This window comes from Cupriavidus sp. SK-4 (assembly GCF_000611125.1).
Lineage (GTDB): Bacteria > Pseudomonadota > Gammaproteobacteria > Burkholderiales > Burkholderiaceae > Cupriavidus > Cupriavidus necator.
In genome coordinates this window covers 1-50,147 of sequence record NZ_JFJW01000152.1, presented here as the reverse complement: position 1 = coordinate 50,147, position 50,147 = coordinate 1, and the positions used below count along the sequence as shown (strand labels likewise).

General features: G+C 65.6%; 56 protein-coding genes and 1 pseudogene. 39 read left to right on the top strand and 18 right to left on the bottom strand.

Annotation, left to right across the window (positions count from 1 at the left end; all coding sequences use genetic code 11):
• Positions 1–29 precede the first annotated feature (29 nt).
• The gene (locus CF68_RS30325) at positions 30–512 is read right to left on the bottom strand and encodes a DUF1579 domain-containing protein (protein ID WP_035826279.1); all 483 of its coding nucleotides are present in this window, start codon (positions 510–512) and stop codon (positions 30–32) included.
• A gap of 225 nt (positions 513–737) precedes the next feature.
• Here CF68_RS30325 and CF68_RS30320 point away from each other — a divergent pair, with 225 nt between their 5' ends.
• From CF68_RS30320 to CF68_RS30310, 3 genes are read left to right on the top strand one after another with little or no spacing between them, the layout of a single operon-like run.
• Complete coding sequence (locus CF68_RS30320) at positions 738–1,058, top strand: helix-turn-helix transcriptional regulator (protein WP_035826278.1); 321 nt, start codon at positions 738–740, stop codon at positions 1,056–1,058.
• Positions 1,055–1,519 (top strand): SRPBCC family protein, encoded by a 465-nt coding sequence (locus CF68_RS30315; RefSeq protein ID WP_035826277.1) that lies wholly within the window; start codon positions 1,055–1,057, stop codon positions 1,517–1,519. Before CF68_RS30320 ends, CF68_RS30315 begins: the two co-directional genes overlap by 4 nt.
• 14 nt (positions 1,520–1,533) lie before the next feature.
• Positions 1,534–1,950: a GFA family protein gene (locus CF68_RS30310; RefSeq protein ID WP_035826274.1), complete on the top strand. Its 417-nt coding sequence runs from the start codon at positions 1,534–1,536 to the stop codon at positions 1,948–1,950.
• Between the two features lie 12 nt (positions 1,951–1,962).
• Here the strand turns inward: CF68_RS30310 and CF68_RS30305 are convergent, their stop codons facing one another.
• Together CF68_RS30305 and CF68_RS30300 are read right to left on the bottom strand one after the other, a co-directional pair.
• Positions 1,963–2,325 carry a DUF2880 domain-containing protein gene (locus CF68_RS30305; protein WP_035826272.1) on the bottom strand — a complete coding sequence of 121 codons (363 nt, stop codon included), beginning with the start codon at positions 2,323–2,325 and terminating at the stop codon, positions 1,963–1,965.
• Positions 2,326–2,438: 113 nt separating this feature from the next.
• Positions 2,439–3,176, bottom strand: coding sequence for a GntR family transcriptional regulator (locus CF68_RS30300; protein ID WP_035826269.1), 738 nt, complete (start codon positions 3,174–3,176; stop codon positions 2,439–2,441).
• A 140-nt stretch (positions 3,177–3,316) separates the two neighbouring features.
• On the opposite strand from CF68_RS30300, the gene CF68_RS30295 reads away from it, so the two are divergent.
• The 6 genes from CF68_RS30295 (at position 3,317) to CF68_RS30270 (ending at position 10,763) form a co-directional block, all read left to right on the top strand.
• Positions 3,317–5,467 carry an acetate--CoA ligase family protein gene (locus tag CF68_RS30295; RefSeq protein ID WP_035826267.1) on the top strand — a complete coding sequence of 717 codons (2,151 nt, stop codon included), beginning with the start codon at positions 3,317–3,319 and terminating at the stop codon, positions 5,465–5,467.
• Positions 5,468–5,492: 25 nt separating this feature from the next.
• On the top strand, positions 5,493–6,806 hold the full coding sequence (locus tag CF68_RS30290) for a DUF1254 domain-containing protein (RefSeq protein WP_035826265.1): 1,314 nt from the start codon (positions 5,493–5,495) through the stop codon (positions 6,804–6,806).
• 11 nt (positions 6,807–6,817) lie between these two features.
• Entirely contained in the window at positions 6,818–8,134 is a 1,317-nt protein-coding gene (locus CF68_RS30285) for a DUF1254 domain-containing protein (RefSeq protein ID WP_035826323.1), read from the top strand.
• The gene (locus CF68_RS30280) at positions 8,131–9,111 is read left to right on the top strand and encodes a tripartite tricarboxylate transporter substrate binding protein (RefSeq protein WP_035826264.1); all 981 of its coding nucleotides are present in this window, start codon (positions 8,131–8,133) and stop codon (positions 9,109–9,111) included. The genes CF68_RS30285 and CF68_RS30280 overlap by 4 nt, the downstream gene beginning before the upstream one ends.
• Positions 9,112–9,170: 59 nt before the next feature.
• Positions 9,171–10,193, top strand: a complete 1,023-nt coding sequence (locus tag CF68_RS30275; RefSeq protein WP_035826262.1) for a tripartite tricarboxylate transporter substrate binding protein — start codon at positions 9,171–9,173, stop codon at positions 10,191–10,193.
• A gap of 78 nt (positions 10,194–10,271) precedes the next feature.
• Positions 10,272–10,763, top strand: a complete 492-nt coding sequence (locus CF68_RS30270; protein ID WP_035826261.1) for a flavodoxin family protein — start codon at positions 10,272–10,274, stop codon at positions 10,761–10,763.
• 45 nt (positions 10,764–10,808) lie between these two features.
• Here the strand turns inward: CF68_RS30270 and CF68_RS30265 are convergent, their stop codons facing one another.
• Positions 10,809–11,018: a hypothetical protein gene (locus tag CF68_RS30265; RefSeq protein WP_035826259.1), complete on the bottom strand. Its 210-nt coding sequence runs from the start codon at positions 11,016–11,018 to the stop codon at positions 10,809–10,811.
• Between the two features lie 362 nt (positions 11,019–11,380).
• Between CF68_RS30265 and flhC the strand changes: the two genes are divergently transcribed.
• The 3 genes from flhC to CF68_RS30250 all read left to right on the top strand — a co-directional run bounded on the left by flhC (position 11,381) and on the right by CF68_RS30250 (position 13,751).
• Positions 11,381–11,992 carry a flagellar transcriptional regulator FlhC gene (gene flhC, locus CF68_RS30260; RefSeq protein WP_035826257.1) on the top strand — a complete coding sequence of 204 codons (612 nt, stop codon included), beginning with the start codon at positions 11,381–11,383 and terminating at the stop codon, positions 11,990–11,992.
• A 181-nt stretch (positions 11,993–12,173) separates the two neighbouring features.
• A complete protein-coding gene (locus tag CF68_RS30255; RefSeq protein WP_235205939.1) occupies positions 12,174–12,503 on the top strand; it encodes a hypothetical protein in 330 nt (109 codons plus the stop codon).
• A 369-nt stretch (positions 12,504–12,872) separates the two neighbouring features.
• Positions 12,873–13,751 (top strand): lipid A biosynthesis lauroyl acyltransferase, encoded by an 879-nt coding sequence (locus tag CF68_RS30250; protein WP_035826253.1) that lies wholly within the window; start codon positions 12,873–12,875, stop codon positions 13,749–13,751.
• A 7-nt stretch (positions 13,752–13,758) separates the two neighbouring features.
• On the opposite strand, the gene CF68_RS30245 is transcribed toward CF68_RS30250, so the two are convergent.
• Positions 13,759–14,583: an IclR family transcriptional regulator gene (locus tag CF68_RS30245; protein WP_235205944.1), complete on the bottom strand. Its 825-nt coding sequence runs from the start codon at positions 14,581–14,583 to the stop codon at positions 13,759–13,761.
• A 121-nt stretch (positions 14,584–14,704) separates the two neighbouring features.
• On the opposite strand from CF68_RS30245, the gene CF68_RS30240 reads away from it, so the two are divergent.
• The 4 genes from CF68_RS30240 to CF68_RS30225 all read left to right on the top strand — a co-directional run bounded on the left by CF68_RS30240 (position 14,705) and on the right by CF68_RS30225 (position 18,933).
• Positions 14,705–15,475, top strand: a complete 771-nt coding sequence (locus tag CF68_RS30240; RefSeq protein WP_035826248.1) for an enoyl-CoA hydratase/isomerase family protein — start codon at positions 14,705–14,707, stop codon at positions 15,473–15,475.
• Between the two features lie 13 nt (positions 15,476–15,488).
• The gene (locus CF68_RS30235) at positions 15,489–16,679 is read left to right on the top strand and encodes a CaiB/BaiF CoA-transferase family protein (RefSeq protein ID WP_035826247.1); all 1,191 of its coding nucleotides are present in this window, start codon (positions 15,489–15,491) and stop codon (positions 16,677–16,679) included.
• Between the two features lie 20 nt (positions 16,680–16,699).
• On the top strand, positions 16,700–17,866 hold the full coding sequence (locus CF68_RS30230) for an acyl-CoA dehydrogenase family protein (RefSeq protein ID WP_035826245.1): 1,167 nt from the start codon (positions 16,700–16,702) through the stop codon (positions 17,864–17,866).
• Between the two features lie 62 nt (positions 17,867–17,928).
• Entirely contained in the window at positions 17,929–18,933 is a 1,005-nt protein-coding gene (locus CF68_RS30225; protein WP_051591754.1) for a tripartite tricarboxylate transporter substrate binding protein, read from the top strand.
• A 23-nt stretch (positions 18,934–18,956) separates the two neighbouring features.
• Here CF68_RS30225 and CF68_RS30220 read toward each other — a convergent pair whose 3' ends face one another.
• Positions 18,957–19,850, bottom strand: coding sequence for a LysR family transcriptional regulator (locus tag CF68_RS30220; protein ID WP_035826243.1), 894 nt, complete (start codon positions 19,848–19,850; stop codon positions 18,957–18,959).
• A 133-nt stretch (positions 19,851–19,983) separates the two neighbouring features.
• Here CF68_RS30220 and CF68_RS30215 point away from each other — a divergent pair, with 133 nt between their 5' ends.
• From CF68_RS30215 to CF68_RS30200, 4 genes are all read left to right on the top strand, one after another.
• The gene (locus tag CF68_RS30215) at positions 19,984–21,537 is read left to right on the top strand and encodes a long-chain fatty acid--CoA ligase (RefSeq protein WP_035826241.1); all 1,554 of its coding nucleotides are present in this window, start codon (positions 19,984–19,986) and stop codon (positions 21,535–21,537) included.
• A gap of 11 nt (positions 21,538–21,548) precedes the next feature.
• On the top strand, positions 21,549–22,733 hold the full coding sequence (locus tag CF68_RS30210) for an acyl-CoA dehydrogenase family protein (protein ID WP_035826239.1): 1,185 nt from the start codon (positions 21,549–21,551) through the stop codon (positions 22,731–22,733).
• Between the two features lie 63 nt (positions 22,734–22,796).
• Positions 22,797–23,789, top strand: coding sequence for a tripartite tricarboxylate transporter substrate binding protein (locus CF68_RS30205; RefSeq protein WP_035826236.1), 993 nt, complete (start codon positions 22,797–22,799; stop codon positions 23,787–23,789).
• Between the two features lie 79 nt (positions 23,790–23,868).
• The gene (locus CF68_RS30200; RefSeq protein ID WP_035826234.1) at positions 23,869–24,990 is read left to right on the top strand and encodes a CaiB/BaiF CoA-transferase family protein; all 1,122 of its coding nucleotides are present in this window, start codon (positions 23,869–23,871) and stop codon (positions 24,988–24,990) included.
• 25 nt (positions 24,991–25,015) lie between these two features.
• Here the strand turns inward: CF68_RS30200 and CF68_RS30195 are convergent.
• A pseudogene (locus CF68_RS30195) lies at positions 25,016–25,920 on the bottom strand (LysR family transcriptional regulator).
• A gap of 123 nt (positions 25,921–26,043) precedes the next feature.
• On the opposite strand from CF68_RS30195, the gene CF68_RS30190 reads away from it, so the two are divergent.
• The 6 genes from CF68_RS30190 (at position 26,044) to CF68_RS37820 (ending at position 29,946) form a co-directional block, all read left to right on the top strand.
• Entirely contained in the window at positions 26,044–26,472 is a 429-nt protein-coding gene (locus CF68_RS30190; RefSeq protein ID WP_035826231.1) for a DoxX family protein, read from the top strand.
• Positions 26,473–26,529: 57 nt separating this feature from the next.
• Entirely contained in the window at positions 26,530–26,958 is a 429-nt protein-coding gene (locus CF68_RS30185; RefSeq protein ID WP_035826228.1) for a nuclear transport factor 2 family protein, read from the top strand.
• A complete protein-coding gene (locus tag CF68_RS30180; protein ID WP_035826225.1) occupies positions 26,958–27,890 on the top strand; it encodes an NADP-dependent oxidoreductase in 933 nt (310 codons plus the stop codon). The genes CF68_RS30185 and CF68_RS30180 overlap by 1 nt, the downstream gene beginning before the upstream one ends.
• A gap of 563 nt (positions 27,891–28,453) precedes the next feature.
• Entirely contained in the window at positions 28,454–28,729 is a 276-nt protein-coding gene (locus CF68_RS30175; protein WP_035826223.1) for a hypothetical protein, read from the top strand.
• A gap of 145 nt (positions 28,730–28,874) precedes the next feature.
• Complete coding sequence (locus tag CF68_RS30170; RefSeq protein WP_035826222.1) at positions 28,875–29,582, top strand: aspartate/glutamate racemase family protein; 708 nt, start codon at positions 28,875–28,877, stop codon at positions 29,580–29,582.
• 190 nt (positions 29,583–29,772) lie between these two features.
• Entirely contained in the window at positions 29,773–29,946 is a 174-nt protein-coding gene (locus CF68_RS37820; protein WP_200872612.1) for a hypothetical protein, read from the top strand.
• 210 nt (positions 29,947–30,156) lie between these two features.
• Here the strand turns inward: CF68_RS37820 and CF68_RS36705 are convergent, their stop codons facing one another.
• On the bottom strand, positions 30,157–30,381 hold the full coding sequence (locus tag CF68_RS36705) for a DUF2188 domain-containing protein (protein WP_084187541.1): 225 nt from the start codon (positions 30,379–30,381) through the stop codon (positions 30,157–30,159).
• A gap of 152 nt (positions 30,382–30,533) precedes the next feature.
• The gene (locus CF68_RS38800; protein ID WP_084187539.1) at positions 30,534–30,749 is read right to left on the bottom strand and encodes a GDCCVxC domain-containing (seleno)protein; all 216 of its coding nucleotides are present in this window, start codon (positions 30,747–30,749) and stop codon (positions 30,534–30,536) included.
• A gap of 151 nt (positions 30,750–30,900) precedes the next feature.
• Here CF68_RS38800 and CF68_RS36695 point away from each other — a divergent pair, with 151 nt between their 5' ends.
• Positions 30,901–31,338 (top strand): MerR family DNA-binding protein, encoded by a 438-nt coding sequence (locus tag CF68_RS36695; protein WP_084187537.1) that lies wholly within the window; start codon positions 30,901–30,903, stop codon positions 31,336–31,338.
• Positions 31,339–31,384: 46 nt separating this feature from the next.
• Here CF68_RS36695 and CF68_RS30160 read toward each other — a convergent pair whose 3' ends face one another.
• From CF68_RS30160 to CF68_RS30130, 7 genes are all read right to left on the bottom strand, one after another.
• A complete protein-coding gene (locus CF68_RS30160) occupies positions 31,385–32,701 on the bottom strand; it encodes an epoxide hydrolase family protein (RefSeq protein WP_035826220.1) in 1,317 nt (438 codons plus the stop codon).
• Positions 32,702–32,713: 12 nt separating this feature from the next.
• Positions 32,714–33,139, bottom strand: a complete 426-nt coding sequence (locus CF68_RS30155) for a cupin domain-containing protein (RefSeq protein ID WP_035826218.1) — start codon at positions 33,137–33,139, stop codon at positions 32,714–32,716.
• Positions 33,140–33,271: 132 nt separating this feature from the next.
• Positions 33,272–33,691 carry an organic hydroperoxide resistance protein gene (locus tag CF68_RS30150; protein WP_035826215.1) on the bottom strand — a complete coding sequence of 140 codons (420 nt, stop codon included), beginning with the start codon at positions 33,689–33,691 and terminating at the stop codon, positions 33,272–33,274.
• 123 nt (positions 33,692–33,814) lie between these two features.
• Complete coding sequence (locus CF68_RS30145) at positions 33,815–34,771, bottom strand: alpha/beta fold hydrolase (protein WP_035826213.1); 957 nt, start codon at positions 34,769–34,771, stop codon at positions 33,815–33,817.
• A gap of 12 nt (positions 34,772–34,783) precedes the next feature.
• Complete coding sequence (locus CF68_RS30140; protein WP_035826210.1) at positions 34,784–35,005, bottom strand: DUF2798 domain-containing protein; 222 nt, start codon at positions 35,003–35,005, stop codon at positions 34,784–34,786.
• 55 nt (positions 35,006–35,060) lie between these two features.
• Positions 35,061–35,726: a TetR/AcrR family transcriptional regulator gene (locus tag CF68_RS30135; RefSeq protein WP_235205938.1), complete on the bottom strand. Its 666-nt coding sequence runs from the start codon at positions 35,724–35,726 to the stop codon at positions 35,061–35,063.
• Between the two features lie 17 nt (positions 35,727–35,743).
• Positions 35,744–37,156, bottom strand: coding sequence for a PLP-dependent aminotransferase family protein (locus tag CF68_RS30130; RefSeq protein ID WP_035826208.1), 1,413 nt, complete (start codon positions 37,154–37,156; stop codon positions 35,744–35,746).
• A gap of 99 nt (positions 37,157–37,255) precedes the next feature.
• Here CF68_RS30130 and CF68_RS30125 point away from each other — a divergent pair, with 99 nt between their 5' ends.
• The 4 genes from CF68_RS30125 to CF68_RS30115 all read left to right on the top strand — a co-directional run bounded on the left by CF68_RS30125 (position 37,256) and on the right by CF68_RS30115 (position 39,862).
• Positions 37,256–37,672, top strand: a complete 417-nt coding sequence (locus CF68_RS30125; protein ID WP_035826205.1) for a cupin domain-containing protein — start codon at positions 37,256–37,258, stop codon at positions 37,670–37,672.
• Positions 37,673–37,681: 9 nt separating this feature from the next.
• On the top strand, positions 37,682–38,137 hold the full coding sequence (locus tag CF68_RS30120; protein WP_035826203.1) for a carboxymuconolactone decarboxylase family protein: 456 nt from the start codon (positions 37,682–37,684) through the stop codon (positions 38,135–38,137).
• Entirely contained in the window at positions 38,138–38,266 is a 129-nt protein-coding gene (locus tag CF68_RS39030; RefSeq protein WP_255351159.1) for a hypothetical protein, read from the top strand.
• A gap of 339 nt (positions 38,267–38,605) precedes the next feature.
• Positions 38,606–39,862 carry an MFS transporter gene (locus CF68_RS30115; RefSeq protein ID WP_035826200.1) on the top strand — a complete coding sequence of 419 codons (1,257 nt, stop codon included), beginning with the start codon at positions 38,606–38,608 and terminating at the stop codon, positions 39,860–39,862.
• 34 nt (positions 39,863–39,896) lie between these two features.
• On the opposite strand, the gene CF68_RS30110 is transcribed toward CF68_RS30115, so the two are convergent.
• On the bottom strand, positions 39,897–40,118 hold the full coding sequence (locus tag CF68_RS30110; RefSeq protein ID WP_035826198.1) for a DUF2188 domain-containing protein: 222 nt from the start codon (positions 40,116–40,118) through the stop codon (positions 39,897–39,899).
• Between the two features lie 51 nt (positions 40,119–40,169).
• A complete protein-coding gene (locus CF68_RS30105; RefSeq protein WP_035826196.1) occupies positions 40,170–40,718 on the bottom strand; it encodes a universal stress protein in 549 nt (182 codons plus the stop codon).
• A 347-nt stretch (positions 40,719–41,065) separates the two neighbouring features.
• On the opposite strand from CF68_RS30105, the gene CF68_RS37570 reads away from it, so the two are divergent.
• The 8 genes from CF68_RS37570 to CF68_RS30070 form a co-directional block, all read left to right on the top strand.
• Positions 41,066–41,230, top strand: coding sequence for a hypothetical protein (locus CF68_RS37570; protein WP_161786883.1), 165 nt, complete (start codon positions 41,066–41,068; stop codon positions 41,228–41,230).
• Positions 41,230–41,319 carry a K(+)-transporting ATPase subunit F gene (gene kdpF / locus CF68_RS30100; RefSeq protein WP_035826193.1) on the top strand — a complete coding sequence of 30 codons (90 nt, stop codon included), beginning with the start codon at positions 41,230–41,232 and terminating at the stop codon, positions 41,317–41,319. The genes CF68_RS37570 and kdpF overlap by 1 nt, the downstream gene beginning before the upstream one ends.
• Positions 41,319–43,139 (top strand): potassium-transporting ATPase subunit KdpA, encoded by a 1,821-nt coding sequence (gene kdpA / locus CF68_RS30095; RefSeq protein ID WP_035826191.1) that lies wholly within the window; start codon positions 41,319–41,321, stop codon positions 43,137–43,139. The genes kdpF and kdpA overlap by 1 nt, the downstream gene beginning before the upstream one ends.
• A gap of 103 nt (positions 43,140–43,242) precedes the next feature.
• The gene (kdpB, locus tag CF68_RS30090; protein WP_035826188.1) at positions 43,243–45,468 is read left to right on the top strand and encodes a potassium-transporting ATPase subunit KdpB; all 2,226 of its coding nucleotides are present in this window, start codon (positions 43,243–43,245) and stop codon (positions 45,466–45,468) included.
• Positions 45,469–45,493: 25 nt separating this feature from the next.
• Complete coding sequence (gene kdpC / locus CF68_RS30085) at positions 45,494–46,117, top strand: potassium-transporting ATPase subunit KdpC (RefSeq protein WP_051591753.1); 624 nt, start codon at positions 45,494–45,496, stop codon at positions 46,115–46,117.
• Between the two features lie 63 nt (positions 46,118–46,180).
• A complete protein-coding gene (locus tag CF68_RS30080; RefSeq protein ID WP_035826185.1) occupies positions 46,181–49,027 on the top strand; it encodes a DUF4118 domain-containing protein in 2,847 nt (948 codons plus the stop codon).
• A 23-nt stretch (positions 49,028–49,050) separates the two neighbouring features.
• Positions 49,051–49,746, top strand: a complete 696-nt coding sequence (kdpE, locus tag CF68_RS30075) for a two-component system response regulator KdpE (RefSeq protein WP_035826184.1) — start codon at positions 49,051–49,053, stop codon at positions 49,744–49,746.
• Between the two features lie 133 nt (positions 49,747–49,879).
• The coding region (locus tag CF68_RS30070; protein WP_035826181.1) for a TorF family putative porin at positions 49,880–50,147 on the top strand (268 nt) is incomplete at its 3' end.

The following is a 50,147-nucleotide window of genomic DNA, read 5'->3' as shown; positions in this document are numbered from 1 at the left end:
GCACGGCTGGCGGCACTGCGCCGCCAGGCCTAGCGCTGGCGGCGATAGCCGGCGTTCATGAACTGGGTCCACTCGCCGTTCTCGCCCAGCATGTAGGACGTCAGCGTGCGGTGGTCGTCGTCGGTGAAGGTGATCACGTCGCGGTACTGGGCCATGCGGCCATTGCCGGAGCAATCCGGCCCCTCGGCACGCAGCGTCAGCTGCTGGCCGCCGGCATCGAGCTCGCCTTCATAGATCCACAGGTGGGTCATCATCGAGCCGATGAAGGTCCCCACGAAATGCTTGCGGGCGGGATCGTAGCCCAGCGTCATGACCGTGGTGGACGGGCCGCAGCCGGGCATGTCGCCCTGCGTCACGCACTGGACCCAGACGTCGCCGACGCTGCTCACGCGCTCGGGGATCTCCCACTTCTGCACCGGCTGGTCCGGCCCCATCGATGCCTCGCCTTCGGCGATCCAGTTGCCCACCAGCCGTTGCAGCCAGCGGTGCTCCTTCTGCGCTTCGGTCTTCATTTTCGGTCTCCTTGGGTTGCATCCACGGACGTTTGTGGATGCCGTACACATAGACTAGCAAATGAAATGGACAGCGTCCACTTTTGCCTGCGATTTGCTGTGCTGCGCTGGCCTGTCCGGTATAGCTTCAAGCGAGCAATCGCGCGGCATGCAGGGCGATGCGCTGATTGACATGCAGGTATTTACCTGCATATACTCCCCTCACGCACAAACACAACGGACCGGATGGACGCTGACAAGGTTTTCAAGGCGCTGGGCGACCCGACACGCAGAAAGCTGCTCGACCTGCTGTACGAGAGGAACGGGCAGACGCTGGGCGAGCTCTGCGAGCACCTGAACATGGCGCGGCAATCGGCCACCCAGCACATCGGGATCCTCGAGGCGGCCAATCTGGTGAGCACGGTCCGGCGTGGCCGGGAGAAGCTGCATTTCATCAACCCGGTGCCGCTGCACGAGGTCTACGAGCGCTGGGTGCGGAAATTCGAACGTCAGCGGCTCAGCCTGCTGCACGACCTGAAGAACGAACTCGAAGGAGATCAGCAATGACCCAGGAGAAGACCAGCTTCGTTTATGTGACCTACATCCGCTCGACGCCGGAAAAGGTGTTCGAGGCCATCACGAAACCGGAGATTGCGCAGCGCTACTGGGGCCACGAGAACATCTCCGACTGGAAGCCCGGATCGACCTGGGAGCACGTGCGCGCCAACGAGCAGCGCATGGTCCAGGTGGTCGGCAAGGTCGTCGAGGCCGCGCCGCCGACGCGCCTGGTCATCACGTGGGCGAGCCCCTCGCAGGCGGCCGATCCTGCCAGCTACAGCCGCGTGAGCTTCGACATCGAGGCGTACGAGGAGATGGTGCGGCTGACCGTCACCCACGACGAACTCGAGGCCGGCAGCGGGATGGCCAAGGGCGTCAAGCAGGGCTGGCCAATCGTTCTTTCCAGCCTGAAGTCCCTGCTGGAAACAGGGCAGGCCATCGATGTCTTCGCCAAGCCGAAGGCGGCCTGAACCGGGAGTTGCTCATGACCCAGCCCTACACCGGCGGATGCGCGTGCGGCGCGATCCGCTACGCAACCAGGCACGCGCCCGTCTTCCAGAACCACTGCCAGTGCCGCGACTGCCAGCGGCGCAGCGGCACCGGGCACGGCTCCTACCTGACCTTTCCCGCGCGCGCCGAGATGACCATCACCGGCGAGGCGACGCACTGGGAGGTCGCGGGCGACAGCGGCAACGTGAAGGTCCACGCCTTCTGCCCGGTCTGCGGAACGCCGGTCTTCCTGCGCTTTGCCGCGATGCCGGAACTGATCGCGGTCCACGCGGGCAGCCTGGACGACCCGGACCGCTTCGTGCCGCAGGTCCTCACCTACAGCGTCCGCGCACCGGCGTGGGACGCCATCGATCCTTCGCTGCAGGCATTCGAACGGATGCCGGCTGGCTAGGACCGTCAGGCCCTAGTGCGGCAGCCTGACCTTGGGCACCACGAACTGGTTGCCCGGGGCGCGCAGCACGTCGCACTGGACCTTGGCCTTGCGCACGGCGCCGTCCTGCGCCAGGTATTCGACGTCGGCCACCACGCTGTAGGCGTCTTCGGCCACCTTGCGGGTCTTGCCGCCGACCCACTTGAAGCTGGCGGGATTGGGCAGCGCTGCCTTGACCGCCTTCATGCAGGCGACCGGGGCCTCCGGGGCCTCGTCCTTGCCGCGCGGCTTTGGCGCTTCATCCTGCCCGGCGGCCAGTGCCGCCGACGAGCACGTGACCGACAACGCCATCACCAGCGCGGTGGACAGGGAACGCGGGAAAAGCGGCGAAAGCATCTTGGACTCCTGGGCTGGGGCAGAACTGGGCGCCACATTCTAACGCCAGCGCCGATGCCGTTCAGGCCACGGCACCGGCACAAAAGTTCCCCCGGCGCCACTGCCTGGCGGCGCTAGCGCCGCACGCAGGCCTTGTAGGTGAACTTGTCGCCACGAAACATGAATTCGGAGAAAGCCAGCGGCTTGTCATCAATGTCGTGCGGCGTGAATCGGATGCGCAGCAGTGGCTCGCCCGGCGCCACCTTGAGCCGGCGCGCGGTTTCGGCATTGGCAGGGATTGCTGCGCTCTCCGTATGCAGGTACTTGAGGCGATAACCCAGGCGGGCTTCCACGATCATCAGTGCATCGTGGCTTTCAAGATCGTGCTCCAGGATCGCACGCATCAGGGGTTCGGGCGCCATCGTCATGCCGACCGCCACCGGGGTGTCGGCCACTGACTTGAGCATGGTCACGCACAGCAGCCTGGTTCCCGGCGGCAGGCGCAGCGCTTCGGTGGCGATGGCCGGCGCCGCAATCAGCCGCGTCGACAGCAGCTTGCCGTGCGCTTCGTGCCCGCGCGCGCGCATGTAGTCGAAAAAACCAGTCAACGGCCCCAGGTCCGCCTGCCCCGCCGGACGGCTGACAAAGCTGCCCTTGCCGTGCACCGTCTCGATCAGCCCTTCGGCAAGCAGCGATGCCAGCGACTGGCGCACGGTGATGCGGCTGACGCCGAATTCAGCCATCAGCTCAGACTCGGACGGCAGCTTGATGCCCGGGGTCCATTCGTTGTTGACGATGCGCTGGCGCAGCGCGCCTTCGATCTGCTTGAAGCGAGGCAGGGAGCTTGTTGTCACGAGATTGATGGTGTTCACGTCATGTCCGATGCGGGCATCTACTTATCATAACAACATTGACTCATCATAACATGTCATGACAAGATGCTCCGATACACCAATGACAAGATTCGCGGCGCCGCTCAAGAAGTCATGGCGCACGCATACGGAGACAAGCGATGCCAGACCTCTGCGCCCTGTTGCAGCCGCGCACCATCGCCGTGATCGGCGCCTCCACCCAGCCCGACAAGGTGGGCGGCATGCCGGTGCGGCTGCTGAGCGAACTGGGCTACGTCGGCCGCATCATTCCCGTGCATGCCACGGCGCGCGAAGTACAGGGGCTGGCTGCGGTGCCCTCGCTGGATGCGCTGGACACACCGGCCGACCTCGCCATCGTGGCGCTGCCGGTCAGTGCCAGCCTGGACGCCATGCGCCAGCTGGCGCGCAACGGCACGCGCGCCGCGGTGTTCTTCACTTCGGGCTTTGCTGAAACCGGCGGCGACGGCATCGCCATGCAGGCGGAGCTGACGGCCCTGGCGCAAGCGCACGGCATCACGCTGCTGGGGCCCAACTGCCTGGGCGCGATGAACCTGCGCGAGCGCGTCTTTGCCACCTTCTCGCCGATGCCGCTGAGCGGGCTGCCGCCGCTGGGCGATGTCGGGTTGGTCAGCCAGAGCGGCGCCTTCGGCGCCTATGCCTTTGGGCTGGCGCGCGAGGCATCGCTGGGGCTGAGCCACTGGGTCACCACCGGCAACGAAGCCGGCCTGCACGTGGCCGACGTGATCGAATGGCTGGCGCACGACGACGCCACCCGCGTGATCCTGGCCTACCTGGAAGGCTGCCGCGACGGCACCCGCCTGCGCCGCGCGCTGGCGGCGGCGCGTGCCGCGGGCAAGCCGGTGGTGGTGACCAAGGTCGGCACCACCGAGGCCGGGGCCCGCTCCGCGCAATCGCACACGGCCAGCCTGGCCGGCGAGGACGCCGTCTACCAGGCGGTCTTCGACGAGTACGGCGTATTCCGCGCCCATACGCTGGATGACTTCTTCCGGCTGGGCTACGTGCTGTCGCGCGGGCGCCGGCCGACGCGCTGGCAGCCCTCGGCGAAAGAGCCGGAAAGCGCCGTCACGCCGGTCGCATTGGTCACGGTTTCGGGCGGCGTCGGCATCATGATGGCCGACCAGGCCGAGGCGCTGGACCTGCCCATGCCGCCCATGCCGGAAGCCGCGGCCACTGCGCTGCGCAGCGCCATTCCCTTTGCCAGCACGGCCAATCCCATCGACGTCACCGGGCAGATCGTGGCGCAGCCGGAAGTGCTGCTGGACGCGATTGCCGCCGCTGCGCAAAGCCCCGACTACGGCAGTGTGGTCGCCTTCCTGGCGGGCGGCGTTGGCGCGCCGCGCATCTGGCCCGGGCTGCAGGAAGCTGTCGAGACCCTGCACCGCAGCGGCACCGCGGCGCCGCTGCTGTTCAGCGGGCTGGTCGATGACGAAAAGCGCCGCTGGCTCGAAGCGCGCGGCGCGCTGGTCTTCCGCGAACCCGCCCACGCGGTGCAGGCCGTGGCCGTGCTGGCCCGCGCCGCCGCGCAGGCAGCGGCAGCACAAGCGAAGCCCGCCGTATCTGCCGCGGCCCTGGCTGCGCCGGACCTCCCGCGCGACACCACGTCGCTGTCCGAGTTCGATGCCATGCAGTGGCTCACCGCCTGCGGCATCCCCACCGCACCCCACGGACTGGCGCGCGATGCCGACGAGGCCGTGCGCATCGCTGAAGGCATCGGCTACCCGGTCGCCGTCAAGCTGTGTTCGCCCGACATCCTGCACAAGAGCGACGTGGGCGGAGTGGTGCTGAACGTGGCCGATGCGCAGGCGGTGCGTGCGGCGTTTGCGCAGGTGCGGGCCGCCGCAACCAACCGCGGCAGCCCGGCGCGCTTCGACGGCGCGCTGGTCGCCGGCATGGTGCGCGGCTGGGGCGAGCTGATGGTGGGCGTGCGGCGCGACCCGGTATTCGGGCTGGTGGCGCTGGCCGGCATCGGCGGCACGGCGGTGGAGATCTTCCGGCAGACCACGTTCGGCCTGGCCCCGCTGACCCATGCCCGCGCCTGCACCATGCTGCGCGCAAGCCGTGCCGAAGCGCTGCTATGCGGCCATCGCGGCCATCCCGCGGTCGATGCCGATGCCGTGGCCGAAGTGCTGGTGCGCGTGTCGCAGGCCGCCGCCGCACTCGGGCCGCGGCTGGACACGCTGGAGATCAATCCGCTGATCGTCACCGCCCAGGGCGTGGTCGCGGCCGATGCCGTGGTCACGCTGCATGCCGGGAACGGCATCAACGACTAAAGCAAAACCCGACGGAGACAACGCCATGAACCAACCCGCTGCGCCCTTCCTTGCCGGCGCGCCCATCGACACACCCCAGGAAGCCCTCACCGCCGCGGCGGCGCTGCCGCTGGTGCTTGCCACCTATCCGCTGTTTGAAAGCCTGCGCACCTGCCGGCTGCAGACCTCAGTAGCCCAGGCCACGGGCTACGGCCGTGCCCCCGTCAACGTGCTGTCGGCCAGCACGCACCAGTGGACGCACAAGGACCGCGACGTCGTCACCCCGGCCAACGACCTGCTCTACTTCTGCGCCTGGGTCAACCTGGCCGACGGCCCGGTCACGCTGCACGTGCCGGCACTGCCGGACGCCAGCCGCTATTACGTGGTGGAGCTGCTGGACGCCTGGACCAACAACTTCGAGAACCTGGGCCCGCGCAACGTGCGCGCGGCCGGCGCCGACATCGTGCTGGCCGGCCCCGGTCAGCACGCCGCAGGCGACCACGTGGTGCGCTGCCCCACCTCACTGGTCTGGCTGCTGGGCCGCGTGCTGGTGACTGGTGCCGACGACCTGCCGGCGGCGAGCGCCTTCGAGAACGGCTTCCGCCTGTCCGGCGGCACCAGGATGCAGCCCGCCTGCGTGCGCGACTGGCAGGAAGGCGGCGAGCCCGCGCTGGACTTCTTCGCCAACATCTTCAACGCCCTGCGCGAGTATCCTGCCGAGCCTTCTGCAGCGGGCCTGCTGTCGCTGCTGCGCAAATGCGGCATCCGCGCCGGCGACGCCGTCGATGTGGGCGCGCTGCGGCCTGCGGTGCAACAGGGCCTGGTCCGCGCCTGGCACGAAGGCATGGCCCTGATCGAGGCCAACACACGCAGCCATGCGCGCAAGAGCTGGACCTACAGCCTGCTGCTGGGCCGCTATGGCGACGACTGGATGCAGCGCGCGGTCACCGCGATGAAGGGCCTGGGCGCACTGCGCGCCGACGAGGCCGTCTATGCCGCTGCCGACTACGACGCCGACGGCGAACTGCTGCACGGCCGCCACGCCTACGCCCTGCACTTCCCGGCGGGACACCTGCCGCCGGCGCAGGCGTTCTGGTCAGTCTCGCTCTACGGCGCCGACCGCTTCTTCACCGACAATGCCATCGGGCGCTATGCGCTCGGCGACCACAGCCCCGGTCTGCAATATGATGCCGACGGTGGCCTCACGCTGACCATCTCGCACCAGCGCCCCACGCAGGCGCAGGACAACTGGCTGCCGGCACCGGACGGCCCGTTCTACCTGATCCTGCGGCTCTACCACCCGACCGATGGCTTCATGGCCGGCGGCTACGTGATCCCGCCCTTGCGGCGCATTGCCTGATGGAGCGCGCCATGGAGGCTCACGACAAACAGTTCGGCAGGCTGGCGTGCGACGCGGTGCGCTACACACTGCCGCTGTACGAGATGGCGCGCATGCGCGCCGCCACCTGCCCGCGGCGCGATGGCGCCGGGGTCTTTGCCGGCGACGGGCCCGATTCCACGCTGCGCTGGATCAACACCGTCACGCATGTGCGCGCACTGCTCGGCCCGCAGCACCGGCAGGTCGTCACGCCGAACAACGACACGCTCTACACCAATTCGTGGCTCGACCTGTCCAACGGCCCGCTGCTGCTCGACGTGCCCGACTGCCACGGCCGCTACTACGTGCTCGGCCTGCTCGACGCCTATACCAACCCGTTCGGCTATATCGGCACCCGCACCACCGGCACGCAAGGCGGCACCTGGCTGCTGCATGGGCCAGCCTGGCGGGGCGAGGTGCCGGCCGGTGCAACGCCGCTGCCCTGCCCCACCGACGCGGCCTGGATCATCGGCCGCATCCTGGCCGATGGCGAAGCCGATTTGCCGGGTGCACATGCCCTGCAGGACGGCATCCGCCTGCGCCGGCCAGACGGCACCAGCGCAGCAACCGTATTCGATGCCGGCATGCAAGCCGGCGAGCGGCCAGCCGATCCCGACCGCTACGCCGCCGTCGTCACCCGCATGCTGCGCGAGAACCCGCCACCCGCCGCCGAAGCGGAACTGGTCCGCAGCTTTGCCCCGGCCGGCATCGGCAGCAATGCGCCGCTGACCGGGGCACAGCGCGCGGCGCTGGCCACCGCGCTGACGCAGGTCGACGCGGAACTGGCCGCGCCCAGGGCCTCCGCGCTGGGCGGCGGCTGGTTCCTGCCGGTGGAAATCCGCACCTCGTTCGGCACGCACTACGCTCTGCGCGCCGAGGTGGCGCGCAACTACATCGGTGCGCTAGGCGTTGAGGAAGCCATGTACCTGATGGCCGATTGCGATGGCGACGGCTTGCCGCTGGACGGCACGCACCAGTATGAACTGGTGTTTCCCCCGCAAGGACTACCCCAGGTGGGCGCATTCTGGTCGCTGACCATGTACCGTAAATCGGACTGCATGCTGGTCGAGAACCCCCTGCAGCGCTACTCGCTGGGCGACCGCTCGCCGGCCCTGCGCCCGGCACCCGATGGCAGCCTGCGCATCGTGCTGGGCGCGCAGCCCCCTTCGGAAAACGCCCTGGCCGGTAACTGGCTGCCGGCACCCGCGGAGCCGTTCTATGTTGCGTTGCGCCTCTACGTGCCCGGCACCACGCACCTGGAACGCAGCTTCCGTTATCCACCCATCCGCCGCATGAAGGAACCATCATGAATCGGACCTCAATCTTCGCCCGGGCCGTGCTGACGGCCGGCCTGGCGATGCTGTGCCTGGCCAGCCCCGCGCAGGCGCAAACGTATCCGTCGCGGCCGGTCAAGCTGGTGTCGCCATATGGCGCTGGCGGCTCCAATGACATTTCTGCCCGCATCCTTGCCGAGGCACTTGGCCACAAGCTTGGCCAACAGGTGGTGGTGGAGAACAAGCCTGGCGCCGGCACGCGCCTGGCCACCGAGCAGGTGGCCCATGCCGCGCCGGACGGCTACACGCTGCTGTGGGCCGCCGCGCCCTTCGCCATCAATACCGCGGCAGGCATCGCCCAGCGCTACGACGTCCACAAGGACTTCGTGCCAGTGGGCCCGCGCGTGCTGGGTCCGGTCTTCCTGATCGTCAATGCCAGCTCGCCGGCTCGCACCGTGGCCGACTTCGTGCGCATGGCCCGGGACAAGCCGGATGGCGTGACGCTGGCGTCCCCGGGCGCAGGCTCCGGCCCGCACCTGACCGCCGAACTGTTCGGGCAGGTCGGCAAGTTCAAGCTGCTGAATGTCCACTACCGCGGCGACGCCACCGCCTATACCGAACTACTGGCCGGCCGCGCGGACGCCACCCTGACCGCCATCACCTCGGCGCTGCCCTTTATCAAGGCCGGCAAGCTGCGCGTGCTGGCAGTGGCCTCGGAACAGCGTTCGCCGGTCTATCCGGATGCGCCCACCTTTGCCGAGCAGGGTTACCCGGGCATGGTCGGCTACGGCTGGTTCGGCCTGGTCGCGCCGGCCGGCACGCCGCCCGCCATCTCAGAGCGCTTGAACCGCGAGGCATCGGCCGTGCTGGCCGATGCCGAGATCCGCAAGAAGCTGCTGGGGCTGGGGCTTGAGCCGCAGCCAGAGCCGGGCAGCGCGTTTTCCGCCTTCATCGACCAGGAGATCGGCAAATGGGGCAAGCTGATCAAGGCGCGCGGCATCAGGCTGGAGTGAGACCTCCCCTTCGACGTAGGGCAACACGTGACCATCCATCCCAAGGAGACACCGCCATCATGATGACCGCTGCCCCCCTTCTGCACCGGCTGCGCGGCCCGCTGCTGCAAGCCGCCCTGCCCCTGCTCACCGTGCTGGCCCTGGCCGCCGCGCCCGCCCCGGCCGGCGCACAGGGCGCCTACCCGGCCAAGCCCATCCACCTGATCGTCGCCTACCCGCCGGGCGGGCTGACCGACACGCTGGCGCGCGCCATCGGCGATGGCCTGTCGCGCCAGCTCGGCAAGACGGTGGTGGTGGAGAACAAGGGCGGCGCCGGCGGCATCATCGGCACCGACTACGTCGCCAAGTCGGCGCCTGACGGCTATACGCTGCTGATGACCATTCCCGGCCCGATCACGTCCAACCTGGCGCTGTACAAGAAGCTGCCCTACGATCCGCGCACTGAACTGCGCCCGATCTCCGACATCGCCACCGCACGCACCGTGCTGGCGGTCAACAGCAGCGTGCCAGCCAAGACCGTTGCCGAACTGCTGGCCTATGCCAAGGCATCGCCGGGCAAGCTGCGCATGGGGTCATGGGGCGCGGGCACGCAGCCGCATACGATCCAGACCTACATCGCCAGGCAATACCAGGCTGACATGCTGCATGTGCCCTACCGCGGCGAAGGGCCGATGGTGACCGACCTTCTCGCCGGCCAGGTCAACGTGACGGTGGGCTCCGTGACCGCGCTCAAGCAACACTTCGCCACCGGCAAGCTGCGGCCCCTAGCGGTCACCGGCACGCGCCGCGCACAGGGCCTGCCAGACGTGCCGACCTTCACCGAGGCAGGCTACGCCGACGAACCGTTCCGGCTGACCGGCCCGATCACGCTGATGGCGCCCGCGAAGACGCCGCAGGACATCATCGACCGCCTGGGCCGCGAGACCGCCAGCCTGGTCGCCAGCGCCGACACGCAGCGGCGCATCGTGGACATGGGCGCGGAACCGCTCGGCAATACACCGGCACAGGCGGAGGCGGCGTACAAGGCCTACTTGCCGGTGGTGCTGAAGCTGACGGCGGATACGGGGGTGACGCTGGATTGACAGCCGCAGCGTGAATCGGTCGTGCCGGCGACTGCATGCTACAGTCGTCGGCAACAGGCATACCGTGAACACGCAAGCATGAAAACGCTGCTGATCGTCTATCACACCATGACCGGGGGCACCCGGCAGATGGCCGAGGCCGCCGCTGACGCGGCCCGCCAGCAGCCCGGCGTCACGGTCGTGCTCAAGACGGCTGCCGAGGCCGGCCCGGACGATGTCCTTGCCGCCGACGGCTACCTCTTCGCCACGCCGGAGAACCTGGCCGCCATGGCAGGGATGATGAAGGACTTCTTCGACCGCAGCTATTACGCCGCGCTGGACCGCATCAACGGCCGCCCCTACGCCACCATGATCTGCGCCGGCAGCGATGGCGAGAATGCGCTGCGCCAGATTGACCGCATCGCCACCGGCTGGCGGCTCAACGGCGTGGCGCCGGGGCTGATCGTCTGTACGCATGCGCAGACGCCTGAGCGCATCCTTGCGCCCAAGCAGATCGAAGCCGGGGACCTGGCGCGTTGCGCGGAGTTGGGTGAGGGGCTGGCAGCGGGATTGGGGCTTGGGGTGTTCTGATGGCACGCTAGGGCCATACCGCGCTATGGGGCGGGGCGGGCCCGTTCAGGCAGCCAGTGGTGCGATGCCGCGCGAGGTGTCGTTGCCGCCCCCTTCCTCCTGCATGATCAGTGCGACGCCACGCCGCCTGGCCGCAGCCATGCCGATATTGACGGCGATTTCGCGATCCTCGCAGTGCACCAGGCCCTTGCGGGCACTTTCGACCGTCAGTTCCCAGCCTTGCGCCGTCTGCCTGATCAGGAAGTTCGCAGCCATGGGTCGCTCCGTCGTTGGTGTTCTTGCAGCGTAGTGCATGGGCCTGCCAATGAAATCGGCGTCAGTCCGATAGCGTGCGGGCACTTCTCCTACACCAGGATAGGGACGGTCAAATCCAGGCGACGTGCATGACACACAATAATCGCGGAAATATGATTGTTGATGCATGTCATGGTTATAACTCCCCGATCGATCCAAAAATCCTCCTCGACTACGAGAAACCTGAGCCCCGGACCCGCGAGAAACCGTGCCGCGCACGGTGACACGCCGGGTCATGATTATCGGTGACAGGCCCGCGCAAGCCGGATCAGCCACCGGCCCTTTGCCCGCGCCCATTTCCGATATATCTCCAGGAGGAGACCATGGATGTACACGATATCGCCGGCACGGCTGTGGCCGGCTCACCGGCTCCGGTTCCGCGCGCCAGGCCCCCGCTTCCCGGCAAGAGCATGCTGCAGGATATGGAGCAGATCCGCCTGGCGATCGAGATGATCGGCCTGGGCGCCCGCCTGCAGGTGCTGGAGTCCGAAGTGTCGCTGCCACGCCTGCGCCTGATCCGGCTGTACAAGGAGCTGTGCGGGGTGTCGCCGCCCAAGGGCATGCTGCCGTTCTCCACGGACTGGTTTGTCTCCTGGCGCCCGAATGCCCATGCCTCGATGCTGCTTGGCGCCTACCGCTTCATGACCAGCCGCGGCAGCCTGGACGGGATCCGCGCGGTCTTGTCCAGCTACCGCATGTACCGCGAACAGCTGTGCGCCACCGGCGAGGCCTCGCAGCTGAGCTTTACCCGCGCCTGGACGCTGGTGCGCTTCTATGAGCGCGGCATGCTGCGGCTGGCGCGCTGCAGGGACTGCCGGGGTGAGTATGTCGTGCAGGCCGACGATGCGCGCCACCGCTACGTTTGCGGGCTATGCCTGCCGCCGGCGCGCGCGGGCAAGGGCCGCAAACCCGCGCCGGCTGCGTTGGCCGACTGACGCCGCGCAAGGCGTCCCAGTGTCTGCCGCCGCACAGTCCGGTGCACGGCAGGCTTCCATGATGAGTGCTACTGCCATCCAGGCCGCCGGCGTTTCAGGCCGGCCCCGCTTGTACCAGGGAGCCTCGCCCATGTTCAGGATCACTATGCTTGGAAAAAAGACCGGCGCGGCCGCGCCCGACATGAATGACCAACACAACGCAGCCGAAGCTCCCGCGCCGGCTGCGCCTGGCGAGCCGGGCAAGACGATGCCGGAACAGTTGGCGCAAAACCTCAAGACACAGGGCGATGCCATGATCCAGTACGGCGCGCGCCTGCTGGTGATGCGCGAGCTGCTGTGCTCGCTGACCACGTGCCTGCCGCCAGCGGCGCGCGCCAGCGCCGAGCAGCGCTTCCGCCAGCGCATCAACCAGTTGATGTCGCTGACCGACGACCATGTCCTGCCGGCGGAATTCCACCGCGCACTGCTTGCCGAGGTCAATTACTACCTGGGCGAATTGAAAAAACCCTGAGCAATGCCTGCCCGATAATCCCGCCGGTCATTATTGCAGGCGTGGCGGCACCGCCTGCGCGTATTATTGAGCGCGATTTTCCTTTCTCCGGATCGCACCCGGCACAGCCGGAAATGCCCTGCCCCGGTCAGGGCATTTCCGCGGAATCCCCAGGCGCTGCAATAATCTCCCCCTGTTTGCTACTGGTAGTAACCGTCATCGCCGGGCAGCGGCCGTCGTGCTACAGTGCGCCCTTCAGAGAAAGCTTGCGCAGCGACGCACAGCGCACTAACGCCGCCCCCTCAGCCGGCACATCGCCCGAATTATTGCCGCGCAGCCGCCTGCCCGGGGCCATTGCCCCAGCCGCCGCTGCCGCTCCCTAGGATCTTCATGAAACACCGGCTCCAGGCTGCGCTCACCATCGCAGTCTTCAAGCTCGTCGCCGCCCTGCCGTACAGTGTCACAGCACGCCTGGGAGATGCGATCGGCAAGCTGCTGTATCGCATCCCCAGCCGCCGCCGGCGCATCGTCCATACCAACCTGTCCCTGTGCTTCCCCGACATGGATGCAGACACGCGCGACCAGCTGGCACGGAACCACTTCGGCCACGTCCTGCGCAGCTACCTGGAACGCGGCGTGCAGTGGTTCGGCAGCGCCGAGCGCCTGGGCAAGCTGGTGGAACTGGACACCCGCATCGACCTGGCCTCGTGCGCGGAGCATCCGACCATCTTCATGGGCTTCCATTTCGTCGGCATCGAGGCCGGCTGCATGTTCTATTCGATGCGCCACCCGGTGGCCTCGCTGTACACCAAGATGTCCAGCGCGATGCTGGAAGAAATCTCGCGCACGCAGCGCGGGCGCTTTGGCGCCGAGATGATCCCGCGCAGCGGCAGCGGCAAGCAGGTGGTGCGCACGCTGCGCGCCGGCTGCCCGGTGATGCTGGCGTCGGACATGGATTTCGGCATCAACGATTCGGTGTTTGTGCCGTTCTTTGGCGTGCCGGCCTGCACGCTGACCTCGGCCTCGCGCCTGGCCAGCATGACCGGCGCGCGCGTGGTGCCCTTCACCACCGAAGTGCTGCCCGACTACCGCGGCTACCGGCTGCGCATATTCGACCCGCTGGAAGGCTTCCCCTCGGGCAGCGTCGAGGAAGATTCGCGCCGCATGAACGCCTTCCTCGAAACCCAGATCGCCACCATGCCGGAGCAGTATTACTGGATCCACCGGCGCTTCAAGAACCGGCCCGCAGGCATGCCGTCGGTCTACTGAGCCCGGATTATCCGGCGGCGCGGCGCCAGGCCTCCTGGATGTCCGCCACCAGCCGCGCCAGCTGGGCCGCATAGCGGGCATTGTCGCGGCTGCGCTCGCTCTCGTTGAACGGGAAGCTGATATTGAGCCCGTACAGCTGCTGGTCCGGCCCGGAGAATGCGGCCCCCACCGCCAGCAGGTGGCCGGGCTGGTAGGCCGCGGTGCAATAGCCGTGCCGCTGCGCCTGCGCAATGCTGCGCAGCACCTGCGCCCGCATGCCGGTCCAGGCCTCGCCCTGGCGCGCGGCGATGCCGGCCAGCAGATCCTCCCTCACCCCCTCAGGCTGCGCCGCCAGCCATGACAGCCCGATCGCCGTCATCTCCATCGGCACGCGTGTTCCCGGCACCACGCGCCGCGTGCGCGACACGCTGTCGCGGCTGTGCCGGATCGACGCCAGGTACACCATCTCCAGCTGGTCGCCCACGGCCAGCCCCACGTTGACCTTGCCGGCCTCGGCCACCTTGCGCATCAGCGGCAATGCAATGTCTGGCGCGCGGCTGGACTGGTGGAAGGCATCGGCCAGGCTCAGCACCACCGGCGCCAGCCGGTAGGCGCGTTCGTTCACGTCATAGCGCAGGAAGCCGGCATCCACCAGCGAGCGCGTCAGCCGGCTGACGGTGGGGCGCGGCAGGCCGGTGCGCACCGCCAGCTCGGCATTGGTCAGGCTGGTAGTGCCAACACGGAAGGCCCGCAGCAGCACCAGCCCGCGCTCCAGCGACTGGCTTCCCGCGGTGTCGCGGGTAAAGCGGCCGGTCTGGTGCGTGACGCGGCGGGTGGAGGGCTCTGGCAACACGGCGTCCGGCATCGCCAATAATTTCAGTTAGTGAAATTAGAGTATAGCGGTACGGCCGCGCGGCGCGAATACTGTGTCCATCCCGGCCCCCGAGCCGATCCACCACAGAGGAACGCCCCGCATGTCAGCCGACGCCAATATCCAAGTCACCCATGAAGGCCACGTCGCCCGCATCGTCCTGTCCCGCCCGCCGCACAATTTTGTCGATGCCGACATCATGCGGCGCCTGGCCGACACCCTGCAGGCGCTGGACGACGACGAGAACTGCCGCGCCATCGTGCTGGCGTCCGGCGTCAGCGCCTTCTGCGCCGGGGCCGACTTCAGCGGCGCCGACCAGGGCGCGGTAGCCAACGACCCGGGCGGCTTCTACGCGCATGCGATGAGGCTTTACCGCAACCGCAAGCCGATCGTGGCCGCGGTGGAAGGCGCCGCCATCGGCGCCGGCATGGGGCTGGCGCTGGTGGCGGACTTCCGCGTGACCTGCGCCGAGGCGCGCTTCAGCGCCAACTTCAACCGGCTGGGCTTCCACCCCGGTTTCGGCATGAGCCTGACGCTGCCGCGGCTGGTGGGCGAGCAGCAGGCCGCGCTGCTGTTCTATACCGGCCGGCGCATCACCGGCACCGACGCGGTCGAGATCGGCCTGGCCGACGAACTGGTGGAAAAGGCGCAGGTCAATGCCCGCGCCATGGCCCTGGCGCAAGAGATCGCCGCCTCTGCCCCGCTGGCAGTGGAAACCACGCGCGCCACGCTGCGCGAAGGGCTGGCCGACCGCATCGCCGAGATCAACCAGCGCGAACTGGCGATCCAGCACGGACAGTTCCGCAGCGAAGACTTCCGCGAGGGCGTCGCCGCCATGGCCGCGCGCCGCGCCCCTGTTTTCAAGCGCCGTTGAAGGAGTGGCCCCGATGAGCGAACAAGACACCCGCGCCACGCCGGCCGGCCCGCTGGACGGCATCCGCGTGCTGGACCTCACCGCGGTCGTGCTCGGGCCGCTGGCCACGCAGGTGCTGGCCGACTTTGGCGCCGACGTGATCAAGATCGAAGGACCCGAGGGCGACCTGATGCGCGCCAACGGCGTCTCGCAGCACGCCGGCATGAGCTCGATCTACCTGGCGCTGAACCGTAACAAGCGCTCGGTCGTGCTCGACCTGAAGACCCCCGAGGGCGCCGAGGCGCTGCGCGGGCTGATCGCCAGCGCCGACGTGCTGGTGCACAACATGCGCGTGGCCGCGATCGAGCGGCTGGGCTTCGGCTATGCCGAGGTGGCGCGCATCAACCCGCGCATCGTCTACTGCGTGGCCACCGGCTTCGGCCAGGATGGCCCGCACCGCGACAAGCCGGCTTTCGACGACATCATCCAGGCCGGCTGCGGGCTGGTCGCGCTGGGTTCCACCACCGGCGACCGCCCGGAGTACGTGCCCAGCCTGATCGCCGACAAGACCACCGGGCTGGCCCTGGCCAACGCCGTGCTGGCAGCCCTGCTGTACCGCGAGCGCCACGGCGTCGGCCAGTCGGTGGAGGTGCCGATGCTGGAGACCATGACCGCGTTCGTGATGGCCGAGCACCTGGGCGGCCTGACCTTCGAGCCCGCACCCACGGGCGCCGGCTACGCCCGCCTGCTGCAAGGCGGGCGCCGCCCCGCGCCGACCCGCGACGGCTGGATCTGCGCCCTGCCCTACACCGAGCGCCACTGGCAAGCCTTCTTCCGCGCGGTGGGCCGCGACGACCTGGCCGAGCGCTACGAGGTGGCCGACCGCGCGCAGCGCAACGCCAATATCCGCGCGCTGTACGGGCACCTGGCCGAACTGACGCCGGCGCGCACCACTGACGAATGGATGAAGCTGTTCGAATCGCTCGACATCCCCGCCACGCCGATCTACGGCCTGGACGCACTGGTCGACCATCCGCACCTGCGCGCCGTCGGCCTGTTCCAGGAAACGCAGCACCCCACCGAAGGCCCGCTGCGCGAAGTGCGCCCCGCCGCGCGCTTCTCGGCCACGCCGCTGTCGCTGCGCCGCCATGCGCCGGGGCTGGGTGAACACACCGCCGAAGTCCTGCAGGAACTGGGCCTCGCGCAAGGCGTCAGCCAACCATAACGAATCAGCAGGAGACAGGCATGAACTTTGAACTGGACGAAGAACACCGGATGCTCAAGGACCTGGTCGCGCGCTTTGTGCGCGAGCAGCTGATCCCGCTGGAACCCGCGGTGCTGGCGCGCGAAGCCGCCGGCGGGCAGATGACGCTGCTGCCGGAAGAACACGCGCGGCTTGACGCGATGTCGCGCGAACTGGGCCTGTGGGGCCTGGATGCGCCCACGGAGATGGGCGGCGCCGACCTGCCCACGGTGGCGATGGTGGGCGTCAACGAAGAACTGGGCAAGACCATCACGCCCTACGAACTGCCGCCGGACTCGCCCAACCTGCGCATGCTGATGCTTAGTGCCAGCGAGGCCCAGCGTGAGCGCTACCTGGCCCCTTACGCGCGCGGCGAGACCGTGTCGGCCATCGCCATTTCCGAGCCCGGCGCCGGCGGCGACCCCGCCATGATGACCACCCGCGCCGAACGCGACGGCGACCAATGGGTGCTCAACGGCCGCAAGATCTGGATCAGCCGCGCGGCACGCGCCGACTGGACCATCGTCATGGCCGTGACCGACAAGGCCAAGGGCGCGCGCGGCGGCATCTCGGCCTTTATCGTCGAGCGTGGCACGCCTGGCTTCCGGGTGGAGCGCCGCATCCCGATGATCGGCGGCGCATCGACTTACGAGGTTGTGCTGGAAGACTGCCGCATCCCCGCCTCGCAGCTGCTGGGCACCGAGGGCCAGGGCTTTGCACCGATGCAGGCGCGGCTGTCAACGCGCCGCGTGCAGATGGCCGCGTGGTGCATCGGCCGGGCGCAACGGGCGCTGGACATGATCTGCGAATACGCACCCCAGCGCCAGACCTTCGGCGCGCCGCTGGCGCAGCGCCAGGCGATCCAGTGGTGGGTGGCCGACGCCGCCACGCGCATCCACGCCTGCCGCCTGATGACCTATGAGGCCGCCAGCCGCATCGACGCCGGCGACGAGGCGCGCACGCAGGTATCGATGATCAAGGTCTTCGCCACCGAGATGGCGTGGGACGTGATCGACCATGCCATGCAGACCTTCGGCGCGATGGGCATGACCAAGGAGCTGCCGCTGCAGCAGATGGCCAACGAGACCCGTCTGATGCGCATCTACGAAGGGCCCAGCGAGGTGCACCGCTGGGTGATTGCACGCGACCTGCTCGGCTTGCGCCGTTAAGCCCCCATTTATCCCCTTGCACCGGCGGGAACACGCCGGGCATTCCACGCTCAGGAGACACCATGCAACAGGCCTTCCGTTCCCGCCGCCGCTTCATTGGACTGGCTGCCGCCGCACTGGCGGCCATCGGCACCGCTACGCCGCTGGCGGCGCCCGCCGCCGAGTCCGCCGACGCCTTCCCATCCCGCCCGATCCGCTTTATCGTGCCGTTCCCTTCCGGCAGCGGCACCGACACCACCGCGCGCATGTTCGCCAAGAAAATCGGCGAGCTGACCGGCCAGGGCGTGGTGGTTGAGAACAAGCCCGGCGGCAACGGCTTTATCGGCGTGCAGACCGCGCTGAACGCGCCGCCTGACGGCTATACGGTCTTTATCGGCAGCAATTCCACTCTGTCGACCAATGCCGCCACCTTCCGCAAGCTGCCGTATGACCCGTTGACCGACTTCGCGCCGATCACGCTGCTGTCGCGCGGGCCATGCGTGATCATCGTGCCGGCAAGCTCGCCCTACCGCACGCTGGCCGAGCTGCTGGAAGATGCCCGTAAGCGCCCCCGCGCGCTCAACTACGGCTCGGGCTCGATCTCCTACACGCTCTACTCCGAATGGCTCAACGAACTGGCCCGCATCAAGACGACCGCCGTGCCGTACAAGGGCGCGGGCGATGCCATCAACGGCGTGACGGCGGCCAATGTCGACTTCGCCGTGGTGGATGCCACCGGCGCCATCGAACTGGTCCGTGGCGGCAAGGTCCGCGCGCTGGCCTACACCGCGCCGCAGCGCTCGCCGCTGCTGCCGGACGTGCCCTCCATCGTCGAAGCCGGCCTGCCTGACTTCCTGGCCTACAACTGGGTGGCCGCTGCGGTCTCGGCAAAGACACCGCCGGCAGTGGTGAAACGGCTGCAGGACCTGTTTGCGCAGGCCGGCAACGCCCCGGATGTGCGCGAGTACTACACGCGCCAGTCGACCAAGCTGATCCTGTCGTCGCCGGCCGAGATGCTGCAGTACCAGAAGGACGAGATCCAGCGCTGGAAGCGGCTGGCAACGGTGGCGAAGATTCCGTTGCAGTAGCCGCTTGCGCGGGGCCTGGCGGCTCAGCCGCTGTGCTCGCGCAGCAGCACCGTCAGGCGCTGCGCCAGCGGCGACAGGTAGGCGCCCTCGCGCGAGATCACGCCGATGTTGCGGCGCAGGTCCAGTTCCTCCACGCCCAGCGGCAGCACGCGCAGGCCGTGCTGCATGGCATCGCCGCCTTCATTCGCGATGCTCAGCATCTGCGTGCCCTGCATCAGCGCAAACAGTGAACTGCTGCCAAAGTCGATCTCGATGCGCGGCCGCGGCTCCGGCAGGCCGCGCCGGCGGAACGCCGCGTCCACCTGCTGGCGCAGCGTGATATGCCCTTCGGGCAGCAGCCATTCCTGGTCCGCCAGGTCCGCCAGCCGCAGCTTGCGCCGCTGCAGCAAGGCGTGGCCCTCGTCCGCCACCACCACCAGCCGGTCATCAAAGAGCGGCTGCACCATCAGGCCGGTCGATGAAGCTGCCAACGGCGCCGGCGCCACCGCCACATCCAGTTCCCCCGCCGCCAGCAGGTCCAGCAGGTCGCGCGCCAGCCTGCGGCGCAGCCGCAGCCGTGCCACGGGACGCTCGCGCACTAGTTGCCGGCAAGCGCCCAGGATCACGCTGCCCGGGATCGACGGCGAATAGCCCACGCGCAGGATGCCCTGCTCGCCGGTGCGGATGCCCAGCATCTCCTTGATGCCGTCCTCGTATTCCAGCTGGATGCGCCGCGCCCGCTCCAGGAAGCGCGTGCCGGCGTAGGTGGCGGTCATGCCGTTGGCGGTGCGCTCGAACAGCGGCAGCCCGGCCTGCGTCTCCACCCGCTGCACCGCCTTGGTCAGCGCCGGTTGGCTGATGCCCAGCGCGTCGGCGGCACGGCCAATGCCGCCGTGCGCCGCCACGGCGAGGATGTATTCGATGTCCCGCGTCTCCATTGCATCACATTCCTGATGGTTATGACTTTATAGCCAACACGTCATTGTGGTGATGCCTGCCATCTTACAGACTACGGCGCACGAGCACACCTAAAAGCGCTCGCCAGAATCAACAGGCATCAACGGAGACAGCATGGGTTTCGCGTATTTCCTGCGCCGCGCCGCGCGCTACTGGGGCGACCAGCCCGCCATCCTCTACCAGGACCGGGAGGTGACGTATCGCCAGCTGGACGAACGCTCCACGCGCCTGGCCAATGCGCTGCTGGCACTGGGCCTGCAGCCCGGCGACCGCGTAGCGGTGCAGTCGCGCAACCGGCCGGAACTGGTCGAACTGGAGTGCGCGCTGTACAAGGCCGGCTTGGTCAAGGCGGCGCTCAACCCGCGCTTCACCGCGGCCGAGGCCAGCGACGTGGTCGGGAACTGCACCCCGCGCGTGCTGATCGCCGGCCCCGGCTACACCGGCTATGCGCGCACCACGGCGGGCTTCGGCAGCATCGAGACCTTTATCGCCATCGGCGATGCGCCGGCGGGCTATGTCGAATATGAAGCGCTGCTGGCCAACGCCGGCACCACATCGCCGGACATCACCCCTGCTGCCGACGACCTGGCCGTGCTGCACTTCTCGTCCGGCTCCACCGGCAAGATCAAGGCCGCCATGCAGAGCTACGGCAACCGCATGGCGGCGCTGCGCAAGATGGTGTCCGGCATGGACCGCCCGGCCCGCCCCGGCGACCGGCTGGCGCTGATCGGGCCGGTCACGCACGCCTCCGGCATGCTGATGCAGCCCTACCTGTACCAGGGCGCCACGCTGGTGCTGTTCGAAAAATTCGAGCCCGCGCACTTCCTGGCCGAGGTGGCGCGGCTGCGCATCACCCACGTGTTCATGGTCCCGGCCATGATCAACATGCTGCTGGCCGAGCCCACGCTGGCCCAGGCCGACCTGTCCAGCCTGAAGACCCTGGCCTACGGTGCCGCCCCGATGGCGCCGGCACGCATCCGCGAGGCATGGGAGCGCATCGGCCCGATCCTGTCGCAGGGCTATGGCGCCAGCGAATCGACCTCGGGCGTCACGCGCCTGTCCACCACCGACCATGCCGACGCCATCGCCAACCACCCTGAGCGCCTGGCCTCCTGCGGCCGCGCCCTGGGCGAGACCGAAGTGCGCGTGGTCGACGAGCACGGCAAGGAGGTTGCCGTGGGCGAGATCGGCGAACTGGTGATCCGCGGCGAAGACGTGTTCCACGGCTACTTCAACGAGCCCGCGCTGACGCGCGAGACCATCATCGACGGCTGGCTGCACACCGGCGACATGGCGCGCGTGGACGAGGCCGGCTACCTGTACCTGGTGGATCGCAAGAAGGACATGATCATTTCCGGCGGCTTCAACGTCTATCCGACCGAAGTGGAAGCCACGCTGTACCAGCACCCCGACGTGCTGGAAGCCTGCGTCATCAGCGTGCCGGACGACACCTGGGGCGAAAGCGTCAAGGCCGTGGTCACGCTGCGCCCCGGGCGCGAGGCCACCGCGCAGCAGCTGATCGCGCATTGCCGCGAGCGCATTGCCGACTACAAGTCGCCGCGCTCGGTGGACTTCGTCGCCGAGCTGCCCAAGAACGCCAGCGGCAAGCTGGCCCGCAAGATCGTGCGCGAACGCTACTGGCAAGGCGTCGGGCGCCGTGTGAATTGAAGGAGCCCGCCATGTTCGATCACCTGACCAATCCCGTACTGCTGGAAACCCGCGCCGGCATCCGCCGCTTTATCGACGAAGAACTGCGCCCGCTGGAACAGGAACTCGGCCTGGGCTCTGAAGACCCGTGGCCGCGCGAGACCCTGCGCAATGTCTGGCGCCGCTCCAGCGAGCTGGGCTTCTACGCCGCGTGCCTGCCGACATCGCTCGGCGGCAAGGGCCTGAACATCCAGGAGCAATGCGCCCTCAAGGCCGACCTTGCCGCCAGCGGCTCCACGCTGGCCGCGCACGTGCTGGGCGACCTGGGCGGCCCGCCGCGCGTAGGCAATATGCTCAAGTACGCCACGCCGGACCAGCTCAAGCGCTACTTCGAGCCCGTGATCCGTGGCGAGAAATCGACCTGCTTCGCACTGACGGAAACGCATTCCGGCTCCGACGCGCAAAGCATCAGGACCTCGGCCGTGGCCGATGGCGACGAGCTGGTCATCAACGGTGGCAAGCACTACATCAGCGGCGCGCCGTTCGCCGACTTTGCCATCGTCATGTGCGTGACCGACGCCACCACCACGCCGCCGGCCATCACCGCCGTGCTGGTCGACCTGGACCTGCCCGGCGTGACGGTAAGCAACGAGTACGTGCCGATGTCGGGCCAGCATATCGACGGCGACATCCGCTTCGAGAATGTGCGCGTGCCGCGCGCCAATATCTTTGGCGGCGAAGGCAACGGCTTCAAGCTGGGCATGTCGCGCATCAACGTGAACCGCCTGCTGCACTGCCCCAGCATGCTGGGGCTGGCCACCAAGGCATATGAGTCGTCGGTGGCATACGCCGGCCAGCGCCGCCAGTTCGGCGGGCCGATCGCGCGCTTCCAGGCCATCCAGCACATGCTGGCCGACATGGCCGCCGCGCTGTGGGCCTGCGAGAGCATGATCACGCATACCGCCGCGCTGGCCGATGCCGGCGCCGACCTGCGCATGAAGGCCGCGGCGTGCAAGCTCTTTGTCTCGGAGCGCTGCTTCGAGGTGGCGGACATTGCCGTGCAGATCCACGGCAATGTCGGCGTCACGCGCGGCCACCCGGTGGAGCAGACCTTCCGCAAGCTGCGCATGTTCCGCATCTTCACCGGCACCAGCGAGATCCAGCGCAACACCATTGCGCGCGCCATCCTGGAACCGCTGCAGCAGCAGAAGGCCTGACCGTGCCGGCGGCACGGTCGCCGCCGGCATGAAGACCATACGACAAGACCACGGAGACCACGCATGAACCGCCGAAACTGGCTTGCCACCGCCGGCGCCGCCGCGCTGGGCAGCCTGCTGCTGCCGGCCCGCGCCGCCAACACATCATCGAGCTACCCCAACCGCCCGATCCGGCTGATCGTTCCGTTTATCGCCGGTAGCACGCCCGACAACGTCGCCCGCACGCTGTCGGCGGAGCTGGGCAAGAAACTCGGCCAACCGCTGGTGGTCGAGAACATGCCCGGCGCCGGCGGCATCATCGGCGCCAGCGCGCTGCGCCGTGCCGCGCCCGATGGCTATACGCTGGGCATCCTGGCCAATACGCACGTGATCAACGTGCACATGTACCGCAAGATGCCGTATGACCCGGCGCAGGATTTCACGCCGATCACCGCCCTGTCCGGCGGGCCGTCCGCGCTGGTGGTGCCGGTCTCGTCGCCCTACAAGACCGCTGCCGAGCTGATCGCCGCCATGAAGAAGGCGCCGGGCAAGTTCAACTACGGCTCCGGCGGCAAGGGCAGTATCGCCCATCTTGCGGTGGAAACCATGCTGCACCAGACCGGCTGCGATGCTGTGCACATCCCTTACAAGGGCGCGCCGGAAATCATCACCGCCATGCTGACGGGACAAACCCAGTTCGGCATGCCGGTGCTCGGCACCGCAACACAGTACGTGCGCAATAGCCAGGTCAGGGTGCTCGCCGTCACTGCCGCCGCGCGCTCGCCGTTCTTCCCGGACGTGCCAACCATGGCAGAGGCCCTGCCCCCGGGCTTTGTCATCGACAACTGGAGCGGCCTGTTCGCACCGGCCAACTTCCCGGCCGAACTGGCGCAGAAGCTCCACGCCGCCGTCGGCGCCCTGCAGACGGCCGGTGTGTTCGATACCCAGCTCAAGGCCAATGCCGGCGAACTGCGCCGCAGCGCCTCGCCCGCGCAGTTCGGCACCATTGTCGCCAGCGACAACGCGCGTTACGGCGACCTGATGAAGTCGATCGGCATGGTCGGCGACCTGGGCTGAGCGCCCTGCCCGCGTCCGCCGCACGCTACCTTCCGCGCGTGCGGGCACCCCTTCTTCCCTTCTCCCCCCAAGGCCCTGTATGAAGCCAGAATGGTCCTGCCTCAAGGACGTCACCATCATCGACGTCAGCCAGTTGTTGCCCGGTCCGCACGCATGCAGCCTGCTGCGGCAACTGGGCGCGGATGTGATCAAGGTGGAGCAGCCCGGCACCGGCGACACCGCGCGGCAGCTTGGTCCGACGGTGTTTGCGCAGTTCAACCGCGGCAAGCGCTCGATTGCGCTGGACTTGAAGACCGATGCTGGCCGTGAAGCCTTCCTTGACCTGGTCCGCAATGCCGATGCAGTAGTAGAAGGCTTCCGCCCCGGCGTGATGGCGCGGCTCGGGCTGGGCTATGAAGCGCTGGCGGCTGTCAATCCGGCCATCGTGCTGTGTTCGGTCTCCGGCTTTGGCCAGACCGGCCCCTATGCCAGCCACGCCGGGCATGACCTGAACTACCTGGCGCTGGCCGGCTATTGGGCGACGCCGGTGCAGGTGCACGACAAGGTCTCGCGCCCGCGCGTGCGGGTGTCGGATTACGCTGCATCCGGCTACGCAGCGCTATCGCTTGCAGTGGCGATCATGAGTGCGCGCCAGAACGGACAGGGACAACATCTCGATGTCTCGATCCATGACGCGATCCTGTCGTGGACCGCTCACGGCGCGTGGGCCGCGCGCGGGCATGAGGCATCGCCGCAGGCATCCCCTACCGTGATGCCGGAGAATGATCTCTTCGAAACGCGCGATGGCCGGCATCTGGCGATGGGCATCCTCGAGAACAAGTTCTGGGTCAATCTGTGCGAGGCGCTGGGCGAAGAATTCCCGGCCCTGCGTGATCCGCGCTTTGCCACGCGGGCCGGGCGGTATGGGCACAAGGTGGAGGTCAATGATTTGATGGCGGCGGTGTTCCGTACACGCGATCTCGCCGAGTGGGAGGTGTTCTTCGAACCGTTGGACATTCCATTCTCGCCGGTGCTGGGGGCGACGGGTCTATTCCAGGATCCACATGTGCTGGCTCGGGGGGTGGTGCGGTCCGTGCCTGGGGAAGGCGGGATTGCTGTGAATTTTCCGGTGAGGTTTTCGTTGGGGTTACCAGAGGGGGAGGATTTTGTGGCTCAGGTGGGGGAGCACAACGCAGATAAACGCCGATCCCAAACCATCTGACCCCACAAATACCGGGCATGTCCGTTCAGTCGCGCGCCGACGTCCCTTTCAGCCGCCTGAGGAACCACCGCGCGGCGGGGCCCGGCGGCGCGTCCTTGCGATACACGGCAAACATGGCGATCGGCGGGGTTCGGGGCTGAAAGCTCTCCAGTCTCAGTGGCACCAGCGTGCCCTGGCCGAGATCCGGCTGCACTATCGCCACCGGCATATGTCCCCAGCCGAAGCCGGCGCGCAGGAATGCATGCTTCGCGCCAAGGTCGGCCAGGCGCCAGGTCAGGGGGGAGAACACGCCGTAGGCCCTTCCCTCGCTTAGCGTAGTCCGGTCCGTGAGCACCAGCTGGACGTGATCTTCCAGTTCGGCTGCCCGGATCAGCCTCTTCCTTGCAGCCAGCGGATGCTGCGGCGCCACGACCGTGACCATTGGCACATCGAGCAGCTTCTCGGCTTCCAGCGCCTCCGGAACCGCCGGCATGGAGCCGCTGATGCCAAGCCGGCAAACGCTCTCCAGCACCGGCCGCAGGACTGCCCCCAGCGCCTCGACGTACAGGCGCAGCGGCGTATGGGGAAAGGCTTCGCGAAACTCCCCCACGGCCCCGGTCAGCGACGCCATCGGATACATCACGTCCACGACCACCGACAACTCGGGCTCCAGCCCCTCCGCCATGGCACGTGTGCCTTGGACTTGAACCCATCCATGCCGCTGACCACCAGGCGCGCTTGCGCCAGCAAGGCGCTGCCCTGCTCCGTGAGGCGCGGATAGCGGCCGCCCCGGTCGAACAGGCGCACGTCGATCTGCGCCTCCAGGTTGGCCAGCGTATGGCTCACCACGGACTGCGCGCGCCGCAGCTTGCGGCCCGCCGCGGAGAAGCTTCCTTCGTCGGCGGCGCCAATAAAGGTGCGCAGCTGGTCCAACGAAACGCCATCGAGCATGTATCTACCCCATAGATGGATAGAATCTAGAAATATAGGCTACCGAGATGGATGTCAAGCGCCTACTCTCCCCTCATGCCATCTGCAAGGCCGCTTCACCACTTTCTCTATCGAGGACCCACCATGAACTCCAAGCACATCCTGTCGCATTCATCCCTTCCACTGATTGGCCGCATCCTTGTCGCCGCCATCTTCCTGGTCAGCGGCCTAGGCAAGCTGATGGCTCCGGGTGCCACCCTGGCTTACATCGGATCGCTCGGCCTGCCTGCGCCGACGCTGGGCTTCGCCGGCGCGCTGGTGCTCGAACTGGCAGGCGGTGCACTCCTGATTGCCGGCTATCGCACGCGCGCCGTCGCGGCAATGCTTGCCATCTACTCCGTGGCAACTGCGCTGATCTTCCATCATGCGCTCGGCGACCAGAACCAGATGTTCCACTTCCTGAAGAACCTGGCCATGGCCGGCGGGCTCCTGCAACTGGTGGCCAACGGCGCCGGCGAGTTCAGCCTGGACGAACGCCGCATGGCATCCACGCGGCTGGCCCATGCCAACTGATCTCGGCTGATACAGCCTTCGCTGCCTAAGGGCTAGCAGTCTCCACAGGGGAACATCATGAACAGCGCAGCAGCACTATTGAACCAGCATTTCGAATCGCTTGTGGACGATCACGAGCGGTGGAAGGAACTGATTGCCGACGACATCGTGTGGGATCTTCCCTACGCGCCGAGCCTGGGCCACCCGCGTCAACTGGCTGGCAGGGAAGCCGTCATCAGGCATGCCCAGTGGTTCATCGGCGAAGTATCCGGCTTTCGCTTCTTCGATGCGCAGGTCTCGGCACTGGCCGATCCAGGGATGTCCGTCGGCGTGGTGCGTGCCAAGGGCCTGATCCGATCGACCGGCCGGCCCTATGAACAGGAATATGTCGTCTTCCTGACCGTCAGGTACGGCAAGATCGCGCACCTTCGCGAGTACTTCAACCCGGTTCAGGCCGCAGTGGCGCTAGACGCGCCCATCGCCGTGGACTATGCAAGGAGCATTTGATGAAAGCCATACAAGTCGACGCATTCGGCGGCCCGCAGAACCTGGCACTACGCGAAGTCACCGATCTTCGCCCGGGGGACAACGAGGTGCTTATCGACATCATGTCGACGTCGGTGAATCCCATCGACTGGAAGATCGTGTCCGGCGCAATGCGCAGCGTGATCCCCGTACCGTTGCCGTTCACGCCCGGCGCCGATGCTGCCGGGACGGTGATCGCGGTGGGACGCGATGTCACGACCTTCGCCCCCGGTGACGAAGTGATGGGCTTCATCGGGATTGCCGGAGGCTACGCGACCCGCGCCGCCGTCAGCGCGGAGCGACTTGCGCGCAAGCCAGGGAAGGTGCCGCTGACTGAAGCCGGGGCAATCCCGACCGTCGCACTTACCGCATGGCAGGCGCTGTTCGAGCATGGCGGCCTTCGTGCAGGACAGAAGATCCTCATCCATGCCGCGGCCGGCGGTGTGGGCAGCGTAGCGGTTCAGCTGGCCGCCCTGGCTGGCGCCGAGGTGATCGGCACCGCCTCCGGTGCCAACCTCGACTACGTGCGTAGCCTGGGTGCGGCCACCGTGATCGACTATGGCGCGGAGGATTTTTCCCGCCGGGTCGCGGGGGCGGATATGGTTCTCGACCTGGTCGGTGGCTACACGCAGGACCAGTCGTGGTCAGTCCTCAAGCCCGGCGGCGTCCTAGTCTCCTGCGTCAGTCAGCCAGATATATCGCGTGGCCGTGCGTCAGGCGCGGAGGGCAAACGTTTCTCCACCCGGCCCGACGGCAACCAGCTCGCAGAGATCGCTGCCCTGTATGCGTCGGGCAAGCTGCGCACGCAGGTCGATTCGGTCTTTCCGCTCGACGAAGCATCGCACGCCATGAGCAGGAGCATGACCAGGCACGCAAAAGGCAAGGTCATCATCCAGATGGCGAACCAGCGATAGACATCCATGCCGACTACGCGAAGCCGCTGAACGTCACGCGGCTGGAGTGGTCATCGGGCCCGCTTAGTCCTTCAATCCTCCCCCTCTCTTCCTCCAGCTCTGTGCTGCCGCGGCGTACCGCGTTTCAAGACTCAGGGATTTCCTACTTACCTGAGTTACAGCAAGCTTCGCCCGCCCCCTCCGAATGCGACATCTCTTATCGCCTGCATGACGTCGGCAGGAAATACTGATTGCGTCATCGACGACTGAAGCCGCCTGTTTGCTCCGGCCAACGTTCCGGCCGAACAGATGCAGACGCTGCACGCCGCGCATGGGCGCCCTGCTACAGCGCGAAGAACTTACAGCGAGCACCCATCAAATGTCCTTTGCGTTACCCGCGCGGCCATAGGCGTGGTCAGGGATCATGGTTTATTGGGAATTATGGGATCGCAATAATTATTGAAATTCAATAATTCCAAATAAATGCACTATGCCAAACATTTATCGCCGCCCCGCTCTGGCCGACCGGATGACCCGGCAATTGCTGCACCACGCTCCGATCGACTGCTGCGGATCTGGAACTGATGAAGCTCGAACAGCTGGGTGGGTTGGCCACGGCGATCTTCGACCGCATCGCCTCGTCTGACGGAGACGCCCGCGGGTTGTTCTCCGCGGAGGCCGCCACCGTGTACTCCGCGTCAATCAGACGGGAAGTCCGTGTCGAGGAGGCACAGCCAGTAGTCAATGAACTGATGGCGACGAACTTGATCATGCGCAGGGGCCATGGCATCTATGGCGTCACGGATCCGTTCGTGCAGGAAATCTGGCTAGAGCGCAAGTCGATCGAAGGCAAGCTGTAATGCAAGCCGCGACCGCCCCCTATGGCCGGCATTGCCAGCACTGGCAAGGTCGGAATCGCAGGAACTGTCCATGGCAGCAATGACCCGGCCCTGCTAGATTGCCTCCCCACGTTACAAGCACTGTCTGCGCAAGGGGAATACAAGCATGAAGACCATCGGGCTAATCGGCGGCATGAGCTGGGAATCTTCCGCCGAGTATTACCGGCTGATCAACCAGGGCATGAAGGCGCGCCTGGGCGGGCATTGCAACGCCCGCAGCATCATGGCCACGGTTTGTTTCGAAGAAATCAAGGCACTGCAGCACGCACAACAATGGGACGAGCTTGGCAGGTGCATGCAGCAGGCGGCCCTACAACTGGAGGCGGGGGGAGCAGACTTCGTGCTGCTCTGTACCAACACCATGCACCGGGTAGCGCCGCAGATTGAGTCAGTGCTGAAGGTTCCCTTCGTACATATTGTCGACCCCACCGCGCAGGCCCTGCGTCAAGCCGGCATCAGGCGTGTAGGCTTGCTCGGTACGCGCTTCACCATGGAACAGGATTTCTACCGTGCACGGATGAGCGACTTACACGGCATCGAAGTGCTGGTGCCGGATCAGGCCGACCGCGAGTTGGTGCACCAGGTCATCTATGACGAGTTGTGCCATGGCATCGTGCGAGATGCAGCCCGCGCCGACTACCAGCGCATTGTCTCTAGCCTCCAGGCGCAAGGTGCAGGCGGCGTGGTTCTGGGTTGCACGGAAATCGCGCTGCTGATCGGACAGGATGACGTTGCGCTGCCGGTATTCGACTCGACCGCATTGCACGCACAGGCGGCAGTGACGCTGGCGTTGCGGGAGGACAAGCGCGATTGAGGTTTGGGGGCTTTCCCGGCTCGGCCCGGATCCAGCGCTTGGAAGCATGCAGACTCCCAAAACTATGGGCTAGCGCCGCTCAGTCCTTCATTTCTCCCCTTCCTCCAACTCTGTGCCGCCGCGGCGTACCGCGTCCCGCCACCCTCACCTTCAAATGAGTGGCGCGCATGAACCTGGTAAGGAGTCAGTAATGGTCGATGCAATCGAAACCAACGCGTGCCTGCATGAGGTGCGTGCCGGCATTGATGGTGTGCTCGTGCTGCAAAGCGTGCGCTCGGAAGCGTGCTTCAGCGCGCTCTGCCTGCTTGAAATGGTGAAAGCAAAGCTGGATGCCTTGATGGCAGCTGGGCCGCTTGCGGCATAGCAGTGCCTCTGGTCTGGCGGTGCTTCGGCACGTCACCCAGTCTGAAAGCCGCATCAAGCGTGGCCGTTCGATCGGATCTGCCGGTCGGAATCTGCCAAATTGCCCGTTCATGGAATTTGCCAGACACTGTCTGGCAAATGTGCGCCCAAAACATCACTTGATCTCACCACGGACAGCCCTTTCGCGCTTCACAGCACAGCTAGTACGGCGTCACCGCTGCGGCTCCTGTTGCTTGTCGCCACACGGGTTATGCAAGTGCACATCCCCGTCGTGACGATGTATGTGCAATTCGGCGTTCTCTCGCCTGGCCACGTCCCAACCCGCAGCGATTGCCGCTTCCATGGTCGGAAATTTCTGGGCCCTTATATTGAGGCCGCCGAACTCCAATGCCCAACCATCTTCTGCGGGCAGAACGCGAATGATCCGCGATTGCATAATGACCCCTCTCTAGATTTCCCGCGACATACAGCGGGCGTCGCGTACTGTCGAGCAAGAACACGTTCCCGCGGACAAGCGTGGCTGGGTAAGGGCCGGGATCATCCGCGAGGAACCGCATTGAGGGTACGTCGTGCATCGCTGTACATGTGTCAACGAACACACGAGCAAGACTGCTGTTGCATGGGCGGGCACCTTTCGGTGCCATACGAGCAGAAGACGCAGCAATCACCAGCCTTGGGCCTTAGCATCGCGTGGCAGCGCTCGCACTCATAGCACCACTGGCAGGCATCAATGGGCATGGTTTCTTCTTTTGCATGCGCGCACTTGGGGCAGGTGATGATTGACTGCAGCTTGACGGCGCTCATCGTCTCTCTTTGCCTCACTGCCGATGGGCAGTAGACGGTCACCGTGCCTGGCGCCCCGATCCCCGGCGTTGCCCATCGCAATGCAATCCACCCTTCCCGTATGTGCAGTTTAGGCGTAGCCTAGGTCCGTACCAAGGTACGGAGTCAAGCGATGGACCACACACTAACAATCGGGAAGCTGGCCAAGGCGGCTGGCGTTGGCGTGGAGACGGTACGCTACTACCACCGGTGCGGCCTGCTGCCGGTGCCGGAGCGTGCCTATGGCGCCATTCGCCAGTATTCGCAACAGAGCCTGCAGCGGCTTCATTTCATTCGCCAAGCCCAGTCGCTCGGGTTCACCCTGGATGAAGTCCGAGTACTGCTGCGACAAAGCGATGGCGGCACGTGCAGCACAGCCCGCGCACTGGCCGAGCAAAAGCTCAGTCTTGTGGAGGAAAGACTGAAGGATTTGCGACGATTGCGAGCTGAACTGAAGAATCTCATTGGGCAATGCCACGCCAATGGCAATGAGGCTTCTTGTCCCTTGATTGACACTTTGTCTGCCAACATGAGATCTGAGAACGCTCGTGACGGAACTTGCCGACCTTAAGATCGGCACCGTGGTGCCGACACCATTCCCACGCAGTTTCTTCCGCTCAGCGCAACGATCGGAACGCAGATCGTAGCTCGGCGCTGAACAACTCCGGTTCCTCCCAAGCCGCGAAGTGACCGCCTTTGGCAACGTGGTTGTAGTAGATCAGGCTTGGATAGGCTCGTGCCAACCACTGCCTCGGTGGCCGGTAGACCTCGCCAGGGAAGACGGTCACTGCCACTGGAACGGTGATGGGGGAATTCTTTGCCGGAGCGACACTGGTTTCCCAGTAGATCCGCCCGCTCGACCCGCCTGTATTTGTGAGCCAGTAGAGCGAGATGTTGTCAAGGATCGCGTCACGGCCCAGTGCTCGCTCAGGATCGCCACGCGTGAATACCCAGTCGGCCAGCTTGTCATAGATCCACGCTGCCAGCCCCACTGGCGAATCGTCCAGGCCAAAGCCAATGGTCTGCGGCCGCGTTTGCATGATGGCCGCATAACCGAACCCCTTGTTGAGAAAATCCCTCGCCTCGTCGAACACCTGCTTTTCTTCGGGGGTCAGGCTTGCCGGCGCAGGCTCCCCGCTTTTCAGCGCCATGGCTATTGCCGGCGGCAAGGTCGTGGCGCGCTCGATGCGGTTGACGTGGATGCCAAGCAGCCCTTCAGGCGCCAGACGGCCAAGTGCGTCGGAGATGATGGCGCCCCAGTCGCCTCCCTGCGAAACGTAGCGCGCATATCCGAGCCGCTTCATCAGCACGTCCCAGGTGCGGGCGATGCGATCCGGATTCCAGCCGGTGTCCTTGGGCTTCTGTGAAAAGCCGAAGCCGGGAATCGACGGAATCACCAGATGGAACGCGTCGTTTGCAGTGCCGCCGTGCGCCGTGGGGTCCGTCAGCGGGCCAATGACATTGAGCAACTCGAAGACCGACCCTGGCCAGCCGTGGGTCATGATGAGCGGCATCGCGTTTGCATGGCGCGAGCGGACATGGATGAAATGAATGTCCAGGCCGTCGATGTTCGTCACAAACTGCGGCCAGGCATTAAGTTTTGCCTCGGCCTTGCGCCAGTCATAGCCCGTTGCCCAGTAGCGCATGAGCGGCTGGAATTTTTCAAGCTGCACGCCCTGTGACCGATCGCCGACTGTTTCCGGATCGGGCCAGCGCGTAGCGACAAGGCGGCGGCGCAGATCGACGAGGGCCGCTTGCGGGACGTGCGCACGGAATGGGCGGATCGCATCTGATGCCACGGGAAGCCCGGATTTTTCCTGCGCAGCGGCAGTCAGGGGCGGGTAAAGCATGGAGAGCGCTACCGTCGCCACGCCGCCCAATAGTAAAGTCCGGCGCGACGGGTCGGGAGCCTGGTTGGACCATTCCGTGTTCATTGCAAGCCTCCCTTATTCTGCAGTGGCCGATCCAGATTGCCTGGCTGGCACCGCCAGAGGCACACCCTTCCTGACGATGTATGTTGCCAGTTCGGACGCCTTGCCGCTGCCGACGTTGCGCGCCGAATGGGCACTCCCGGCCGGAATGAACAGCGAGTCACCGGCCTTCAGCGTGACAGGCGGCTTGTCGTCGAGCTGGTATTCCAGCGTCCCTTGCAGGACATAGGCGATTTCTTCGCCGGGGTGCGAGTGTTTCGGTGCGAATGCGCCGGGATCAAAGTCGACGCGTACCTGTACGCCCTCACGACCGGGCACGCTGAGGTCGCGCTGGACCAGATCGGTGCGGTGGACTCCCGGCGTTTGCGCTTGAGCCGTTGGTAGAAGCAAACCGTTGCCGGCGATAAGCAGGGCCACGGCGAAGATTCGGGTCATTTTCATGGGCAGGTTTCCTTGTCGTGCTTAACGACGGATGGGAATCATGGGAGGGTTCGTGGCACGCATCGGCGAGAATCGACCAATGCGTGCGAAGCGGAGAGGGGCTCTTATTTGTCGTGCGGGATCCGGTCGTCCTCAGACGATGTTGATCTCGACATCGATATTCCCGCGCGTGGCCTTGGAGTACGGGCAAATCTGGTGTGCGGCCGTTGCGAGGGACTGGGCAACCTCGCGGTCGAGGCCAGGCAAACTGACATTGAGCCGCGCCGCCAGAAAGTAGGCGTCTCCGGCCTGGCCGAGATCCACTTCAGCATCAACGGCCGCGTCGGCCGGAAGCGCGACCTTGGCCGCCTGTGCCGCCCTGCCGATTGCGCCAAGGAAGCAAGCCGACCAACCAGCGCCCAGGAGCTGCTCCGGATTGGTACCGCCGCCGTTGCTGCCGGGTCCTGAGAGGTCGATGACCAGACGGTCGTCGGAGCTGCGGGAATTTCCGTTGCGGCCGCCGGTAGTGTGGGTCTTGCCGGTGTAAATCACTTTATCCAATTGGTTGATCATCGCGGGATGTTCCAGGTTAAGGGTGTTGTTCGCCACACGGGATTGAGCGTCGTCCGGGGTGGCGCCTGCGGACGACGCTCAATCAGGGCAACTGGCTGCGCGGGGCCCGCTCGTAATGCGGGCTTACCGGAATGAGGCGCGAATCTCTGCCACGGTTTGCTGGGGGTCCTGCAGGTGCGGGTAGTGCCCAATCCCGTGAAGCAGGGTGAACGCTGCATGGGCCTTCTCGGCGAACTCGATGCCCATGTCCTTATCGATGTAGATGTCTTTCTCACCCCAAATTACCTTCACGGGCGTCTTGAGCTGGCCCAGGTTCGCCTCGAAGTACTCCTGGTCCCGCGTGAAGTGCGAGTAGTAGTGATAGAAGGCGTCCGCTGACGTCATCTCCCCGTGGCTCCATCCGCGCGACATGTCGTCCTTGAGTTCGCCGGATACGTCGAACTGCGCTTCCCTGGACAAGCCTCGCCTGTAGGCATTCTGGAGAACATCCTCGCGATTCTTGTTCAGCTGAACACGAGCCAGCTCGGCCGAAGGTTGCGACTTCAGGCTCTGCAGGCTCTCGTACATGTAACGAGGTCTGTTGAACGGGGCGAAGTCGCCCACGATGATCGTCCTGGCAATGTCCGGTTCTTCGAGAGTCAGGAGAAGAGCAGGCAAGGCTCCGATATCCGTTGCGTAGATCGTGAGCTTCGACGTGTCGATGCCTGCCTTGCGGATGTACTCCTTCAGAACCCGGGCATAGTCTCTGGGCGCATAGGAAAACTTGTCGGCCGTTGGTCGTGACGAAAGGCCGTAGCCAGGCCAGTCGATGGCGTGTACTTCGTAGTCATCGCCGAGAGCCAGGGCAATGTCCTTCCAGGCGTACAGGGTCTCCGGGAATCCATGCAGGAAGAGAACGCTCCCTTTCGGGCTGGGGTTGTGCACCACCATCGTTCTGAGCGAGATGTCCGTGTCGAGTTTGATGAATCCGATCTCGGCTTTCTGTACCGGCTTGTGGGCGTGGTGGGCGCATCCCGACGCAATCAAGGCGCCGAGGACGAGAACGGAGGCAAGCAGCCGCTGCAGGAATGACCTGGACATGTCAGTGGTGGCTCAGTGAATCAGGCGATCGACCTGCGTTTGCAGACGCGGACCGACCAGGAGAATGGCGGGAATGACGATCACGTATCCGATGCCCCAGGAACGCAGCCACTTCAGGGCAAATCCTTCCGAGAATCCGAGATTGAGAGTAAGGAGGACGAAGGAAATAATCCCTGTCGTCACGACTCCCATCGACAGGGCGAATGCGACTTTCCGTTTCAGCTGCACGCTCATGGTTGCTTCCTTTGGCAGATAAAATACCGATTGGTATATTTTTGGTCAAAAAAAATCACTTCAGATCGACGATGGTTTTTTCTACCGCCGACATCACGGCCTTGCTGTAGCCAGCGTTGCCTGTGAGGCGAGAGATCATGATGGCGCCCTCGATCAATGCAATCAGCGTGACGGCCGTCTGCTCGGCATCGACGTCTTTGCGGAACTCCTGCGAAGCAATCCCTGCCTTGATGACTTTGGCCAGATGCGTCTTCCAGCCCCGGAAAGCCTCCATGGCTTTCTCGCGCAGGGCCGGGTGCGTGTCGTCGGCTTCAATCGCTGTGTTGAGCAGCGGGCATCCCCCCACGGGGAATTCCTCAGGCAGGCTTTCATACACGCCTGTCAATGCGAGCAGCTGCTCCTTGCTGGTTTCTCTCGTGGCCATTACGGCCCGGACTGCCGCCTGCGCCTGCTTCCAGTTGTGATCGAAAGCAGCGAGGGCCACTTCCTCCTTGTTGGCAAAGTTGCCGTAGACGCTGCCTTTCGTCAGCCCGGTGGCCTCCGTCATATCGGCCAGGGACGTACCGGCATAGCCCTTGACGTTGAAGATCGGGGCTGTCTTCTCGACGATGAACTGGCGGGTTCGCTGAGCTTTATTCATGGAAGCTAGAATATACCAATCGGTATTTTTGTCAAGGACATCGATGAATCCGCTCGGAGTGATCCCCGCTGCCCCCGTCATCTGCCGATGCCTGGAATTCAGGCGTACCGCTTGATCACTTGATGCAGGCGCCCGCAAGCCGTCGCTTGCTGCGCTTCGATGGCGGTGGCGACGCCAAGAAGCAGACCCGACCGTTTCGTGGCGGCAGCGCCGTACCAAGGTGAGAGGGGGGCGGGAGCGAGTCCGTAGGCAAAGGCTTCGCGAGCGACAGCCTTATCGTCGGCGCCATCTGGCAGTCGAAGTACGACGGCCAGCCCGGCGGGATAGGCCTGAAGGCCTCGGGATGCGAGGTTGCCGAGCAGCGCATTGCTCCGGCAAGCATAGATTCGCTTCATCTTGCGCAGGTGCCGCAGGAAATGGCCATCGCGCATGAATTCCGCCGTAGCGGCCTGCACCGCGGGCCCGGGAGCGGGAGCAAGGCAGGCCACTGCCTCATCGAAGCGGGGAACCAGCGCCGGCGGCGCAACCACGAAGCCGAGTCGCAGCGTTGGGCTGATCGTCTTGCTGAACGAGCCGATATGGATGACCCGCCCGAACTGGTCCTGTGAAGCCAGGGCTGGGGCGGCGCGGCGCCTCAGTTGCAATTCGCCGAGGTAGTCGTCCTCGATGATCCATGCGTCCGTGTGTTTCGCCCAATCAATGAACTGGACCCTGCGTGGAAGCGACAAAGTCGGACCCAATGGCGCTTGCTGGCCTGGTGTCACCAGCGCCAGGGCGGCATCCGGCGCATATTTCTCTCCATACGACACGTCCATCCCGTCTTCGTCAACGGGAATCGGGACCGTGGCAATCCGGGAGATCTCGAGTGCCCTGCGGCTCGGCAGGTACCCCGGATTTTCAACCCACGCAGTTCGCCCTTCCGCACGCAATACCTGCAACGTAACGCCAAGTGCCCCGGAGAAACCTGCCGTGATAAAAATCTGCGAGGGGCGACATTCAATGCCTCGCGAGAGCGCCAGATGCGCGGCAATCTCTCGCCTGAGCTCGTGCTCGCCGCGTGGGTCCGGATAGACAGCGGGCGCTTCGACTTCATCGCGCACAGCGCGCGCGCGCAGTCGCGCGACCAGGGTTGCGGGAAAGCAATCGGAAGCTGGCACCCCCATCTGGAAGACCGCCGGCCCGGGAAGAAAATGCTGGTACAGGTCTGACTGCAGATCCGTCTCGATCGACCTTGACCGCTCTGCTGGCGGAATCCTTGCGGGATGGTCGGCCACCCTGCTCCCCCCGGGCCGGGACGCGACGATCAGTTGCGCATCCGCCAGGCGCTCGTACGCCGTCTTGACCGTGCCCCTTGCCACACCCAGTTGCGCCGCGAGGTCGAGCCACGAAGGCAGCCTGGCACCCGGCGCCAGTACGCCGCTCTCGATGGCGCCGGCTATCCCGACACGAATCTGCTCAGCCAGCGAGGTCTTGGCTGTCCGGTCCAGTTTGAAGTCGAGGATCGTGCTCATGGCCCATGGTACATCCGAAATTTCGTTTTTTGGTTCTTTCTTATGAACCAGGCCGGGCGCATGATGCTTTCACCAAAGAGATCACCAAGGAGATCAAGGATGAAACTCAAGCGCATTCTTTTGCCATTGCTGGCCGCGACCGGGATGGCCGCTGCGGGCCTCGCCGCCGCGCACGGATCTGGAGAAACGGTTAAACCGAACTTCTCACACGCGATCCCGAACATCCCGGGCAAATCGCTCATTGCCGTGGAAGTGCTCTACCCCCCTAGCAGCGCCTCGTTGCCACACCGCCATGCCAAGTCGGCGTTCATTTATGCCTATGTCGTCTCGGGCAGCATCGTCAGCAAAGTCAATGACGGGCCAGAACGCACCTACAAAGCGGGCCAGAGCTTCTACGAGGAGCCAGGTTCAAGTCACCCGGTCAGTCGCAATGCGAGCAAGACGCAACCGGCCAAGCTGCTGGCCGTTTTCGTCATCGATTCTGACGATAAAGAACTTACCACCAACGACAAGTAGGAGTCTGAAATGAGACTGGATTACACGAAAACGTCCCCCGGCGGCGTAAAAGCCTTTGGCAGTGTCTATGGCTACATCATGCAGTCGGGCCTCGACGAGGGATTGGTCCAGCTGGTCTATCTGCGCGTGAGCCAGATCAACGGATGCGCATATTGCCTCGACATGCACACGCGCGATCTTGTCAAAAAGGGCGTCAAGATCGAAAAGCTTGCACTGGTGCAAGCCTGGCATGAAGCCGGCGGCCTGTTCAGCGAACGTGAAAAGGCTGGCCTTGCATGGGCCGAGTCAGTGACTCGCGTTGCCGATACGCACGTTCCTGACGAGGTGTTCCAGGCAGCCGCGGCAGTCTTCAGCGAAAAAGAGCTGGCCGACCTGACGATGGCCATCAGCCTGATGAATGCGTTCAATCGCCTGGCGATCAGCTTCCGCCGCGCGCCGGAAGCTGCGCTCGCGCTCAAGGACTGATTGGAACGCCATACCAAGGCGGCGCGCGGCGCAGATGCGGCCGATGCGCAGCTCATCGCCGCCGTATTTACCGCTGCGATCTGCGCATGCGGCGCCATGACCCGCACCACCCATCTGTTCAGGAGTTGAACATGAAATCGATCTTTTCCCTCGCCACAACACCGACCCATGTGGCTACCCCCGACATCGGCCTTGTTGCGCTGGCCCCTGGTCGTGGAACGCCCCACCCTGCTCGGCGGAATATGCCGTTACTTCAGGCGCGCCCCAGGTTACTCCCCAACCTGTAGAGATCTCTACACTATTGAAGCCTGGCCTACAGCCATCTAACATGCCGCCATGCCTGCCATTGCCGTGCGCTTTGCCCAAGCCGGTGCCTTCGAGTCCGGCGCATGCTGTTCTTGTACGGCGGGGTCGCCACGGGCGCTCTCACTGACGGCATGAGACGACCGGAACACGGATGCCATTGCGATGCGCACACCTGAAGACCCGGCCATGACTGTCAGCAGAGGCTGGCTTGCGCGCCTGGTCCTGCCCGCAGGCGTTCATCCCGGAGCCTTGCCGCTTCTCGTCGGCCGCGCGCTGCGAGGCTTCTGTGATGGCTTTATCGCCGTGCTGTTGCCGGCGTACCTGCTGGCCCTCGGTTTCGCGCAACTGGCAGTGGGACTGGTCAGCAGCGCCACCTTGATCGGCTCGGCACTGGCGACGGTCCTGGTGGGCGTCATCGGCCACCGCTATCCGCAGCGCAGGCTGCTGGTGTCGGCGGCTGCGCTGATGGCCGCGACCGGCATCGGCTTCGCCGGGCTGTCCTCCCTCTGGCCGCTGTTGCTGGTCGCATTCGTTGGCACGCTCAACCCCAGCTCCGGCGATGTCAGCGTCTTCCTGCCGCTTGAGCATGCCGGTCTTGCCGATTCAGCCTCCCCCGATGCCCGCACTGCGCTGTTCGCCCGCTACAGCCTGACCGGCGCCCTCTGCGCCGCCATTGGCGCGCTGGCGGCGGCGCTGCCGGACTGGCTCGCGGCGCAGCTTGGAGTTCCTGTCCTCGGCGCGCTGCGCGCCATGTTCATTGTCTATGCCCTGACCGGCGCCGCACTCTGGATCCTCTATGCCCGTATGCCAGAGCCGCCGCCGCACCTGGCAACGGCGAGAGTCCCGCTGGGACCGTCGCGCCGGATCGTTACCCGCCTTGCCCTGCTCTTCAGCGTCGACGCATTTGCCGGGGGCCTGGTGGTGAATTCCCTGCTGGCGCTCTGGTTGATGCAGCGCTTCAGCCTTTCCATTGGTGCCGCCGGGCAGTTCTTTTTCTGGGCCGGGCTGCTCAGCGCCGGCTCCCAGCTCGTGGCTGCGCCGCTGGCTCGCAGGTTCGGTTTGCTGAATACGATGGTGTTCACCCATATCCCATCCAGCCTCTGCCTGATCGCGGCCGCGTTCTCCCCCTCCCTGCCGGCGACCCTGGCGCTGTTGCTCGTACGCAGCGCGCTGTCGCAGATGGATGTACCGACCCGGACCGCCTATGTCATGGCCGTGGTGACGCCGCCCGAGCGGCCCGCGGCGGCAAGCCTGACCGCCGTGCCCAGGAGCCTGGCTGCCGCATTCGGCCCGACCCTGGCGGGCGCGCTGCTGGCCATGGGCTGGGTCGGGACGCCGCTGGTGGCCTGCGGCGTGCTCAAGATTGCGTACGACCTCGCACTCCTTGGTGCGTTCCGGCGGGTCAAGCCTCTCGATTGACGTAGCTGGGGCCCTTGTGTGATCGAGGCGCGTGTCACACGATCCATCCCGCAAGGGCGGCGCCATAGTCGTGCCGGGCGGTCTCGTTGCCATCTCGATCGAACGTGACGAGGACCGCTCCGTCGCGACTGGCCTGGGCGCACGCAGCCACCACGGCAGCCTCGCGGGTGGGATGGTGCGACTCTGCGTTTCGCGCGCTCTCGTAGATGACATCCCATCCGTCACGGTAGCGGACGACCTGGAGTTCGGCAGACATGGGGCTCCTTTGCCAACCAACGCATTTCATTGACCAGCGCCGATCGCGCTCTCAGTGGGCAAGCCTGTCAACGCATTGAGGTTGGAATGCGGAAGAATAGACGACAAGCGCAGGGCGTACACGACTGGTGCGCGGCTGATACACCTTGAACTCGGCCGGGATCTGCGCATGCGGGGCATTGACCAGCGTGACGGGTACCCGGGAGCGCCGCATGATCCTGGCCGGAGTGCCGGCGCCTGCAAGGAGCAGGACCCGCGACCAGGCTGACAGGCCCAGCACAATACCGTCGCATTCGCACACTTGTGCGGCGTTCAGGATCGTATTCGCGGTCGAACCAACGCCTATCTGCGCCACGTAGTCCACGCCGGAATCGTCAAGGACGTCGGTTGCACGTGCCAGTGCGGCTTCCCCTTGCTTGCGTTCCAGCTCCCGCAGCTTGTCGAGCGCGTGGTAGGCACAGACCCTTCCATGCTCAATCGGAACTTGCACGTTGAGCAGCACGATCTGCGCAACGCTGCCCTCTCGATAGAGGAACGCTGCATGCCGGACAGCCCACAGCGAGCTGTCGGAGCCGTCCACAGCGACGAGGAGTTTGATCATGGCGGTTCAGCACTGGTAGCGGGGCTGCCCCGGCGAATTCGCCGACACAGCTGATCCCATGCAATCAGCGTACGCGAGGGAGCGTTTACCGCGCATCAAGATATGGCGCCATCGCGTAAAGATTCGATAAAGACGCGTCGGGCCGGCGCAGCACCTCAGCCAACAGCAGTGGCGTTGCCACCGCTCATCACGATCGAGAGCGGCCTAAAAAGTGCGCTTTGGTTCGCGTGCGCAAGCCGTTCGCCCGAATCTTTATACGTTCTTTATACGCACCGGCCACCTTTCTACCCTGTTTTTACGACCCCGTCGCTAATCTGCAAGCCGAAACCATTCAAGGGTGCTTTGTCATGGACGGGATCTTTTTGATCGTATTGATTGGCTTTGCCGTGCTGAGCGCGGCCCTGCTGGGGCTTTGCGCCGTGCTTGCGCCGAAATCTCCGGCAGGCAGCGAGCACGGCGGCCCGCATAGCCAGATGCTGGTGAAGAACAGCGCTTCGGACAGGGGGTTGTGATGAGCTGGACGGATCTGTTGAGCAGCGTGCTGGCCATTGCCATTTTTGTTTACCTCCTCATTGCGTTGTTCCGGCCGGAGAAATTCTGATGTCCTCCCAATTCGTGGGCCTGCTGGTCCTTTATCTCGCCATCCTGCTGGCGTGTGCCCCCTTTCTCGGACGCTATATCCGGCGCGCTGTGGAAGACGGCAACTATTCGCTGACCGTCTGGGGCCGACCGCTGGAACGGCTGCTGTATCGCCTGGGCGGCGTGCGTGCCGATACCGAGATGGGGTGGAAGCAGTACACCATCGCAGTGCTGGCGTTCAACCTGCTTGGCGTGGTGGCAGTCTATGCGCTGCAGCGCCTGCAGGGCGTGCTGCCGCTCAATCCGCAGGGCTTTGGTGCGGTTTCGCCGGACTCGGCCTTCAACACGGCGATCAGCTTTGTCGCCAACACCAACTGGCAAGGCTATGCCGGCGAGTCGACCATGGGCTATCTGACGCAGATGCTCGCGCTCACCGTGCAGAACTTCCTGTCCGCGGCGACCGGCATCGCCGTGGTGTTCGCGCTGATGCGCGGGTTCGCGCGCCAGAGCGCAGCCACCATCGGCAATTTCTGGGTCGACATGACGCGGGTCACGCTGTACGTGCTGGCGCCGATCGCGACCGTGATTGCACTGGCGCTGGTCAGCCAGGGTGTGATCCAGAACTTCGATGCCTACAAGGAAGTCAGCCTGGTCACGCCGGTTGAGTACAGCCAGCCGAAGCTCGATGCGGCCGGGCAGCCGGTGCTCGATGCACAAGGCAAGCCGGTGACGGAAGACCTGAAGACCGACAAGCAGTCGCTGGCGATGGGCCCGGTTGCCTCGCAGGAAGCCATCAAGATGCTGGGCACCAACGGCGGCGGCTTCTTCAATGCCAACTCGGCGCATCCGTTCGAGAACCCGAATGCCCTGGCCAACCTCATCGAGATGCTGGCGATCTTCCTGATCCCGGCGGCGCTGTGCTTCACCTTTGGCGAAATGGTGGGAGACAGGCGACAGGGTGTGGCGGTGCTTGCCTCGATGACAGTCATCTTTGTCGCGATGGCCTGCCTGGCGGCGATGTCCGAGCAGATGGCCAACCCGGCGCTGGCCGGAATGCCGGTGGATCACGCCGCGTCGCTGTTGCAGGCCGGCGGCAATATGGAAGGCAAGGAAACGCGCTTCGGCATCGCCGCTTCGGCACTGTTCGCCACCATCACGACCGCGGCGTCGTGCGGCGCGGTCAATGCCATGCATGACTCCTTCACCGCCATCGGTGGCCTGGTGCCGATGCTGCTGATGCAGCTGGGCGAGGTGGTGTTCGGCGGCGTCGGCTCCGGGCTGTACGGCATGCTGGTCTACGCCGTGCTCGCGGTATTCATCGCCGGACTGATGATCGGCCGCACGCCGGAGTACCTCGGCAAGAAGATCGAAGTCTACGAAATGAAGATGACGGCCGTGGCGATCCTGGTCACGCCACTGCTGGTGCTGCTCGGCACGTCGGTGGCGGTGATGACCGAGGCGGGGCGCGCCGGTGTGTTCAATCCCGGCACGCACGGCTTCTCGGAGATCCTGTACGCGCTCTCGTCGGGGGCCAACAACAATGGCAGCGCCTTTGCGGGCTTGTCTGCCAACACCCCGTTCTACAACACGCTGCTGGCGGCGGCGATGTGGTTTGGCCGGTTCTGGATCATCATCCCGGTCCTTGCGCTGGCGGGCTCGCTGGCAGCCAAGAAGCGCGTGCCCGTGAGCGGCGGCACGATGCCGACGCACGGCCCGCTGTTTGTCGTCCTGCTGGTGGGCACGGTGCTGCTGGTCGGTGCGCTGACCTATGTTCCGGCGCTGGCGCTGGGGCCGGTGGCCGAGCAACTCCAGGGCGCGGTGACGGCAAGCGCGGCGAAGTAAAGCGACGACTGACGACGAAATATCGAGCATTCCTACACGTCCGGACCCAGCCCTGCCTCACCGATGCAGGTGCCGGATGGCTCTAGCGGATTGCGGAGAAACCATGCAACAAGATTCGATGGCCCCAGTGGCCAAGCGCGGCGCCAACACAGTAGAAGCGTCATCCTCCAACACGCTTCAGGCGAAGAGCGCGCCGGTGTCAGACCGGCAACACGGTTCCCACCATCATCGCCCGCCGGCGCGCAGCATGTTCGCGCCGGAGCTGGTGAAGCCCGCGCTGGTCGCGGCCTTCAGGAAGTTGTCGCCGCGCGACCAGCTGCGCAACCCGGTGATGTTCGTGGTCTACGTGGGCAGCATCCTGACCACCATCCTTTTCCTGAAGGCAATGGCCGCGCCGGCGGCAGCGCCTGGTGGAGAATCCGCGGGCTTCATCCTGGCGGTTTCGGTGTGGCTGTGGTTCACGGTGCTGTTCGCCAACCTTGCCGAGGCACTTGCCGAAGGCCGGAGCAAGCAGCAGGCGGAAGCGCTTCGCGGCCTGAAGACCACGGTCACCGCACGCGTGCTGAAGGACGGCAAGCGTGGAAGTGCCACCGAAGCGCGCCCCGCGACGGCGCTGCGCCGCGGCGACGTGGTGCTGGTGCAGGCCGGCGAGATGATCCCCGGCGACGGCGAAGTGATCGACGGCGTGGCCTCGGTCGACGAAAGCGCCATCACCGGCGAATCGGCGCCGGTGATCCGCGAGTCGGGCGGCGACTTCTCGTCGGTGACCGGCGGTACGCGCGTGCTGTCCGACTGGATCGTGGCGCGCATCACGACCAACCCGGGCGAGAGCTTCATCGACCGCATGATCACGATGGTTGAAGGCGCCAAGCGGCAGAAGACGCCGAACGAACTGGCCCTGACGATCCTGCTGGTCGGGCTGACCATCGTGCTGCTGCTGGCCACGGCCACGCTGCAGCCGTTCTCGCTCTACAGCGTCCTGGTGACGAAGGCTGGCGTGCCGGTGACGATCACGGTGCTGGTGGCCCTGCTGGTTTGCCTGATTCCCACCACGATCGGCGGGCTGCTGTCAGCCATTGGCGTGGCGGGTATGAGCCGGATGATGGAAGCCAACGTGATTGCCACCTCGGGCCGTGCTGTCGAAGCCGCCGGTGACGTGGACGTGCTGCTGCTCGACAAGACCGGCACCATTACCCATGGCAACCGCCAGGCATCGCGCTTCATCCCGGCCCCGGGCGTGTCGCAGCTGCAGCTCGCGGAAGCGGCATGGCTGTCGTCGCTGGCCGACGAGACGCCGGAAGGCCGCAGCATCATCACCCTTGCCCGCCAGCTTCCGGGGCTGACGGCGCCGGTGATGGCAAGCATGAAGCCGGAATTCGTGCCGTTCAGCGCCCAGACCCGCATGAGCGGAGTTGACCTGAGCGATGGCGGCGGCGAGCGTCACGTGCGCAAGGGTGCGGCCGATGCCGTGCGCCGCTACGTCACGGAACGCGCCGGCAAGTTCCCCGATGCGGTCTTGCAGGCCGTTGACGAGGTCGCCTGCGCCGGCAGCACGCCGCTGGTGGTAGCCGACGCCAACAGCGATTCGGTGCGCGTGCTTGGCGTGATCGAGCTGAAAGACATCGTCAAGACCGGCATTCGCGAGCGCTTCGGCGAACTGCGCAAGATGGGCATCAAGACCGTGATGATCACCGGCGACAACCGGCTGACGGCGGCTTCGATTGCGGCGGAAGCAGGCGTTGACGACTTCCTGGCCGAAGCCACGCCGGAAGCCAAGCTCAAGCTGATCCGCCAGTACCAGACCGAAGGGCGGCTGGTCGCGATGACCGGCGACGGCACCAACGACGCCCCGGCACTGGCCCAGGCCGACGTGGCCGTGGCAATGAACAGCGGCACCCAGGCGGCCAAGGAAGCCGGCAACATGGTGGACCTGGACAGCAACCCGACCAAGCTGATCGAGATCGTCGAGATCGGCAAGCAGATGCTGATGACGCGCGGCTCGCTGACGACCTTCAGCGTGGCCAACGACATCGCCAAGTACTTCGCGATCCTCCCGGCGGCGTTTGCCACCACCTATCCGCAGCTCAACTTGCTCAATGTGATGGGGCTCGCCACGCCGGCATCGGCCATCATGTCGGCTGTGATCTTCAACGCGCTGATCATCGTCGTGCTGATCCCGCTTGCGCTCAAGGGCGTGGTCTACCGGCCACTGGGCGCCGCGGTGCTGCTGCGCCGCAACCTGCTGATCTACGGTCTTGGTGGCATCCTGGTCCCGTTTGTTGGCATCAAGCTGATCGACATGATCCTGGCCCTGTTTGGCTGGGTCTGATTTTCTCCCACGATTCGGAGCATTCATGAATACGCAAGTGCAGTCCCGCCAGCCGTCGCCGGCACCCGTGCAAGGTGGCTTGTTGCGGCCCATGTTGGTGGTGTTCGTTGGCCTTTCGCTGGTGACCGGCCTGCTGTATCCCGGCGTGATCACGGCAATCTCCAAGGCCGTGTGCCCGCATCAGGCAGCCGGCTCGCTGATCGAGAAGGATGGCAAGACAGTTGGCTCGGAACTGATCGGCCAGCCGTTCTCCGACCCGAAGTACTTCTGGGGCCGCCTGTCGGCCACGGCGCCGATGCCGTATAACGCCGCGGCTTCGGTGGGATCCAACCTGGGCCCCACCAATCCGGCGCTGACCGACGCCGCACGCGCGCGCGTCGACGCCCTGCACGCCGCGGATCCGGACAACCAGGCCCCCGTGCCGGTGGACCTGGTCACGGCATCCGGCAGCGGGCTCGACCCGCACATCAGCCCTGCGGCCGCGGAGTACCAGGCGGCACGCATCGCCCGCGCCCGGGGGATTCCGATCGAGCAGGTGAAGCAGCTGATTGCAGAAAATACGGACACGCCGCTGCTGCCGGTCCTGGGCGACCCGGGAGTCAATGTCCTGAAGCTGAACCTTGGATTGGATGCCATTGCACGGAAGTAACCCAGTGCCGGGATGCGGATGCGAGGCAGAACTGGTTTGCAAGGATAGAGGGTGAGCCTTCCGATGTCTGATGCCGAAATGCGCGAAGCCGGCGCGCGCCCCGACCCCGACGCCCTGCTCCAAAGGGTGCAGGAGGAAGGCGCTCGCACCTCGCGCGGCAAACTCAGGGTCTACTTTGGCGCTTCCGCCGGGGTGGGCAAGACCTTCGCCATGCTCACCGCCGCGCGGGCGGCGTCCGCGCAGGGCACCGATGTCGTCATCGGCATCGTGGAGACCCACGGCCGCGCCGAGACCGAAGCGCTGATCTCCGGGATCGAGCGCTTGCCAATGAAGGACGTGCCGTACCGCGAGCGGGTTCTGCAGGAGTTCGACCTGGACGCTGCGCTGGCGCGGCATCCGGCCCTGATCCTGGTTGACGAACTGGCCCATTCCAACGCACCGGGCAGTCGCCATCCCAAGCGGTGGCAGGATATCCAGGAACTGCAGGCTGCCGGGATCGACGTCTGGACCACGGTCAATGTGCAGCATCTGGACAGCCTGAATGAGGCGGTGGGCGGCATCACCGGCATCCGCGTCTGGGAAACCGTGCCGGACGTTGTCTTCGACGGCGCCGACGAAGTCGTGCTGGTGGACCTTCCGGCAGACGAGCTGCTGCGCCGGCTGAAGGAAGGCAAGGTCTATCTGCCGGAGCAGGCGCGACATGCGGCGCGCAATTTTTTCCGGAAGGGAAATCTGATCGCCCTGCGCGAGCTGGCGCTGCGCCGGACCGCCGACCGGGTGGACTCCGATGTCCGGGCATGGCGTCAGTCCGAAGCCGTGCAAGGCGTGTGGCGGACCCGGGAGGCCGTGCTGGCTTGCATCGGTAGTGGTGACGATGCCGAGCAGGTCGTCAGGAGTGCGCGCCGGCTTGCCGGCCAGCTCGATTGCGACTGGCATGTGGTGACCATCGCCACACCCAGGCTGGCGCCCCCGTCCGATTTCGCCAAAACTCGCCTGCAGACGGCCATGCGGCTCGCAGAGGAGTTGGGCGCACGCACCGAGACCCTGGCAGGCAACGACATGGTCCAGGCAATCGTGGGGTACGTTCGCCGCCACAACCTGACTAAAGTGGTCATCGGCAGGGCGCCGGCGGACTGGCGCCGGGGCGGCGCCTCCGTTGCGGAGCGGGCCCGCGCCCTTCTCGGCCTGGCCTTGACGCCATTCGTGAACGCGCCGGCGTGGTTGTTCGGCCGCCGCAGCTTTGCCGATGCGCTGGCGATCGGCTGTCCGGAGATCGACATCATCCGCGTTGCGGCAGACACAACGCGGGTCGATCTTCGTCCGCGCCATGGCACTGACGAGCCAGACGCGCCCGCGCCAGGCGACGGGGCCACGCGCAGAGACTATCTGTGGGCAGTGGTATGGTGTGCCGGTGCCACGGCGTTGTCGGCGCTCGCGTTTCCATGGTTCGACGTCGTCAACATTGCCATGCTGTTCCTCGCGGCGGTGGTCGGCGTCGCGCTTCGCCATGGCCGCGGACCTGCGGCACTGGCTTCGGTATTGGCCGTTGCCGCTTTCGACTTCTTCTTCGTACCGCCGCGGCTGTCGTTCGCCGTCAGCGACGTGCAGTATCTGCTGACGTTCCTCGTGCTGCTGTCCGTGGGGCTGGTCATCGGGCAACTGACGGCCGGTTTGCGCGAACAGGCGCAAGTGGCGGTGCAGCGCGAGAACGATGCCCGCACGCTGTACGAACTGGCCCGGGAACTCTCCGCGGCGCTGATGCCGGACCAGATTGTTTCGATCGCCAGCCGTTTCCTGCGTGCCGCCTTCGATGCCAATTCAGCCTTCTTCCTGGTTTCCCCGGAGGGCCGCTTGCTGCCGCCCGTGTCTGACGTCGAACAGCATGACACCGGGGCGCGAACCGACTCGATCGACCGTGTACTGGCAGAGTGGGTATTCGATCACGGCCAGCCCGCCGGCACCGGCACGCACACATTGCCAGGCAGCACCGTGCTGTATCTGCCATTGAAGGCGCCGATGCAGACCCGTGGCGTGCTGGCGGTCGAGCCAGCGGTATCACGCGCCTTTGCGCAACCTGCGCTGCGGCGCCAGGTCGATGTGTTCTGCACGCTGATCGCGATCGCCATCGAGCGCTTGCATTACGTCGAAGTGGCGCAGCAGGCCTTGCTGTCGATGGAGTCAGAGCGCCTGCGCAGTTCATTGCTGGCCGCTGTCTCCCATGACCTGCGAACCCCGCTGACCAGCCTGATCGGCATGGCGGAAACCATGCAGCGCAGCGATCCCGGGCTGACGCCGTCGCTGGCCGATACCGCGGCCGCCATGCTGGAACAGGCCAGGCGCATGCGGACGATGGTGGTGAACCTGCTGGACATGGCCAAGCTGCAGGGCCGGGAAGTCCGGACCAGCAAGGAGTGGCAATCGGTGGAGGAGCTGGTTGGCGCCAGCCTGGCTGCCATGCGCGAAGCGCTCGAGCACCACCGCGTGGTTGTCGCCGACTTGTCCCGGGTTCCCCTGGTCGAATGCGACGCCGTGCTGATCGAGCGCGTGCTGTGCAACCTGCTGGAGAATGCCGCCAAATACACGCCTGCCGGCACGGAGATCCGGCTCTCGGCCGCGCCGGTCGACGACGAGATCAGGATTGCGGTAGAGGATGATGGCCCGGGCGTGCCCAAGGGCAAGGAACGGCAGATCTTCGAGAAATTCACGCGCGGTGAGCGCGAATCCGCGACCGCGGGCGTCGGCCTGGGCCTCGCCGTATGCGAGGCAATCGTGCAAGCCCATGGCGGGCGCATCTGGGTGGAACCCGCGCAACGGCCAGACCGGCCCGGCGGCCAGGCGGGCGCGCGCTTCCTGGTAGCGTTGCCGCGTGGAAATCCGCCAGCGGTGGAGCCGGAGCAGACTGATACCTAGAGAGAGAGAGAGAGAGAGAGTTGATGCCATTTGATTTTTCCCCGACAGTCTTGCTGGTTGAGGATGAGCCGCATATCCGGCGCTTTGTCCGCTCGACCCTGGAGTCCGAAGGTTGCACGGTGCACGAGGCGGAATCGCTCAAGCGCGGGCTGATCGAGGCAGGCACCCGGCAACCTGACCTCGTCATTCTCGACCTGGGGTTGCCGGACGGAGACGGGGTGCAATTGATCAGCGAGATCCGTACGTGGACTGACGTACCGGTGCTGGTCCTGTCGGCACGTAGTGGAGAGGCCGACAAGATCGGTGCGCTGGATGCCGGCGCGGATGACTACCTGACCAAGCCCTTTGGCGTTGGCGAACTGGTCGCACGCCTGCGCGTGCTGCTGCGCCGGCATGCCAGGGCCAACGCACAGGGCTCGCACCAGATCATGTTCGGCGACGTGCAAGTTGACCTGGCCAGCCGCGTCGTCACCCGTTCCGGACAGCCCGTGCATCTGACGCCGATCGAGTATCGTCTGCTGGCGGTCCTGATCGCCCACCGCGGCAAGGTGATGACGCACCGGGAATTGCTGCGGGAGGTGTGGGGGCCCTCTCAGGCCGACAGCAGCCAGTACCTGCGCGTCTATATGGGACATCTGCGGCACAAGCTCGAAGCGGATCCGGCGCGGCCCGCTCACTTGCTGACGGAGGTCGGTCTGGGCTACCGGTTTGCCGGATAACGCCCGAATCCAGGCCGCATTTATTGCATTTGTACGCGGGCACCGCGGCTTTTGATACCGTTTTTACGCGTCAGGCCATATCGTGGCGAGGCTCCCTGCAACGGGGATTCCTTCAACTCTCGTCACAACAACAATGACTGACCTGCGCCATACCGCGGCCGCGCTGCTCGCCTGTTCCGCTTCTTCCATCTTCATCTTCGCTGCCATGCCCGCCATGGCGCAATCCCAGCCTGACGCCGAGGCGCCTGCAGCGGCTCCGGCATCGCCACATACGTTCACGGCCAACGTATCGCTGGTCTCGGACTACCGTTACCGCGGCATCAGCCAGACCAACCTGCGGCCCGCGATCCAGGGGGGCTTTGACTATACGCACGAAAGCGGCTTCTACGTGGGCAACTGGA

What these genes read in the sequence shown, in the direction of transcription:
- CF68_RS30180 (WP_035826225.1), top strand. Translation starts at nt 26,958, where the DNA reads ATGAAAGCCATACAAGTCGACGCATTCGGCGGCCCGCAGAACCTGGCA.
- CF68_RS30280 (WP_035826264.1), top strand. Translation starts at nt 8,131, where the DNA reads ATGAATCGGACCTCAATCTTCGCCCGGGCCGTGCTGACGGCCGGCCTG.
- CF68_RS30250 (WP_035826253.1), top strand. Translation starts at nt 12,873, where the DNA reads ATGAAACACCGGCTCCAGGCTGCGCTCACCATCGCAGTCTTCAAGCTC.
- CF68_RS36705 (WP_084187541.1), bottom strand. Translation starts at nt 30,381, where the DNA reads ATGCAATCGCGGATCATTCGCGTTCTGCCCGCAGAAGATGGTTGGGCA.
- CF68_RS30205 (WP_035826236.1), top strand. Translation starts at nt 22,797, where the DNA reads ATGAACCGCCGAAACTGGCTTGCCACCGCCGGCGCCGCCGCGCTGGGC.
- kdpE (WP_035826184.1), top strand. Translation starts at nt 49,051, where the DNA reads ATGCCATTTGATTTTTCCCCGACAGTCTTGCTGGTTGAGGATGAGCCG.
- CF68_RS30175 (WP_035826223.1), top strand. Translation starts at nt 28,454, where the DNA reads ATGAAGCTCGAACAGCTGGGTGGGTTGGCCACGGCGATCTTCGACCGC.
- flhC (WP_035826257.1), top strand. Translation starts at nt 11,381, where the DNA reads ATGGATGTACACGATATCGCCGGCACGGCTGTGGCCGGCTCACCGGCT.
- CF68_RS30265 (WP_035826259.1), bottom strand. Translation starts at nt 11,018, where the DNA reads ATGGCTGCGAACTTCCTGATCAGGCAGACGGCGCAAGGCTGGGAACTG.
- CF68_RS30255 (WP_235205939.1), top strand. Translation starts at nt 12,174, where the DNA reads ATGAATGACCAACACAACGCAGCCGAAGCTCCCGCGCCGGCTGCGCCT.
- kdpB (WP_035826188.1), top strand. Translation starts at nt 43,243, where the DNA reads ATGCAACAAGATTCGATGGCCCCAGTGGCCAAGCGCGGCGCCAACACA.
- CF68_RS30200 (WP_035826234.1), top strand. Translation starts at nt 23,869, where the DNA reads ATGAAGCCAGAATGGTCCTGCCTCAAGGACGTCACCATCATCGACGTC.
- CF68_RS37570 (WP_161786883.1), top strand. Translation starts at nt 41,066, where the DNA reads ATGGACGGGATCTTTTTGATCGTATTGATTGGCTTTGCCGTGCTGAGC.
- CF68_RS30190 (WP_035826231.1), top strand. Translation starts at nt 26,044, where the DNA reads ATGAACTCCAAGCACATCCTGTCGCATTCATCCCTTCCACTGATTGGC.
- kdpC (WP_051591753.1), top strand. Translation starts at nt 45,494, where the DNA reads ATGAATACGCAAGTGCAGTCCCGCCAGCCGTCGCCGGCACCCGTGCAA.
- CF68_RS30185 (WP_035826228.1), top strand. Translation starts at nt 26,530, where the DNA reads ATGAACAGCGCAGCAGCACTATTGAACCAGCATTTCGAATCGCTTGTG.
- kdpF (WP_035826193.1), top strand. Translation starts at nt 41,230, where the DNA reads ATGAGCTGGACGGATCTGTTGAGCAGCGTGCTGGCCATTGCCATTTTT.
- CF68_RS30080 (WP_035826185.1), top strand. Translation starts at nt 46,181, where the DNA reads ATGTCTGATGCCGAAATGCGCGAAGCCGGCGCGCGCCCCGACCCCGAC.
- CF68_RS30215 (WP_035826241.1), top strand. Translation starts at nt 19,984, where the DNA reads ATGGGTTTCGCGTATTTCCTGCGCCGCGCCGCGCGCTACTGGGGCGAC.
- CF68_RS30125 (WP_035826205.1), top strand. Translation starts at nt 37,256, where the DNA reads ATGAAACTCAAGCGCATTCTTTTGCCATTGCTGGCCGCGACCGGGATG.
- CF68_RS30285 (WP_035826323.1), top strand. Translation starts at nt 6,818, where the DNA reads ATGGAGGCTCACGACAAACAGTTCGGCAGGCTGGCGTGCGACGCGGTG.
- CF68_RS30295 (WP_035826267.1), top strand. Translation starts at nt 3,317, where the DNA reads ATGCCAGACCTCTGCGCCCTGTTGCAGCCGCGCACCATCGCCGTGATC.
- CF68_RS30105 (WP_035826196.1), bottom strand. Translation starts at nt 40,718, where the DNA reads ATGATCAAACTCCTCGTCGCTGTGGACGGCTCCGACAGCTCGCTGTGG.
- CF68_RS30230 (WP_035826245.1), top strand. Translation starts at nt 16,700, where the DNA reads ATGAACTTTGAACTGGACGAAGAACACCGGATGCTCAAGGACCTGGTC.
- CF68_RS30135 (WP_235205938.1), bottom strand. Translation starts at nt 35,726, where the DNA reads ATGACGGGGGCAGCGGGGATCACTCCGAGCGGATTCATCGATGTCCTT.
- kdpA (WP_035826191.1), top strand. Translation starts at nt 41,319, where the DNA reads ATGTCCTCCCAATTCGTGGGCCTGCTGGTCCTTTATCTCGCCATCCTG.
- CF68_RS30150 (WP_035826215.1), bottom strand. Translation starts at nt 33,691, where the DNA reads ATGATCAACCAATTGGATAAAGTGATTTACACCGGCAAGACCCACACT.
- CF68_RS30225 (WP_051591754.1), top strand. Translation starts at nt 17,929, where the DNA reads ATGCAACAGGCCTTCCGTTCCCGCCGCCGCTTCATTGGACTGGCTGCC.
- CF68_RS30235 (WP_035826247.1), top strand. Translation starts at nt 15,489, where the DNA reads ATGAGCGAACAAGACACCCGCGCCACGCCGGCCGGCCCGCTGGACGGC.
- CF68_RS30210 (WP_035826239.1), top strand. Translation starts at nt 21,549, where the DNA reads ATGTTCGATCACCTGACCAATCCCGTACTGCTGGAAACCCGCGCCGGC.
- CF68_RS30145 (WP_035826213.1), bottom strand. Translation starts at nt 34,771, where the DNA reads ATGTCCAGGTCATTCCTGCAGCGGCTGCTTGCCTCCGTTCTCGTCCTC.
- CF68_RS30275 (WP_035826262.1), top strand. Translation starts at nt 9,171, where the DNA reads ATGATGACCGCTGCCCCCCTTCTGCACCGGCTGCGCGGCCCGCTGCTG.
- CF68_RS30110 (WP_035826198.1), bottom strand. Translation starts at nt 40,118, where the DNA reads ATGTCTGCCGAACTCCAGGTCGTCCGCTACCGTGACGGATGGGATGTC.
- CF68_RS38800 (WP_084187539.1), bottom strand. Translation starts at nt 30,749, where the DNA reads ATGAGCGCCGTCAAGCTGCAGTCAATCATCACCTGCCCCAAGTGCGCG.
- CF68_RS30325 (WP_035826279.1), bottom strand. Translation starts at nt 512, where the DNA reads ATGAAGACCGAAGCGCAGAAGGAGCACCGCTGGCTGCAACGGCTGGTG.
- CF68_RS30155 (WP_035826218.1), bottom strand. Translation starts at nt 33,139, where the DNA reads ATGAAAATGACCCGAATCTTCGCCGTGGCCCTGCTTATCGCCGGCAAC.
- CF68_RS30130 (WP_035826208.1), bottom strand. Translation starts at nt 37,156, where the DNA reads ATGAGCACGATCCTCGACTTCAAACTGGACCGGACAGCCAAGACCTCG.
- CF68_RS30170 (WP_035826222.1), top strand. Translation starts at nt 28,875, where the DNA reads ATGAAGACCATCGGGCTAATCGGCGGCATGAGCTGGGAATCTTCCGCC.
- CF68_RS30305 (WP_035826272.1), bottom strand. Translation starts at nt 2,325, where the DNA reads ATGCTTTCGCCGCTTTTCCCGCGTTCCCTGTCCACCGCGCTGGTGATG.
- CF68_RS30270 (WP_035826261.1), top strand. Translation starts at nt 10,272, where the DNA reads ATGAAAACGCTGCTGATCGTCTATCACACCATGACCGGGGGCACCCGG.
- CF68_RS30115 (WP_035826200.1), top strand. Translation starts at nt 38,606, where the DNA reads ATGCGCACACCTGAAGACCCGGCCATGACTGTCAGCAGAGGCTGGCTT.
- CF68_RS36695 (WP_084187537.1), top strand. Translation starts at nt 30,901, where the DNA reads ATGGACCACACACTAACAATCGGGAAGCTGGCCAAGGCGGCTGGCGTT.
- CF68_RS30160 (WP_035826220.1), bottom strand. Translation starts at nt 32,701, where the DNA reads ATGAACACGGAATGGTCCAACCAGGCTCCCGACCCGTCGCGCCGGACT.
- CF68_RS30320 (WP_035826278.1), top strand. Translation starts at nt 738, where the DNA reads ATGGACGCTGACAAGGTTTTCAAGGCGCTGGGCGACCCGACACGCAGA.
- CF68_RS30120 (WP_035826203.1), top strand. Translation starts at nt 37,682, where the DNA reads ATGAGACTGGATTACACGAAAACGTCCCCCGGCGGCGTAAAAGCCTTT.
- CF68_RS30240 (WP_035826248.1), top strand. Translation starts at nt 14,705, where the DNA reads ATGTCAGCCGACGCCAATATCCAAGTCACCCATGAAGGCCACGTCGCC.
- CF68_RS30310 (WP_035826274.1), top strand. Translation starts at nt 1,534, where the DNA reads ATGACCCAGCCCTACACCGGCGGATGCGCGTGCGGCGCGATCCGCTAC.
- CF68_RS30290 (WP_035826265.1), top strand. Translation starts at nt 5,493, where the DNA reads ATGAACCAACCCGCTGCGCCCTTCCTTGCCGGCGCGCCCATCGACACA.
- CF68_RS30220 (WP_035826243.1), bottom strand. Translation starts at nt 19,850, where the DNA reads ATGGAGACGCGGGACATCGAATACATCCTCGCCGTGGCGGCGCACGGC.
- CF68_RS30315 (WP_035826277.1), top strand. Translation starts at nt 1,055, where the DNA reads ATGACCCAGGAGAAGACCAGCTTCGTTTATGTGACCTACATCCGCTCG.
- CF68_RS30140 (WP_035826210.1), bottom strand. Translation starts at nt 35,005, where the DNA reads ATGAGCGTGCAGCTGAAACGGAAAGTCGCATTCGCCCTGTCGATGGGA.
- CF68_RS37820 (WP_200872612.1), top strand. Translation starts at nt 29,773, where the DNA reads ATGGTCGATGCAATCGAAACCAACGCGTGCCTGCATGAGGTGCGTGCC.